Origin of the sequence: Streptomyces durhamensis, assembly GCF_000725475.1 — a bacterium.
Taxonomy (GTDB): Bacteria; Actinomycetota; Actinomycetes; order Streptomycetales; family Streptomycetaceae; genus Streptomyces; species Streptomyces filipinensis.
The window spans coordinates 228,353-285,327 of record NZ_JNXR01000002.1 but is presented as its reverse complement, the minus strand read 5'-3'; the positions used below and the strand labels follow the sequence as shown (position 1 = coordinate 285,327).

Annotated in this window: 50 protein-coding genes, 1 tRNA gene and 1 pseudogene (2 of these 52 running past the window's edge); 30 read left to right on the top strand and 22 right to left on the bottom strand. The window is 71.5% G+C overall.

The annotated features are described in order from the left end of the window. From IO33_RS0103035 to IO33_RS0103020, 4 genes are all read left to right on the top strand, one after another. Nucleotides 1–342, top strand: partial view of a bifunctional helix-turn-helix transcriptional regulator/GNAT family N-acetyltransferase gene (locus tag IO33_RS0103035; protein WP_031159812.1) — the 3' end only. Its footprint begins 588 nt before the window's first position; 342 of the gene's 930 nt are visible here — the last part of the coding sequence; its start codon lies off the left edge, out of view; the stop codon is at nt 340–342. 17 nt (nt 343–359) lie between these two features. Further along, nucleotides 360–1,160 (top strand): sugar phosphate isomerase/epimerase family protein, encoded by an 801-nt coding sequence (locus IO33_RS0103030; protein ID WP_031159810.1) that lies wholly within the window; start codon nt 360–362, stop codon nt 1,158–1,160. A gap of 150 nt (nt 1,161–1,310) precedes the next feature. Next, a complete protein-coding gene (locus IO33_RS0103025; protein WP_031159808.1) occupies nt 1,311–2,540 on the top strand; it encodes an MFS transporter in 1,230 nt (409 codons plus the stop codon). 178 nt (nt 2,541–2,718) lie between these two features. Beyond that, complete coding sequence (locus IO33_RS0103020; RefSeq protein WP_031159805.1) at nt 2,719–4,137, top strand: alpha/beta hydrolase family protein; 1,419 nt, start codon at nt 2,719–2,721, stop codon at nt 4,135–4,137. Between the two features lie 67 nt (nt 4,138–4,204). Here IO33_RS0103020 and IO33_RS0103015 read toward each other — a convergent pair whose 3' ends face one another. The 6 genes from IO33_RS0103015 to IO33_RS0102990 form a co-directional block, all read right to left on the bottom strand. Then, complete coding sequence (locus IO33_RS0103015) at nt 4,205–4,813, bottom strand: hypothetical protein (RefSeq protein ID WP_031159803.1); 609 nt, start codon at nt 4,811–4,813, stop codon at nt 4,205–4,207. A 112-nt stretch (nt 4,814–4,925) separates the two neighbouring features. Further along, the gene (locus tag IO33_RS0103010; RefSeq protein WP_078963252.1) at nt 4,926–6,857 is read right to left on the bottom strand and encodes a glycoside hydrolase family 3 protein; all 1,932 of its coding nucleotides are present in this window, start codon (nt 6,855–6,857) and stop codon (nt 4,926–4,928) included. A 389-nt stretch (nt 6,858–7,246) separates the two neighbouring features. Further along, nucleotides 7,247–7,642 (bottom strand): hypothetical protein, encoded by a 396-nt coding sequence (locus tag IO33_RS0103005; RefSeq protein ID WP_031159799.1) that lies wholly within the window; start codon nt 7,640–7,642, stop codon nt 7,247–7,249. A 124-nt stretch (nt 7,643–7,766) separates the two neighbouring features. After that, nucleotides 7,767–11,537: an ABC transporter ATP-binding protein gene (locus tag IO33_RS0103000; RefSeq protein ID WP_031159796.1), complete on the bottom strand. Its 3,771-nt coding sequence runs from the start codon at nt 11,535–11,537 to the stop codon at nt 7,767–7,769. Nucleotides 11,538–11,597: 60 nt separating this feature from the next. Continuing rightward, on the bottom strand, nt 11,598–12,641 hold the full coding sequence (locus IO33_RS0102995; RefSeq protein WP_031159794.1) for an esterase-like activity of phytase family protein: 1,044 nt from the start codon (nt 12,639–12,641) through the stop codon (nt 11,598–11,600). Between the two features lie 63 nt (nt 12,642–12,704). Continuing rightward, nucleotides 12,705–13,628, bottom strand: a complete 924-nt coding sequence (locus tag IO33_RS0102990) for a serine hydrolase (RefSeq protein WP_031159791.1) — start codon at nt 13,626–13,628, stop codon at nt 12,705–12,707. A gap of 293 nt (nt 13,629–13,921) precedes the next feature. On the opposite strand from IO33_RS0102990, the gene IO33_RS46860 reads away from it, so the two are divergent. Beyond that, nucleotides 13,922–14,098 carry a hypothetical protein gene (locus tag IO33_RS46860; RefSeq protein WP_342448258.1) on the top strand — a complete coding sequence of 59 codons (177 nt, stop codon included), beginning with the start codon at nt 13,922–13,924 and terminating at the stop codon, nt 14,096–14,098. Between the two features lie 54 nt (nt 14,099–14,152). Here IO33_RS46860 and IO33_RS43655 read toward each other — a convergent pair. Beyond that, nucleotides 14,153–14,637: pseudogene (locus IO33_RS43655) on the bottom strand (hypothetical protein); the annotation flags it as partial. 32 nt (nt 14,638–14,669) lie between these two features. Further along, nucleotides 14,670–15,080, bottom strand: a complete 411-nt coding sequence (locus IO33_RS0102975) for an ATP-binding protein (protein ID WP_031159788.1) — start codon at nt 15,078–15,080, stop codon at nt 14,670–14,672. 204 nt (nt 15,081–15,284) lie between these two features. On the opposite strand from IO33_RS0102975, the gene IO33_RS0102970 reads away from it, so the two are divergent. Then, nucleotides 15,285–16,121, top strand: coding sequence for a helix-turn-helix domain-containing protein (locus IO33_RS0102970; protein ID WP_031159787.1), 837 nt, complete (start codon nt 15,285–15,287; stop codon nt 16,119–16,121). Between the two features lie 8 nt (nt 16,122–16,129). After that, on the top strand, nt 16,130–16,321 hold the full coding sequence (locus IO33_RS0102965) for a DUF397 domain-containing protein (protein ID WP_031159786.1): 192 nt from the start codon (nt 16,130–16,132) through the stop codon (nt 16,319–16,321). A gap of 4 nt (nt 16,322–16,325) precedes the next feature. Here IO33_RS0102965 and IO33_RS0102960 read toward each other — a convergent pair whose 3' ends face one another. From IO33_RS0102960 to IO33_RS0102945, 4 genes are all read right to left on the bottom strand, one after another. Continuing rightward, complete coding sequence (locus IO33_RS0102960; protein WP_031159785.1) at nt 16,326–17,672, bottom strand: VanZ family protein; 1,347 nt, start codon at nt 17,670–17,672, stop codon at nt 16,326–16,328. A 135-nt stretch (nt 17,673–17,807) separates the two neighbouring features. Further along, the gene (locus IO33_RS0102955; RefSeq protein ID WP_051926367.1) at nt 17,808–19,547 is read right to left on the bottom strand and encodes a thiamine pyrophosphate-binding protein; all 1,740 of its coding nucleotides are present in this window, start codon (nt 19,545–19,547) and stop codon (nt 17,808–17,810) included. Then, nucleotides 19,544–20,524: an agmatinase gene (speB, locus tag IO33_RS0102950; RefSeq protein WP_031159783.1), complete on the bottom strand. Its 981-nt coding sequence runs from the start codon at nt 20,522–20,524 to the stop codon at nt 19,544–19,546. Before speB ends, IO33_RS0102955 begins: the two co-directional genes overlap by 4 nt. Before the next feature lie 56 nt (nt 20,525–20,580). Further along, on the bottom strand, nt 20,581–22,047 hold the full coding sequence (locus IO33_RS0102945) for a sodium:solute symporter family protein (protein ID WP_031159781.1): 1,467 nt from the start codon (nt 22,045–22,047) through the stop codon (nt 20,581–20,583). Nucleotides 22,048–22,220: 173 nt separating this feature from the next. On the opposite strand from IO33_RS0102945, the gene IO33_RS0102940 reads away from it, so the two are divergent. After that, entirely contained in the window at nt 22,221–23,801 is a 1,581-nt protein-coding gene (locus IO33_RS0102940; protein WP_031159779.1) for a PucR family transcriptional regulator, read from the top strand. Between the two features lie 74 nt (nt 23,802–23,875). After that, complete coding sequence (locus IO33_RS0102935) at nt 23,876–24,664, top strand: phosphatase (RefSeq protein WP_031159777.1); 789 nt, start codon at nt 23,876–23,878, stop codon at nt 24,662–24,664. A 14-nt stretch (nt 24,665–24,678) separates the two neighbouring features. Here IO33_RS0102935 and IO33_RS0102930 read toward each other — a convergent pair whose 3' ends face one another. From IO33_RS0102930 to IO33_RS0102920, 3 genes are all read right to left on the bottom strand, one after another. Further along, nucleotides 24,679–25,554, bottom strand: coding sequence for an acyl-CoA thioesterase (locus IO33_RS0102930; protein WP_031159775.1), 876 nt, complete (start codon nt 25,552–25,554; stop codon nt 24,679–24,681). 35 nt (nt 25,555–25,589) lie between these two features. Beyond that, nucleotides 25,590–26,747 (bottom strand): acyl-CoA dehydrogenase family protein, encoded by a 1,158-nt coding sequence (locus IO33_RS0102925; protein ID WP_031159773.1) that lies wholly within the window; start codon nt 26,745–26,747, stop codon nt 25,590–25,592. A gap of 121 nt (nt 26,748–26,868) precedes the next feature. After that, complete coding sequence (locus IO33_RS0102920; RefSeq protein WP_031159771.1) at nt 26,869–27,474, bottom strand: SACE_7040 family transcriptional regulator; 606 nt, start codon at nt 27,472–27,474, stop codon at nt 26,869–26,871. Between the two features lie 108 nt (nt 27,475–27,582). Here IO33_RS0102920 and IO33_RS0102915 point away from each other — a divergent pair, with 108 nt between their 5' ends. From IO33_RS0102915 to IO33_RS0102870, 10 genes are all read left to right on the top strand, one after another. Then, nucleotides 27,583–29,199: a carboxyl transferase domain-containing protein gene (locus IO33_RS0102915; RefSeq protein WP_031159769.1), complete on the top strand. Its 1,617-nt coding sequence runs from the start codon at nt 27,583–27,585 to the stop codon at nt 29,197–29,199. A gap of 11 nt (nt 29,200–29,210) precedes the next feature. Then, entirely contained in the window at nt 29,211–31,220 is a 2,010-nt protein-coding gene (locus IO33_RS0102910) for an acetyl/propionyl/methylcrotonyl-CoA carboxylase subunit alpha (RefSeq protein WP_031159767.1), read from the top strand. Next, a complete protein-coding gene (locus IO33_RS0102905; protein ID WP_031159765.1) occupies nt 31,217–32,161 on the top strand; it encodes a hydroxymethylglutaryl-CoA lyase in 945 nt (314 codons plus the stop codon). The genes IO33_RS0102910 and IO33_RS0102905 overlap by 4 nt, the downstream gene beginning before the upstream one ends. Nucleotides 32,162–32,166: 5 nt before the next feature. Then, the gene (locus IO33_RS0102900) at nt 32,167–33,327 is read left to right on the top strand and encodes an acyl-CoA dehydrogenase family protein (RefSeq protein WP_031159763.1); all 1,161 of its coding nucleotides are present in this window, start codon (nt 32,167–32,169) and stop codon (nt 33,325–33,327) included. A gap of 158 nt (nt 33,328–33,485) precedes the next feature. Continuing rightward, on the top strand, nt 33,486–34,532 hold the full coding sequence (locus IO33_RS0102895) for an ABC transporter substrate-binding protein (protein ID WP_031159761.1): 1,047 nt from the start codon (nt 33,486–33,488) through the stop codon (nt 34,530–34,532). 51 nt (nt 34,533–34,583) lie between these two features. Continuing rightward, nucleotides 34,584–35,438, top strand: coding sequence for a siderophore-interacting protein (locus IO33_RS0102890; protein WP_031159758.1), 855 nt, complete (start codon nt 34,584–34,586; stop codon nt 35,436–35,438). Nucleotides 35,439–35,551: 113 nt separating this feature from the next. Further along, entirely contained in the window at nt 35,552–36,994 is a 1,443-nt protein-coding gene (gene desA / locus IO33_RS0102885; protein WP_031159755.1) for a lysine decarboxylase DesA, read from the top strand. Beyond that, on the top strand, nt 36,978–38,255 hold the full coding sequence (locus IO33_RS0102880) for a lysine N(6)-hydroxylase/L-ornithine N(5)-oxygenase family protein (RefSeq protein WP_031159753.1): 1,278 nt from the start codon (nt 36,978–36,980) through the stop codon (nt 38,253–38,255). Before desA ends, IO33_RS0102880 begins: the two co-directional genes overlap by 17 nt. Beyond that, on the top strand, nt 38,252–38,797 hold the full coding sequence (locus tag IO33_RS0102875) for a GNAT family N-acetyltransferase (RefSeq protein WP_031159751.1): 546 nt from the start codon (nt 38,252–38,254) through the stop codon (nt 38,795–38,797). Before IO33_RS0102880 ends, IO33_RS0102875 begins: the two co-directional genes overlap by 4 nt. After that, a complete protein-coding gene (locus IO33_RS0102870; protein WP_031159749.1) occupies nt 38,794–40,563 on the top strand; it encodes an IucA/IucC family protein in 1,770 nt (589 codons plus the stop codon). The genes IO33_RS0102875 and IO33_RS0102870 overlap by 4 nt, the downstream gene beginning before the upstream one ends. Nucleotides 40,564–40,686: 123 nt before the next feature. On the opposite strand, the gene IO33_RS0102865 is transcribed toward IO33_RS0102870, so the two are convergent. Next, nucleotides 40,687–42,297: a beta-N-acetylhexosaminidase gene (locus tag IO33_RS0102865; RefSeq protein ID WP_031159746.1), complete on the bottom strand. Its 1,611-nt coding sequence runs from the start codon at nt 42,295–42,297 to the stop codon at nt 40,687–40,689. Nucleotides 42,298–42,410: 113 nt separating this feature from the next. On the opposite strand from IO33_RS0102865, the gene IO33_RS0102860 reads away from it, so the two are divergent. Next, nucleotides 42,411–43,280, top strand: a complete 870-nt coding sequence (locus tag IO33_RS0102860; protein ID WP_031159744.1) for a DUF4429 domain-containing protein — start codon at nt 42,411–42,413, stop codon at nt 43,278–43,280. A 34-nt stretch (nt 43,281–43,314) separates the two neighbouring features. On the opposite strand, the gene IO33_RS0102855 is transcribed toward IO33_RS0102860, so the two are convergent. Then, a complete protein-coding gene (locus tag IO33_RS0102855) occupies nt 43,315–44,880 on the bottom strand; it encodes a purple acid phosphatase family protein (protein WP_031159741.1) in 1,566 nt (521 codons plus the stop codon). Nucleotides 44,881–45,047: 167 nt separating this feature from the next. Between IO33_RS0102855 and IO33_RS0102850 the strand changes: the two genes are divergently transcribed. Together IO33_RS0102850 and glmS are read left to right on the top strand one after the other, a co-directional pair. Further along, nucleotides 45,048–45,305: a hypothetical protein gene (locus IO33_RS0102850; protein WP_031159739.1), complete on the top strand. Its 258-nt coding sequence runs from the start codon at nt 45,048–45,050 to the stop codon at nt 45,303–45,305. 12 nt (nt 45,306–45,317) lie between these two features. Beyond that, a complete protein-coding gene (gene glmS, locus IO33_RS0102845) occupies nt 45,318–47,135 on the top strand; it encodes a glutamine--fructose-6-phosphate transaminase (isomerizing) (RefSeq protein ID WP_031159736.1) in 1,818 nt (605 codons plus the stop codon). Nucleotides 47,136–47,209: 74 nt separating this feature from the next. Here the strand turns inward: glmS and IO33_RS0102840 are convergent, their stop codons facing one another. Together IO33_RS0102840 and IO33_RS0102835 are read right to left on the bottom strand one after the other, a co-directional pair. Then, nucleotides 47,210–47,770, bottom strand: a complete 561-nt coding sequence (locus IO33_RS0102840; RefSeq protein ID WP_031159733.1) for a GPR1/FUN34/YaaH family transporter — start codon at nt 47,768–47,770, stop codon at nt 47,210–47,212. Between the two features lie 136 nt (nt 47,771–47,906). Continuing rightward, nucleotides 47,907–48,434, bottom strand: a complete 528-nt coding sequence (locus tag IO33_RS0102835) for a universal stress protein (protein WP_031159731.1) — start codon at nt 48,432–48,434, stop codon at nt 47,907–47,909. Nucleotides 48,435–48,748: 314 nt separating this feature from the next. On the opposite strand from IO33_RS0102835, the gene IO33_RS0102830 reads away from it, so the two are divergent. From IO33_RS0102830 to IO33_RS0102815, 4 genes are all read left to right on the top strand, one after another. Beyond that, nucleotides 48,749–49,039 (top strand): hypothetical protein, encoded by a 291-nt coding sequence (locus IO33_RS0102830; protein ID WP_209438793.1) that lies wholly within the window; start codon nt 48,749–48,751, stop codon nt 49,037–49,039. A 378-nt stretch (nt 49,040–49,417) separates the two neighbouring features. After that, nucleotides 49,418–50,638: a GlxA family transcriptional regulator gene (locus tag IO33_RS0102825; protein WP_031159727.1), complete on the top strand. Its 1,221-nt coding sequence runs from the start codon at nt 49,418–49,420 to the stop codon at nt 50,636–50,638. Between the two features lie 159 nt (nt 50,639–50,797). Further along, nucleotides 50,798–51,400: an oligoribonuclease gene (orn, locus tag IO33_RS0102820; RefSeq protein ID WP_031159725.1), complete on the top strand. Its 603-nt coding sequence runs from the start codon at nt 50,798–50,800 to the stop codon at nt 51,398–51,400. A 107-nt stretch (nt 51,401–51,507) separates the two neighbouring features. Continuing rightward, nucleotides 51,508–51,580 (top strand) — tRNA-His (locus tag IO33_RS0102815). Nucleotides 51,581–51,673: 93 nt separating this feature from the next. On the opposite strand, the gene IO33_RS52065 is transcribed toward IO33_RS0102815, so the two are convergent. Then, nucleotides 51,674–51,943 carry a hypothetical protein gene (locus IO33_RS52065; protein WP_051926366.1) on the bottom strand — a complete coding sequence of 90 codons (270 nt, stop codon included), beginning with the start codon at nt 51,941–51,943 and terminating at the stop codon, nt 51,674–51,676. Between the two features lie 64 nt (nt 51,944–52,007). Next, nucleotides 52,008–52,544, bottom strand: coding sequence for an MFS transporter (locus IO33_RS52060; RefSeq protein WP_051926365.1), 537 nt, complete (start codon nt 52,542–52,544; stop codon nt 52,008–52,010). 67 nt (nt 52,545–52,611) lie between these two features. On the opposite strand from IO33_RS52060, the gene IO33_RS0102805 reads away from it, so the two are divergent. Next, nucleotides 52,612–53,220 (top strand): TetR/AcrR family transcriptional regulator, encoded by a 609-nt coding sequence (locus tag IO33_RS0102805; RefSeq protein WP_031159722.1) that lies wholly within the window; start codon nt 52,612–52,614, stop codon nt 53,218–53,220. After that, on the top strand, nt 53,217–53,762 hold the full coding sequence (locus IO33_RS0102800; protein WP_037684822.1) for a signal peptidase II: 546 nt from the start codon (nt 53,217–53,219) through the stop codon (nt 53,760–53,762). Before IO33_RS0102805 ends, IO33_RS0102800 begins: the two co-directional genes overlap by 4 nt. A gap of 60 nt (nt 53,763–53,822) precedes the next feature. On the opposite strand, the gene IO33_RS0102795 is transcribed toward IO33_RS0102800, so the two are convergent. Beyond that, nucleotides 53,823–54,878 (bottom strand): LacI family DNA-binding transcriptional regulator, encoded by a 1,056-nt coding sequence (locus tag IO33_RS0102795; protein WP_031159718.1) that lies wholly within the window; start codon nt 54,876–54,878, stop codon nt 53,823–53,825. Between the two features lie 315 nt (nt 54,879–55,193). On the opposite strand from IO33_RS0102795, the gene IO33_RS0102790 reads away from it, so the two are divergent. After that, nucleotides 55,194–56,525: an ABC transporter substrate-binding protein gene (locus tag IO33_RS0102790; RefSeq protein WP_031159716.1), complete on the top strand. Its 1,332-nt coding sequence runs from the start codon at nt 55,194–55,196 to the stop codon at nt 56,523–56,525. Beyond that, nucleotides 56,522–56,975, top strand: the 5' end (the start) of a protein-coding gene (locus IO33_RS0102785) for a carbohydrate ABC transporter permease (RefSeq protein WP_031159713.1). 572 nt of this gene lie beyond the right edge of the window; the window shows 454 of its 1,026 coding nt (coding positions 1–454); its start codon is at nt 56,522–56,524; the stop codon falls past the right edge of the window. The genes IO33_RS0102790 and IO33_RS0102785 overlap by 4 nt, the downstream gene beginning before the upstream one ends.

Here is a 56,975-nt window from a genome sequence, read left to right as displayed (position 1 = left end):
CTGGAGCGGGTGTGGATCGCCGAGGCGGGCGGCCGGCCGGTGGGGTGCGTGATGTGCGTACGGGACGACGCGCCCGGCACCGCGCGGCTGCGGCTGCTGCTCGTGGAACCCGAGGCACGCGGGAGCGGCATCGGCGAGCGGCTGGTGCGGGCGGTGATCGACTTCGCGCGCGGGGTGGGCTACCGCGAGCTGGTGCTGTGGACCAACGACGTGCTGGGCGGCGCCCGCCGCATCTACCAGCGGCACGGCTTCGTCCTCGCCGCCGAGCGGCCGCACCGCTCCTTCGGCAAGGATCTGATCGGCCAGGACTGGCGGCTGGATCTGCACGGACCGGGCGTGTGACGAGTAGGGTCCGCCCCATGAAGCTGGCGTTCTCCACTCTCGGTGTCCCCGGCCTGCCCGTCCCGGAGGTCCTCGCGCTCGCGACCGCGCACGGCTACCACGGCGTCGAACTGCGTGCCCATCCAGAGGAGCCGGTGCACCCCGGCCTCTCCCCCGCCGAACGCGCCGACACGGCCGCCCTGTTCAAGACGGCCGGGGTCGAGGTGCTGGGCGTCGCCGGGTACGCGCGCGTGGCCGCGCCGGGTGACGACGCGCCCGTACTGGCGGAGCTTAGGGGCCTCCTCCACCTCGCCCACGACCTGGGCGCGCCCTTCGTCCGGGTCCTCCCCGGCGCCGACCCCGACCGCCCCCGCGAGGAGTCCGACGCGCTCGCCGCCCGGCGGCTCGGCACCGCCGCCGAGGACGCCGCCGCGCTCGGGGTGCGGATCCTGCTGGAGACGCACGACTCGCACCGCACCGGCGCCGCCGCGATCCGGATCCTCGGCCCGGTCGGACACCGGCAGGTCGGCGCGCTGTGGGACGTGATGCACACCTGGCTGGGCGGCGAGCAGCCCTCCGACACCTACGCCGCGCTCGCTCCGCACCTGGGATATGTGCAGGTCAAGGACATCGCGTCGGCCGACGACACGGTGCCGCTGCCGCTGGGCGCGGGGGTACTGCCGCTCACCGAGTGCGTGGATGTGCTCCTGCGGCACGGCTGGGACGGCTGGCTGTGCTGGGAGTACGAGAAGCGGTGGTACGAGTCGGCCGCGCCGCTTCCGGGATTGCTGGGTGCGGGCCGGGAGCACTTGTTGCGCCTGCTGGGCGAGGCCGCCTGAGAACCGGCCACGAGCTCGCTGCCGCGGGGCCGTTGCCGGGTACGGATCCGTCGTGGCTCCTCGCGCGCATCCCCGCGCCCCTTGCCGGCGTTGCCCCGGTCCCCGGTTAATTCGGTGGCCGGGGTGGGGGTGCCTGGTTAGCCTCCCCCGGTGATCCAGCCGTTCATCGACACACGTCCGCTCCGCACCTCGCCCGCCTTCCGGCGGCTGCTGATCGGGCGGACCGTGTCCACTCTGGGCGGGTTCATGACCATGGTGACGGTCATGTTCCAGGTGTGGGACGTCACCCGCAGCACGGCGTGGACCGGCGCGGTCGGGCTCGCGCAGGCGCTGCCGCTGGTGGTGTTCGGCCTGTTCGCGGGGGCCTGGGTGGACCGGGCGGACCGGCGGCGCGTCTATCTGGCGGCGACCGTCGGGCAGGCGGCCTGTTCCCTGCTGCTGGCCGTGCAGGGGTTCACCGGGCACGTCCCGGTGCCGGCCGTACTCGCGCTGGTCGCCGTGCAGGCGGCGTTCGGCGCGCTCGGCGCCCCGGCGGCCGGGGTCTTCGTGCCGCGGCTGCTGCCCAGGGACCAGGTGGCCGCCGGGCTGGCCCTCAACCAGATCACCGGCCAGTCGATGATGCTCCTCGGCCCCGCGCTGGCCGGCGTGCTGCTGGGCCGGCTCGGCATCGGCACCTGCTACCTGCTGGACGCCCTCAGCTTCGGCCTCGCCTTCCACGGGGCCTTCGGGCTGCCCGCGCTGCCGCCGCAGGGCGAGCCGTCGCGGGCGGGCCTGCACGGGGTGCTGGACGGGCTGCGGTTCCTGGCCGGCCACCGGGTGGTGCGCGGCGCGCTGATCACCGACCTCGCCGCGACCGTACTGTCCTTCCCGGTCAGCCTGTTCCCGCTGGTCAACGCCGAACGGTTCGGCAACGACCCGCGCACCCTCGGCCTGTTCCTGTCGGCTCTGGCGGTGGGCGGCATCGCGGCGACGGCCCTGTCGGGCGCCGTGACCCGGCTCGGCCGGCCGGGTCCGGTCATGCTGGGCGCGGCGGCCGTCTGGGGTGCCGCGCTGGTCGTGTTCGGGCTGACGAGCGACCCGTGGGCCGGTCTCGCCCTGCTCGTCGTCGCGGGCGCCGGGGACGCCGTCTCGGTCGTCTCCCGGACCACGATCGTGCAGACCCGCACCCCGGACGCGCTGCTCGGCCGGGTCACGGCGGCCGAGCAGATCGTCGGCCAGGCGGGTCCCAGCCTCGGCAACGTGCGCGGCGGCCTGGTCGCGGGCTGGACCACCGGGGCGACCTCCCTGATCTCCGGCGGTCTGCTGTGCCTGCTGGCGGTGGCGGCGGTCGCCGCGACGACACCCGAGCTGCGGGACGGCGCCGCGGTGCCGGCGGACTGAGCCCCTGAAGCGCCGCGCCGCCCGGCGGGACGACGGCGTCCGAGCGAGCTCGCGCCGAGCGCCCCGCGAACGCCGGCGCCCGCCCGTGTGCGCTCAAATCCCTCTGGTGCGCCACCAGTTGCTCCGATAGCTTCCGGCGCACATGTGTCTCACAACAGTCACACAGGGGAGAGTGCGCATGCACAAGGCGCTCAGATGGCTGCTGGCGCTCGCGGTGTTCCTGGGAACGCTGAGCGGCACGGCGGCCGGCGCGGCCACCGCCGCACGGTCCGGGCCCACCGACATCAGGGACCGGCTGCTGTCCATACCGGGCATGAGCCTGATCGAGGAGAAGCCGTACCCCGGCTACCGCTACTTCGTCCTGAACTACACCCAGCCGGTCGACCACCGCCACCCGGACCGCGGCACCTTCCAGCAGCGGATCACCGTCCTGCACAAGGACACCAGCCGCCCGACGGTCTTCTACACCAGCGGCTACAACGTCTCCACGACCCCCTCGCGCCGCGAGCCCACGCAGATCGTGGACGGCAACCAGGTCTCCCTGGAGTACCGCTTCTTCACCCCGTCCCGCCCCGACCCGGCCGACTGGTCCAAGCTCGACATCTGGCAGGCGGCCAGCGACCAGCACCGCGTGTTCGAGGCGCTGAAGCCGGTCTACGGCGGCCGCTGGCTCGCCACCGGCGCCTCCAAGGGCGGGATGACGGCGACGTACTACGAGCGTTTCTACCCACGTGACATGGACGGGGTCGTCGCCTACGTCGCCCCGAACGACGTCGTCGACAACGAGGACTCGGCCTACGACCGCTTCTTCACCACCGTCGGCACCAAGGCGTGCCGGGACCGGCTGAACGCCGTGCAGCGCGAGGCGCTGGTGCGCCGGGGTCCGCTGGAGAAGCGGTACGCGCGGTACGCCGCCGACAAGGGGTACTCCTTCGACACCATCGGCGGGCTGGACAAGGCCTACGAGGCGGTCGTCCTCGACTATGTGTGGGGCTTCTGGCAGTACAGCCTCCTGAAGGACTGCGACACGGTCCCGGCGGACGCGGCCACGGCGAGCGACGAGGAGATCTGGAAGTCGGTCGACACCATCTCCGGCTTCTCCGCCTACACCGACCAGGGCCTCGCGCAGTTCACGCCGTACTACTACCAGGCGGGCACCCAGCTCGGCTCGCCGACCATCCACTTCCCGTACATCGAGCGGAAGCTGATCCGCTACGGCTACCAGCCGCCGCGCGCCCTCGTGCCGCGCTCCGTCCCGATGCGGTTCCAGCCGCACGCGATGCGGGACGTGGACACGTGGGTCCGCCGCCATGCGGCGCACATGCTCTACGTGTACGGCCAGAACGACCCCTGGGGTGCGGAGCGGTTCCGGCTCGGCTCGGGCGCGCGGGACTCCTACGTCTTCACGGCGCCCGGCATGAACCACGGCGCGAATGTGGCGGGCCTGGTGCCGGACCAGAAGTCCCTCGCCACCGAGCGCATCCTGCGGTGGGCCGGCGTATCCCCGGCCGACGCCGCCCGGGCGAAGCCGTTGGCCGCGTACGACGCCCAGCTGGACGGCCGGGATCCCGAGCGCGAGCCCGCGCTGCGGCCGTAGGCGGGGGCGGGCCCCGGCGACGGTGCGTTCGGCACCGCCGGGTTGCGCGGTCGCGGCCCCGGGTCGTTCACACCCGCCGGGCGCAGCCCACCGGCCTGCTCCCGCCCAGCTCGACGTACAGCACCGTCGAGGCCGGGCAGTCGTCCCGCTCCGCGGTCGCCCTGGTGATCCGGTACTGGGGCCGGTGTCCGCCCGAGCCGTCGCAGGGCGTCTCGCGGACCTGGCCCGCACCGGAGGCGTACACGCAGTCGCCGGGGATCGTGCGCGGGCCGCCCCCGCCGCCGGGGTCGCCCGGATGCGGGGGCTCCAGGTCGCGCATGCACGCGTATCCCTGGGCGACGGCGCCGTCCCCGTCCTCGTCGCCGGTCGCGGCCCGGGCGCTGATGTGCAGCACGAAGTCGGTCGTCGCCGGGCACGAGGGGCCGTCGGCGGCCACGCCGTCGTAGCGGGCGACGACCCTGGCCGCCGCCCGCTCGCTCGTGCAGGGCACCTCGGTGAAGCTGGTCGTGCCGAAGGAGCTGCACCCGCCGACCGCGAGGAACTCGGCGCCGTAGCCGCTGGTCGTGGCCGGGGTGGGGCGGGCGTCGCCGACGGGGGTGCCCGCCTGGCCCCGGCAGCCGGTCAGCAGCGCGGCCAGCAGCAGGCACGCGAGTCCTGCGGCACCCTTCCCACGCATGGCAACCCCCCTGACACCCCGGTCCAGCGTGACCCTTGGCAGCGCGGCCACGCCAGACATTCGGGAGGGTTTCCGCCCATGGGGGGTATTGCGCCCGGTGTGTGGCGTACGGCTAGTACGTCAGCCCGTGCCCGATCGGGTACAGCACCTGCGTGGGGTCGTCGGCCCGCTGCACCGGCACCGGCAGCCTGCCGCGCGGCGCCACGTGTCCGGCGATCACCCGTGCGGCGGCCCGCACTTCGACGTCCGTCCAGCCGTAGGACGCCAGGCAGGCCTTCACGGCGGGGAGCTGGGCCACGTCGTAGGGGTTGCGGACGGCGAGGGCCACCAGCGGGCTGCCGGCGGTCAGCAGGTGTTCCACCAGCGTCTGCTGGGCACTGCCCGGCGTCACGTTGTACGTCGCCACGATCACCGCGTCCGCGTCCTGCGCGGCCGTGACCGCCTTGGCGATGGTCGCGGCGGAGGGGGAGGTGCCGGTGGACAGGGCCGTGGCGGTGAAGCCCAGTTCGGTGAGGGCGGCCGCCAGCACGCCGGTGGGCGGGCCGGTGGTGCCGGAGGGGGAGTCCGGGTCCGCGCCGACGACCAGGAGGCGGGGCGCGGTGCGGCTGTCGAGGGGCAGGGTGCGGTCCTCGTTGACCAGCAGGGTGGTGGTCCGCTCGGCGATCTTGTCGGCGGTGGCCAGGTGCGCCTTGGTGCCCACCGTGTGCTCGATGCGGGTCCGGTCGGTGTGCGGGTCGTCGAGCAGGCCGAGCCGGGCCTTCAGGCGCAGGATGCGCAGGATCGATTCATCCAGGCGGGACTCGGTGAGCTCGCCGTCCTGGACGGCCTGCAGTACGGCGTTCCAGGCCACGTCGAGGGAGGGCGGGTTGAGCAGCTGGTCGACGCCGGCCTTCAGCGCGAGCACCGGCACCCGGTCGTCGCCGTACTTGGTGCGGACGCCCTCCATGCCGAGGGAGTCGGTGATCACGACCCCGTCGTAGCCGAGTTCGTCCCGCAGGATGCCGCTGAGGATCCGTGGGGAGAGGGTGGCCGGGTCGCCGGAGTCGTCCAGCGCCGGGAACTGGATGTGCGCGGTCATGATGGAGTCGATGCCGGCGGCGATCGCGTCCCGGAACGGAACGGCGTCCAGCCTCTCCCACAGCTCCCGGCTGTGCGTGATGACGGGGAAGCCGGTGTGGCTGTCGACGGCGGTGTCGCCGTGGCCCGGGAAGTGCTTGGCGGTGGCCGCGACCCGGGACTCCTGATAGCCCTTCACCTCGGCCGCCACCAGTGCGGCGACCGCCTCCGGGTCGGCGCCGAACGACCGTACGCCGATGATCGGGTTGGCCGGGTTGACGTTGACGTCGGCGTCCGGGGAGTAGTCCTGGTTGATGCCCATCGCGCGCAGCTCGGCGCCGGAGATCCGGCCGAGGGTGCGCGCGTCGGTACGGGAGCGGCCGGCACCGATGGCCATCGCGCCGGGGAAGAGGGTCGCGGGCTTGCCGACCCGGCAGACCGCGCCGTGCTCCTGGTCGGTGGCGATGAGCACCGGCAGGCCGCGCGGCTGGTCCAGGGAGGCCTGCTGGATGCCGGCGGAGAGGTCCGCGATCTGGTACGGGTCGCGGGTGTTGTGGGCCCAGGTGAAGTAGATGATCCCGCCGACGCGGTACTTCGCGATCAGCTCGGCGGCCGTGCGGACGCCGATCTCCTTGAGGTTGGCGTCGATGTCGGCCTGGTCGGGGGCGGTGGCGGAGTGGCCGTAGACCCGCATCACGAAGAGCTGGCCGACCTTCTCCCGCAGCGTCATCCGGGAGATCAGGGGGCGCAGCCGGCGGTCCTCGCCGGGTGCGGCGGCGCGGGCGGCCGTCGGTACGGTCAGCGCGGCGGTGAGGCCCGCGGTGGCGGCGAGGACGGCGCGTCTGGACGGTCTGCTGGTGTCGGACACGTGCGCTCCTTCCAGAGGAGAACCGCTGAAGGAAACTTCCGAGAGGTCACCAATATCCGGGAGGTTTCTTTCCGTCAAGGGAAAGCACAGTAACCGGAGAAGAGGCCGCCACCGGCGCATTGAGGGGGGCGCGCCGATGGCGACGGGCTGTCGGCCGGATGCGGCGGAGAGGGTGAGTCGGCGCTCGCCGCCAGGCGTACGGGCCGACACCGCACCACGGAGGCTCGTCCGGCAGCCCGGCCCTTTGGACGGGCGCGGGACGGGGCCGGTTCCCCGCCGCCCGGTGTCCCGGTTTCATGGACTTCGCGTCCCGGCGGACGGCCGGACCGCCCTCGCGCGGCCGTGCCCGCGCTCGCCGGGGCCGGCGTCCCGCGCCGCGAGATCCAGCCCGGCACGTGCGCCCCGGCGCCGGGGTCAGGGCCGACGGCCCCGGCTGCGTCCGCACGACGTTCCCGCAGCTCCCCGAGACGTTCGCCCGGCTGCGGCACACGGGGTGACCGGGCGGACCGTCAGCACAGGATCCAGCCCGAGTTGGCCGACCCGTGCGACCCCACCGAGCCCTTGACCCACACACAGCGACGGCCGGCGTGGACCGTCACCGGGCCCGCGAGGTGCTGGTAGCGGCCCTTGTCGACGACCGGCCGGCCGCCGCGGACCTGGACGCTGACGGACATCGTCTGCGTCGAGCCGGGGTGCCGCGCGACGGTGACGGCGCAGACATAGCCGTCCCGCTTGTAGACGTGCGTGACCCCGCTGCTGAACGGCAGGGTCCGCACCTCGCGCCCGGCACAGCCGCCGACCGTGCTCGCCTCGGCGGTGCCGGAGGTCACGAGGCCGAGCACTCCGGTCGCGGCCAGCACCGCCGCACCGAGCGCCAGGCGCCGGCGTATCCCACCACTGTCCACTGTCGTCCTCCCCCTCACGCGGTCGCACACCCCCGGATGCCGTACTGATGTACGGACGCACGACGTATGTCGGATGGTTGCACGACCGTCAGCGGCACGCGTCGACAGGGTCCGCACAGCGGCCTCAGCGGGAGGCGGTGACCGGCTCCTCCGGTTCGGGGCGGCCGGTGAAGGTCCGCCACAGCACGGCGTACCGGCCGTCGCGGGCGAGGAGTTCGTCGTGCGTGCCGTCTTCCGCGACCCGGCCGTGGTCCATCAGCACCACCCGGTCCGCCTTGGCCGCCGTGGTGAGGCGGTGGGCGACCACCAGCGTCGTACGGCGTCCCGCCAGACGGTCGGTGGCCTGGTTGACCTGGGCCTCCGTGGCCAGGTCCAGGGCGGCCGTGGCCTCGTCCAGGAGCAGGATGTCGGGGTCGACCAGTTCGGCGCGGGCGAGCGCGATCAGCTGGCGCTGGCCGGCCGAGAGGTTGCGGCCGCGCTCGGCGACCTCGTGCAGATAGCCGCCCTCCAGCGTGGCGATCATGTCGTGTGCGCCGACCGCCCGTGCCGCCGCCTCCACCTCGGCGTCGGTGGCGCCGGGACGGCCGTAGGCGATGGCGTCGCGGATCGTGCCCGGGAAGAGGTAGGCCTCCTGCGGGACGACCCCGAGGCGGTGCCGGTACGAGGTCAGGTCCAGGGCGCGCAGATCCGTGCCGTCGACCGTGACCCGCCCCGCGGTGGGGTCGTAGAAGCGCGCGACCAGCTTGACGAGAGTCGACTTGCCGGCGCCGGTCTCGCCGACGAAGGCCACCGTCTGCCCGGCGGGGATCGTCAGGTCGATGCCGGTCAGCGCCTCCTCACCGTCGCCGTACGCGAAGTGCACCCCCTCGAAGGCGATGTCCCCGCGCAGCGACAGCACCTCCAGGGGCTCGTCCGCCGCCTTCGTGGACGTCGGCTCCCGCAGCAGCTCCTGGATGCGGCCCAGGGACACCGTGGCCTGCTGGTAGCCGTCGAAGACCTGGGAGAGCTGCTGGACCGGCGCGAAGAACAGGTCGATGTAGAGCAGGTACGCCACCAGGGCGCCGGTCGTCAGCGTGGCCGCCTCGATCCGGTGCGCGCCGGCGATCAGCACGCTCGCCGCGGCCACCGCGGACAGCAGCTGGACGAACGGGAAGTAGACCGATATCAGCCACTGGCCGCGGATGCGGGCGCGCCGGTAGCTCTCGCTGCGCTCGGTGAACCGCCGCCTGCCGTCCCGCTCGCGCCCGAAGGCCTGCACGATCCGCAGGCCGGCGACCGACTCCTGCAGGTCGGCGTTGACCGACGAGACGCGTTCCCGGGCGAGTTCGTACGCCTTCACGCTCGCCCGGCGGAAGAAGAAGGTCGCGACGACCAGCGGGGGCAGCGTGGCGAAGACGACGAGGGCGAGCTGGACGTCGATCACCAGCAGGACGACCATGATGCCGAAGAACGTGACGACAGAGACGAACGCGGTGACCAGGCCGGTCTGCAGGAACGTCGACAGGGCGTCGACGTCCGTCGTCATCCGGGTCATGATCCGGCCGGTCAGCTCGCGCTCGTAGTAGTCGAGCCCGAGCCGCTGGAGCTGCGCGAAGATCTTCAGCCGCAGCGCGTAGAGCACCCGCTCGCCGGTCCGGCCGGTCATCCGGGTCTCGCCGGTCTGCGCGACCCACTGGACGAGGACGGTCCCCAGGGCCAGCAGCGAGGCCGCCCAGACGGCACCGAGGGCCCTCTTCGACACGCCCGCGTCGATGCCGTGCCGGATCAGCACCGGCAGCAGCAGGCCCGCGCCCGCGTCCACGGCGACCAGCAGCAGGCTGAACAGGAGGGGCGTGCCGAAGCCGTGCAGCAGGCGGCGCAGGCCGTAGGAGTCCTCGCGGCGCACCGCCCGGGCCTCGTCGACGTCCGGGGTGTCGGTGGCCGGCGGCAGCGCCTCCACCTGCGCGAGGAGTTCCGGGGTGACCGGGGTGCCGGTCAGCGCCTGGTCCTTGGGCCCGCGGTCGCCGGTCCACAGCCGGGGGGTCACACCCCGCTCCGCGTCGAACTCGGCGTCCAGCTCCTCGCGGACGAAGGTGTCCTCGCGCGGCAGGGCGGGCTCGGCGTGGCCCGGCGAGACCCCGCCCAGCCCGTCCGGGTCGGTGAGCAGCCGCCGGTACAGCGCCGACCGCTGCTGGAGCTCCTCGTGCGTGCCGAGGTCGGCGAGCCGGCCGCCGTCGAGCACGGCGATGCGGTCGGCGAGGTTGAGGGTGGAGCGGCGGTGCGCGATCAACAAGGTGGTGCGCGCGTCAGCGCTCGTTGAGGGGTGGTGGTCGGGCGACGGGCGGGCCGTACGGCCCTCCATCACCTGCTTCAGCGCCTCGTGGATCTCGTGCTCGACCTGGGCGTCCACGGCCGAGGTGGCGTCGTCCAGGACCAGCAGGCGCGGGTCGGTGAGCAGGGCGCGGGCGAGCGCGATGCGCTGGCGCTGGCCGCCGGAGAGGGTCAGGCCCTGCTCGCCGACCGTGGTGTCGTAGCCCTCGGGAAGCTCGGCGATGAAACGGTCCGCCTGGGCGGCGCGGGCGGCAGCCTCGATCTCCTCCCGGGTGGCGTCCGGGCGGCCGTAGGCGATGTTGGCTCGGACGGTGTCGGAGAAGAGGAACGAGTCCTCCGGGACCAGCCCGATCGCGGCCCGGAGCGAGTCCAGGGTCAGCTCGCGGACGTCGTGGCCGCCGATCAGGACGGCACCGTGGGTGACGTCGTAGAAGCGCGGGAGCAGCAGGGAGAGGGTGGACTTGCCGGAGCCGGAGGAGCCGACGACGGCCAGGGTCTCGCCGGGCCGTATCTCGAAGCTGAGCCCTTCGAGGACCGGACGCTGGTGGTCGTAGCCGAAGGACACGTCGTCGAACTCGACGGTCGCGGGCGCGTCGGCCGGGAGGGTCTTCGTGCCGCCCCGCAGGGTCGGCTCGGTGTCGATCAGCTCCAGGACGCGTTCGGTGCCGGCTCGGGCCTGCTGGCCGACGGTGAGGACCACCGCGAGCATGCGGACCGGACCGACGAGCTGGGCGAGGTAGCTGGAGAAGGCGACGAACGTGCCGAGCGTGATGTGCCCGCGCACGGCCAGCCAGCCGCCGAGGGCCAGCATGGCGACCTGGCCGAGGGCGGGGACGGCCTGCAGGGCGGGGGTGTACCTGCTGTTCAGCCGGATCGTGCGCAGCCGCCCGGCGAAGAGCCGGTGGCCGACCTCCCTGAGCTTGCCGGTCTCCTGCTCCTCCTGCCCGAATCCCTTCACCACGCGTACGCCGCTGACGGCGCCGTCGACCACGCCCGCGACGGCGGCGGCCTGGGCCTGGGCGTACCAGGTGGCCGGGTGGAGCTTGCTGCGGCTGCGCTTGGCGATCCCGTACAGGGCCGGTGCCACCGCGAGGGCGACCAGGGTCAGCGGCAGCGACAGCCAGGCCATGATCACCAGGGAGATCAGGAAGAGCAGCACGTTCCCGAGGGTCATCGGGAGCATGAAGAGCAGGCCCTGGATCAGCTGCAGGTCGCTGGTGGCCCGGCCGACCACCTGCCCCGTGGACAGCTCGTCCTGGCGGCGGCCGTCGAGGCGGGTGATCGTGCCGTACATCTCGGTCCGCAGGTCGTGCTGGACGCCGAGGGCGAGCCGGCCGCCGTAGTAGCGGCGGACGTAGGCGAAGACGTAGACGAGGGCGGCGGCGGCGATGAGGGCGCCGGCCCAGGGCGCCATGGAGCGCGTGCGGGTGCCGATGACGTCGTCGATGATCACCTTGGTGATCAGGGGCACCACGGCCATGACCGCCATGCCGGCGAGGGACGAGCCGAGGGCGAGCATCACGTCCCCGGGATAGCGCCAGGCGTATTCCGCCAGCCGTCGTGCCCATCCCCGTTGCGCTGCCACGCGGGTGCCTCCCTCTAGACCTGGTCTGCCGGAAGGCACCAACGCCGAACGATGCGGATTTCATCCCTCCGCAACAATGGGCACGCGTACCCGCAGGCGGTAGAAGCGGGTCGTCTGTGCCGCGTTCTGGTTGTCGTCGCTCACCAGCAGCACCTTCAGGCTGCCGGCGCGGTCACGGCCCGTGATCGTCATGCCCTCGATGTTGTCCAGCAGGGGATTCGGCTGGGGCTGCCTGGCCGTGGCGCCGAGGCTCGGGCAGTCGGCGATGTCGGCCAGCAGGGTCTTCCTGATCAGGTGGACCTCCGGCGGGCCGGTCAGGTTCTCGATGCCGCTGGTGTCCGTCGCGTGCCGGAGGTCGGCCAGGTAGAGGCGGACGGTGTTGCCGACCCCGGCGGTGAAGCCGCGCTCCAGGACGAGCAGGCGGCCGTCGGGGGTGGCCTGCACCTCGGGGACGCCGAGGCCGGTGTCGGTGCGGTAGCCGTACTGGGCCGCGAGGCGGAACCGGCCGTGGTGGCGGGTCCAGGTCTGGAAGCGGACGATCCCGGTGGCGTCACCCGAGATCGCGTCCTCCATGGAGGCCAGCAGGGTGCGGCCGCCGGGCAGCAGGGTCAGGCCCTCGAACGTCTGGTTGCCCGTGGCCCGGCCGGCCGGGGCGACCTGCAGGGAGGACGGGACGGGGAGCCGGTCGAGGAGTCTGCCGTCGCCGGAGTAGCGGCGTACGGACGGCTCGGTCTCGGAGGTGACGAGGCGGGTGCCGTCGCGGTCGACGGCCAGGCCCTCGGAGTCGAGGTCGGTGCCCTTCTCGTCGGCGAGGTGGACGGCCGCCCTCGGCTGGAGGGTCCCGGCGTCCAGGCCGAACAGGGACGAGCGGTCCGCCAGGGCCGCGAGCGATCCGTCCCGGTCCACCGCGAGGGCGGAGAGGTTGCCGACGAAGGTGCCCTCGTAGGTCGTCTTGTCGAGCGCGTCGGAGAAGCGGTCGATCGACACGGTGGACGAACAGGCGTGGCTCGTGGCCCCGTTGGCGGCGGCCGGCCCGGCGGCGGTCAGACAGGCGGCCGCCGCCAGGCCGGCGGTGAGGGTGGCAAGTACGTTTCTCGGGCGCATGGTCGGTCACCGTAGGGCCGGCCGGTGACGCGCGGGAGACCCCCTCGTGAAGCGTCGGTCGCGTCAGCCCTGCGGCGGCACCGCGACGAAGGCCTCGGTCGGCTTGCTGGTCGGGATGTACACCGCCGTGCCGGGCGTGGTCGGCACAAGGTCCTTGTGGATGGCCTTGGCGACGTTCTGGATGGTGGTGACGCCGTAGTCCATGGTGCTGTTGTCCTGCGTCAGCACCGAGATCATGTAGTCGTGGCCGGCGCCGTTGAAGGTGCCGAGGCTGTGCACCCGCCAGCCGTGCGTCGCGCGCTGCAGCCAGCCGTTCTTGACGTGCACGGAGACCGTGGAGGGCGCGCCGGCCGGAGTGCCCCAGCGCTGGCCGGAGACGACCTGGCCCATCAGCTTGAGGATGTAGGCCCGGGCGTTGTCGGTCAGCACGCTGTTCTTGGCGGTGACGAGCTTCAGCAGCTTCTGCTCGTCCGTGACGTTCTCCTGGGTCAGACCCCAGTAACCGCCGGTGCCGGGCACGGTCTTGGTCATCCCGGCGGCGGCCAGGAAGCCGTTGATCTTCGTCATGCCCAGCTGCTTCCACAGCGCGGTCGTCGCGTCGTTGTCCGACTGGGTGATCATGGCCTTGGCGAGCGAGGTCTCACGGTCGGTCAGGTACCGGTCGTGCTTCTTGGCGTCCCACAGCAGCGTGGCGAGCACGGTGACCTTGACGGTGCTGGCCGAGTCGTAGGAGCTGGTGGCGCGCAGGGTGCAGGTGGTGCTGGTGCTGCGGTCGTACAGGCCGACGGCGACCGTGCCGTGACGGCCCGCGAGGGCGGCCGTGATGTCCTTCTGCAGCTTGTCGGCCAGACCCGCCTTGGCGGACGTACAGCTGACGGCGGGTGTGGTCGCGGCGGCCGGGACGGCGGTGGCCGCGATGGGTATGAGCACGCCGGCGCCGAGGGCTGCCGCCAGCACTTTGACGCGTCGGGTCATGCGGTGGGTCATGAGAAGGTCCCCCTGGGAACGTCGTGTGGGCGCACGCCTGCGCCTGCGGGGTTGACTCGCCGGAACCGCCGGAAGTTGTACGCATGTTCCCAGGACGGGAGTTCAAGGCGACCGGCGGGTGGCGGTGGCGCGTGCCGACACTCCGGGACAAACCCCCTCAACTGCCGCACCTCCGCCGGCGACCCCCGACGCCCGCCACCCGGCGGTACGGGAGCGGCCGGTGGCGCGGGCGGCGCCACGTCCGGCCGGAGCGGCGGCGGCCTCGGCGGCCCCGGTGGCGGAATGGCGGCGGCATGACGGGCGGCCCCGGCGGTGGCGGCGACAGCGTCAGCTCCGAGGTCACGGCGTGGGTGAAGCAGCACGGGACGGCGGTGAAGGAGAGCGCGTACAGCAAGACACCGAGCTCGTCCTCTTCCTCCTCCACCAGCCAGTCCACGCTCTACCGGCTGGACCCGTCGGACGCGAGCTGAGCCGAGCGTCCACGCGGCGCGCCAAGGACCCGGCCGACCCTTGGCGCGCCGGGCCTACTCCGCGTCGAACAGCTCCGTCGCATCCTTGGCGCGCACGGCTCTCTGGGCCCAGACCTCAAGCTGAGCGAGATCCGTGCAGGCCTCGACCCGCTCGCGAGCGGTGTCGGGGACCGGGACCTCGCGCCACGTCAAGATGCGCAGGATCATCTCCTGGCGATCCTCGATACGGCCTTGTTCTCGGCCTTCCTGACGTACCTGTTCCGCCAGCGGGTGTCGCCAGAAGTACTGGATCGCCGTCATCAGGTCCCTCCACATCTGCTTCGCCTGGGGGTCGGCCAGGCACGAGTCGACAAACTGCACGAAGACTGCGGCGCTGTCGGGGTCGATGGTCCGCAGGGCGGCGGGACGTCACGTTCGGCCTGCCGCTCGTCCGTGATCATCGGCACGTTGTCCGGGCCCAGCACCAACGGACGCACCGTCAGCGAGTGCCAGTCACGGAAGCCGAACCGGATCGGGCGCGAGGCCCATCTGGCGGTCGCGTGTTCTCCTTTCCGTCGCGGTGATCAACGAGCTAGGCCGTCGCGAGTTCGCACCACACGTACTTGCCCCGGCCCCCGAAGCGGGCCGTCGGCTGCCACCCCCAGTACTCCGCGCACGCCCTCACCAGTCCCAGCCCGCGCCCGTCCTCCAGTTCCGCGACCTGCTCCAGCGGGCGCGGGGGATCCGGCGGCGCGGGGTCCGTGTCCCACGCCCCGATCCACACCATGCCCTCCGGGGTGCGGCGGACCCTGAGCGCGGCCGGACCCTTCGTATGCCGTACCGCGTTCGACACCAACTCCGCCGCCAGCAGCTCCGCCGTGTCCGCGATCCCGATGAACCCGTGCAGGGTGAGGATCAGACGCAGGGTGCGGCGGCACACCGTGACGGCTCTGAGGTCGTTGGGGATGTAGAGGGTGTAGTCCCAGCACTCGTTTTCGGGCATGCGTCATCAACTCCGGGAAGAAGCAGGGGATTTGGGCGCGCGGTGGCATTGCCGCAGCCGTCATGACAGGACGGAGCGGTGCGCTTCCGCTGCGTGTGCGTTGCGTCACCGACGGTAGGTCTAAATCTAGGGACGGGACAAGCCGATCGCGTAATCTGACACCGAACGGGTCGTTCTCTGCTGGCGTGTCAGGAGGCGCAGTCGATGGTGAAGAGGCGCGAACCAACGGCACGCCAGCTGCGGCTGGCAACGGAACTGCGCAGACTCCGCGAGGCTGCCGGGCTCAATTCACGGCAGGCAGCAGCGCTGCTCGGCGTGAACCCGGCCCAGATCACACATATCGAGTCCGCACTCGCAGGTGTCAGCGAGCAGCGAATCCGCCGCCTCGCCTCGCACTACGCCTGCACCGACGACGAGTTCGTCAATTCCCTGGTCGCGATGGCCGTCGATCGGACATGCGGCTGGTGGGAGGAATACCGGGGTCTGCTGCCCACTTCGTTCCTGGACCTGTCCGAGCTGGAGCACCACGCCAAGTTCCTGCGCCACGTAGCGATCCTGTATGTGCCGGGCCTGCTGCAGACGGAGGACTACTCGCGTGCCGTCTTCTCGTCCAGGCTGCCGGAACTGACCAGAGAGGAACTTGAGTTGCGCATTCAGCATCGAAGGGCGCGCCAGAAGTTCACTCTCCCGTACGAAGCGGTGATCCATGAGTCGGCACTTCGGATCCGAGTCAGCGATCGTGCCGTCGCGAGGGCCCAACTCGCCCGCCTCGTCGAGCTCTCCGAGGCAGAACACATCAGCCTGCGCGTCATTCCCTTTGACCTGGACGGCTTCGCCAGTGCCTCCAGCACGATGACGTACGTGGGCGGCCCCGTTCCCAAGCTGGACACCGTAGTCCGGGACGCATTGCACGGCTCAGCGTTCATCGACTCCGAGGCACAGCTCAACACGTATCGAACGAGCTTCCGTAAGGTGGAGGCCGTGTCACTCGCGCCCGAACAGTCGCGTGACTTCATCCACAAGCTGACCAAAGAGCTGTGAGGAACCACATGGGCAACTGGCGGAAGTCGTCCTATTCGGGGCCGGGCGACGGCAACGAGTGCGTGGAGATCGCGGCCACCCCCACCCACATAGCCGTCCGTGATTCGAAAGCCCCCGCCCGAGCCACCCTCACCTTCCCCGACGGCGCCTTCGGCCGCTTCCTGGAAGCGTTGAAGGAGAGCTCCGCCACGGCGGAGTAGGGGCTCAGCCCACGATCTCCCCGGTCGCCGCGTCCACCACCATGGTGACCGGCTCGCAGGTGGTGCCGTCCGCGTCGGGCCTGCACCCGGTGTCCGTGACGACCACCGACCACACCGCGCGCCAAGGGCCCTTGTCGCCCTTGGTGCGCTCGGTGGTGAGCGCACCCGCGTGGACGCGCAGCCCGGTGGTGTCGGTGCGCCCCTTCTTCTGGTCCGCGCGGATGATCTCCTCGGCCCGTCGTGCCGGGATCAGGTCGGCGGGCAGGGTCACGTGCGCGGGGCCGAGGTCGACCATCAGCCCGTGGACACGTCCGGCCCGGTCGAGGCGGACGTCGAGGCTGCGGGGCATCTCCGCGCCGCGCTCCTTGAACCGCCAGGACGTGACCCAGCCGGAGCCGGCGCTGTCGTGGACCGCGCGCGTGGTGTGCCAGGGCGCCGAGCCGGCCCAGGGGTAGTGGGCGCGCATGTAGGTACGGGCGATGCGGTAGGCGTCCGCGGTGCTGCGAGGCGTTGCCGCGCCCGGCACCGCGAAGGCCGCCTCCTTCGGGTGTCCGGTGCTTTCGAAGTCCACGGTCAGCCGGCGTCCGCCGGGCCACATCAGCTCGGCGGGGAATCCGCCCGCGAACTGGATCGACATCGAGCCGTTGTAGCCGTCGAGGCCGGGCCTGACCGTGACGGCACCGACGCGGTAGCGGTCGCCGAAGGCCTGGCGTACGGCCCGCTCGGCCGCCGCGCGCTCGTCGCCGTGTGCGTCCCGCACGGTGGAGCCGTCCACGTGGTCCAGGGTGACCGCGGTACCGCAGACGACCGCCCCGAGCACCGCGAGGACGGCCGTCACGGCCACGGTGGGCGCGGCCCAGGCCCGCCACGCGACCCTCCCGCGCGACCACACGAGCCCCGCGGCCACGCCGACGACGCCGCCGCCGGCGTTCATCTCCACGTCGGCGCTGTCGCAGGCGCCGCTCGTGAACGGGGCGAGCGCCTGGGCGAGTTCGATGAGGCAGGGCAGGGCCAGGACGCCGGCGAGCACGGGCAGCGGGCGCCGCAGCGCGAGCACGCCGAACAGGCCGAGCGGCACGAACATCGCCAGGTTCCACAGGCCCTGCGTGGTGAAGAAGGGCTCGGTGATCTCGTGGTTGATCACGCACTCGGCGCGTCCCGCCTCGCCGCCGCGCAGTGCGAGGGTGACCCCGAGGACACCGGTGAGGCAGAACGCCAGCGGTGCCCACCAGCCCGGACGAGCGGCCCGGCGCCGGCGTGCGAGCCACCACGCGAGGGCGCCCGCGACCATCGCGACGGCCGTGAGCCAGGCCAGGAAGCCGATGTCGTCCCCGAAAACAGCGTCGAACACGCGTGTGCCCCATCCCCCGATGCCATCCCCCGGCACACCACCCCACTGCTGCCGGAGGCGGTGCGGCTCCGGCGGCCTGGTCAGGGCCCCGGAAGCATGATCACTTCAGAGGACGCCCGCGACCGCCTCCCGGTTTCAGGCCGTGTGCCCCCGGTTCGCCGTGCCCGGGGACGTCCGTCCGGCGTCCGGCTCCGCGAGGTGCGTCGGGGCGAACATCCGCAGCACCGCCGGGAGGACGACCACCGACGGGCCCGGCGTGGCGAGCGCCTTCGCCAGGTCCTCCTCCAGGGTCTCCGGCGTCGTACGGACCCCGGGGACGCCGAAGGACTCGGCCAGGGCCACGTAGTCCGGGCGGGTCAGCTCCGTCGCCGTCGCCTGGCCGAAGGCGTCCGTCATGTACTCGCGGAGGATGCCGTAGCCGCCGTCGTCGACGATGAGCCAGGTGACCGGAAGGCCGTACTGAGCGGCCGTCGCCAGTTCCGCGATCGAGTACAGCGCGCCGCCGTCGCCCGACACCGCCAGCACCGGGCGGTCCGGGTCGGCCGCCGCCGCGCCCAGCGCGGCCGGGAAGCCGTAGCCGAGGCCGCCGGCGCCCTGGGCCGAGTGCATGGTGTTCGTGCCCCGGGGGTCGAAGGCCGACCAGGCCCAGTACGCCAGGATCGTCATGTCCCAGAAGGACGGGGAGTCGGCTGGCAGGGCGCGGCGGACGGACGCCAACACGTCCTGTTCCAGGGTGAGTTCCTGGGAGGCGATACGGTCGGCGACCTTCGCGAGAAGCTCCCGCACCCGCCCCGGCGCCGATGCGTCGCTCCGGTCGGTCACCGTCTCCAGCAGCGCCTGGAGGGCCAGTCGCGCGTCCGCGTGGATGCCCAGGGCGGGGTGGTTCGACTCCAGCTTGCCGGCGTCCGCCTCGATCTGGATCACCCGGCCGCGGGGCTTGAACGTGTGGTAGTTGGAGGACAGTTCGCCGAGGCCCGAGCCGACCACCAGCAGGACGTCCGCGTCCTCCAGGAAGTCCGTGGTGTGGCGGTCCTCCAGCCAGGACTGCATGGACAGCGGGTGCTCCCAGGGAAACGCCCCCTTGCCGCCGAAGGTGGTCACGACCGGTGCCTGCAGCTTCTCGGCGAGTTGCAGCAGCTTGCCGGGGGCGTCGGACCGTACGACTCCGCCGCCCGCGATGATCGCCGGACGGGCCGCGTTCGACAGCAGGTGGGCGGCGACCGCCGTCAGTTCGGGCCGCGGGACCAGCTCGTCCGGGGTCGCGTCCATGGCGGTCACCACGGGCAGCGACGCCTCGGCCAGCAGCACGTCCTGCGGGATCTCCACCCACACCGGACCGTGCGGTGCCGTCAGCGCCGACTTCCAGGCCGCCGCGATCGCGGAGGGGATCTGGGACTGGGTGCGGACCGTGTGGACGGACTTGACCACGCCCCGGAACGAGCCGGCCTGGTCGGGGAGTTCGTGGAGGTAGCCGCGGCGGCCCCCGCCCAGCCCCGCCGTCGGGACCTGGCTGCTGATCGCCAGCACGGGCGCGGAGGCGGCGGCGGCCTCCTGGAGCGCGGCGAGCGAGGTCAGGGCGCCGGGGCCGGTGGAGAGCAGCAGCGGGGCCGCCTCGCCGGTGACCCTGCCGTACGCGTCCGCCGCGAAGCCCGCGTTGTTCTCCACCCGCAGGCCGACGTAGCGCAGGGACGAGCGGCGCAGGGCGTCGAACATGCCGAGGGCGTGCTGGCCGGGCAGGCCGAAGACGGTCGTCGCGCCGAGCCCGGCCAGCGTTTCCACGACCAGGTCTCCGCCGTTGCGGCCGGGAGGGGGATTCAGCGCCGCCGCCGTCTGCTGGTCGGTCGGCCGGAGTACCAGGTCGTGGTCGTGCGTCACTTGGCTTCGGAGTCCTTCCGGGCCGCCGCGATCTGGCGGCTCATGATGGTGGTGAGTTCGTAGGCCGTGTGCGAGGCCGCCACCGAGGTGATCTCGGCGTGGTCGTACGCGGGGGCGACCTCGACGACGTCGGCCGAGACCAGGTTGCAGGACGCCAGGCCGCGCAGGATCTCCAGCAGCTCGCGGGAGGTCATGCCGCCGGCCTCGGGGGTGCCGGTGCCGGGCGCGTGGGCCGGGTCGAGGCAGTCGATGTCGATGGAGATGTACAGCGGGCGGTCGCCGATGCGCTGGCGCAGCTGGTCGGCGACCTCGTCGGCGCCCCGGCGGTAGATGTCGGCCGAGGTGACGATGCCGAAGCCCATCTTCTCGTCGTCGGTGAGGTCCTGCTTGCCGTACAGCGGGCCGCGGGTGCCGACGTGGGACAGGGCGGAGGTGTCGAGGATGCCCTCCTCCACCGCCCGGCGGAACGGGGTGCCGTGGGTGTACTCGGCCCCGAAGTAGGTGTCCCAGGTGTCCAGGTGCGCGTCGAAGTGGAGCAGGGCGACCGGGCCGTGCTTCTTCGCCATCGAGCGCAGCAGCGGGAGGGCGATCGTGTGGTCGCCGCCCAGGGTCATCAGGCGGGCGCCGGTGCCGAGCAGCTCGTCCGCGGCCGCCTCGATCGTCTCGACGGCCTCGTTGATGTTGAACGGGTTCACCGCGATGTCGCCGCCGTCGGCGACCTGCGCCAGGGCGAAGGGGGAGGCGTCCTGGGCCGGGTTGTAGGGGCGCAGGAGCCGGGACGCCTCGCGGATGGCGTTGCCGCCGAAGCGGGCGCCCGGCCGGTACGAGACGCCGGAGTCGAACGGCACGCCCACGACGGCGACGTCGGCGGTGCCGACCTCGTCCAGGCGGGGAAGCCGGGCGAAGGTCGCGGGTCCGGCGTACCGCGGGATGCGGGAGGAGTCGACGGGGCCGCGGGGCGTCTCGTTGCTGCTCATGGTGAAATGCCTTCTTTCTTGCGCTTCATCGCGCATGTACTGCTTTCCCTATGACTCTACTGGTGAGCCGGGACCGGTTCGGACGCGAGTTCGGGGGACCGTCCGGCCAGGCGCTCGCGCCAGACGGCGAGGACGGACTCGTCGGTGGGCCGCGTCGCCAGGGAGACGACGACGTAGGCGGCGAGGGAGGCGAGCAGGCCGTAGTAGACCGGCTCGTTGGCGAGGATGCCGTAGCCGGCCATGAGGCCGATCACGGAGAGGCCGCCGACGGTCACCGAGGCGAGGGCACCCTGGACGGTGCCGCGCTTCCACAGCAGGCCGCCGAGGATGGGCACGAGCAGGCCGCCGACCAGCAGGTTGTACGCGACGGTCAGCGCCTCGACCACGTTGTTCAGCGCGATCGCCGTACCGATCACCGCCACACCCATGACCAGGATGAACGCCCGGTTGCCGGCGACCTCGTCGTGTTCCGCGGACGGCTCCGAGCGCTTGGCGAGCCCCCGCAGCCGCGACCAGATGTCGTTGTTGGCGACCGTGGCGCAGGCGATCAGGGCGCCGGAGGAGGTGGACATCACGGCGGCCAGGGCGGCGGCCAGCACCAGGCCGCGCACGCCGATGGGCAGCTCGTCCTTGACGATGGTGGCGAAGGCGTCGTCCGGGCTGCCGAGCTTGGGGTAGAGCACCTTGGCGGCCGTGCCGATCACCGCGCCGGCGAGGGCGTAGGCCAGGCAGTAGGTCCCGGCCACCGTGCCGCCCCACTTGGCGGTCCTGTCGCTGCGGGCGGTGAACACGCGCTGCCAGATGTCCTGGCCGATGAGCATGCCGAAGGTGTAGATCAGGACGTAGGTGAAGATCGTCTCGCCGCCGATGCCCAGCGGGTCGAAGTACGAGGTCGGCAGCTTGGCCCTCATCGCGCCGAAGCCGCCCGCCTTGACGACCGCGATGGGCAGCAGCAGGAGCAGCACGCCGATGGTCTTCACCACGAACTGGACCATGTCGGTCAGGGTGATGGACCACATGCCGCCGAGGGTGGAGTAGGCGACGACGATCGAACCGCCGAGGATGATCGCGACGGTCCGGTTCAGGTCGAAGAGGACGTCGAAGATCGTGGCGTAGGCGATGGTGGACGTCACCGCGAGCATGAGGGTGTACGCCCACATGACCACGCCGGAGATCACGCCGGCCCGGCCGCCGTAGCGCAGGTCCAGCATCTCGGAGACGGTGTAGACCTTCAGGCGGGCGATACGGGCGGAGAAGAACACGGACAGGGCGAGCAGGCCGAGGCCGATGGTGAAGACCATCCACGCGCCGGAGAGGCCGTACCGGTAGCCGAGTCCCACGCCGCCGATGGTGGAGGCGCCGCCGAGGACGATCGCCGCCATGGTGCCGGAGTACATGGCGGGTCCCAGGCGGCGGCCGGCCACCAGGAAGTCGCTCTTCGACCTGGCGCGGCGCATGCCCCACCAGCCCATGGCCAGCATGCCGGCGAGATAGACGACGATCACTGTGTAGTCGACGGCCATGAGGCGGCCCTCCTTCGCGCACTGTCGGTGGCGTGTCGTGCAGAGACGTGGGGGTGTGACGGCAGCGGATCGCGGGGACATCCGCCCGTACCCGCGGCTGCCGTTCGGTGTTGACACTAGGTGGCCCGAAAGCGACTGCGAAGTGTACGTTTCATCCATAGAAGCGGGACCGGATGGAGGGAACGCACACCATGCCGGAAACGATCACCCCAGCGGTCCCACCGACCCCACCCGTCCCGCTCTCGGCCCTGTTGGCCCGCGAGGACCTGGCGCTGCGGCAGATCGCGGGCCCGCAGGACCCCTCGATCGTGATCCACTGGGCGCACACCTCGGAGATGGCCGATCTGTACCCGTATCTGCTGGGCGGCGAGCTGCTGCTCACGGCCGGGGTACACATCCCGGAGGCGGCGGGGTCGAGCACCTACTTCGACGACTACGTCGCGCGCATCGTGGCGGCGGGCGGCGCGGCCCTCGGCTTCGGTCTGGCCCCGGTGCACGACACGGTCCCGCCCGCCCTGGTCGCCGCCTGCGAACGCCATGGGCTGCCGCTGCTGGAGGTCCCGCCCCAGACCACCTTCTCCGGGGTGGCCCGCGCGGTGTGGCAGCTGATGGCCCAGGCCCGCCTGGCCGAACTGCGCCACGTCACGGAGGCCCAGCAGAGCCTCTCCTCGGCCGCCGCGCGCCCGGACCCGGTGCCGTCGGTGCTGCGCCGCCTGGCCCAGCACCTCCTTGCCCACGCGGTGCTCTACGGCCCCGACGGCACCGCCCTCGCGTCCGCGGGCCGCGAACCTGCCGAGGAGGTGCGCCGCGCACTGGCCGGCCTGGCGACGGTGGTCCGCCCCACCGACGCCCCGCCGCCCGAAGCGGACCGGGCGGCCGCGGCGGGACCGCACCCTTCCGGCACGGACCAGGCCCCCGCTCCCCCGTCGGCCCCCGCCCGCCCGCGGCCCACCTCCGCCACCGACACCGCCGGCTCCGCGCACCTCGCCGTCTACGCCCTCGGCGCCGGCGACGGGTTCGTCCTCGGGGTGGCCGCGCCGCGGCGCGAGCCCGGTGACCACACCATCGCCTCCGTCGCCGCGGTGCTGCTGTCGCTGCTGACCGGCAAGCACCACAGCGGCGCCGGGGCGGGGCGGTCCTCGGCGCTGGTGCGGCTGCTGCTCGGTGCCGCGCCGGAGGCGGTCGCGCCACTGCTGGGAGAGGGCCGTTGGACCGTGGTGCACGGGCGGCCCGAGGGGCAGCTCCCGGACGCCGTCGCCGCCTCCGCGCTCGGCGCCGCCCTGGGGTCGCCGCTGGTGGACCTCGCCCATGACGTCGTACGGGTGCTGGTGCCGGGCGGGCGGGCACCGGGGCCGCAGGACGGCTGGACGCTCGGGGTGAGCGCCGCCGCGGAGCCGCGCGAGTGGGCGGCCGCCGACGCCCAGGCGGCCCGTGCCCTCGCCCGGGCCCGCGCCACCCGCAGCCCGCTGGTCCGGCACGGCGCCCGGCCGGGGTGGGAGGACCTGGTGCCGCGGGCGGACGCCGAGGCACACGCCCGCGCGCTGCTCGCCCCGCTCGCCGGCCGGCCCGAACTCACCGAGACGCTGCGCAACTGGCTGTCCCTGCACGGCAGTTGGGACCGTACGGCGGTGGCGCTGGACGTGCACCGCAACACCGTGCGGCAGCGGATCGCCCGCTGCGCCGCCCTGTTGGACGCCGACCTGGACGACCCGGACGTGCGCATGGAGTTGTGGTTCGCCCTGCGGCACGGCTGACCCGGCGAGTGAGCCGCGTCCCAGCGGGCGATATGCCGAGGACGCCCGCAGCGCGCTGCCTCACAATGGGAGGCATGCCGATATCCGGGACACCCAGCCGCGCCCAGCTCGTCGACCACCTGGTGAGGACCCGTATCGCGGGGGACGTCGCCACGCCCCGCGAGAACAACCTCTCCCACTACCGCCAGCTCGCCAACGGGGTCCGGAACTTCTGGCTCGGCCTGGAACTGGGCGACCGCTGGACGGACGAGCAGGACGTGCTCGCTGTGATGGCGGAGAGAGTCGGCGTCAGCGACGACCCCGAGTACCGGTACGGGCAGGACACCATCGACCCCGAGCTGACGGTGGACGCGCTGGAGCGGATGGCGGGGCGGCTGCGCAAGGCGGCCGAGGGGCGGCAGCGGGTGCTGTTCGCGACCGGTCACCCGGGTGGCCTGCTGGACGTGCACCGGGCCACGGCCGGCGCGCTGCGCGCCGCCGGCTGCGAGATCGTGGTCATCCCGGACGGGCTGCAGACGGACGAGGGGTACGTCATGCAGTTCGCGGACGTGGCGGTGCTGGAGCACGGGGCGACGCTGTGGCACACCCACTCCGGGGAGCCGATGCGGGCCATCCTGACGGGACTTGAGCGCGAGGGGCGCCCGCTGCCGGACCTGGTGGTCGCGGACCACGGCTGGGCGGGGTACGCCGGACAGCACGGCCTGGACTCGGTCGGGTACGCCGACTCCAACGACCCGGCGCTGTTCCTCGCCGAGTCCGAGGGCACCCTGCAGGTCGTCGTGCCGCTCGACGACCATGTGGTCAGCCCGCGTCACTACGATCCCCTGACGGCGTATCTGCTGGCCGAGGCGGGGCTGGCGTAACGCCGGCGGCGGGCTCAGCGCGGGACGCGGACCACGCCCTCCTGGATGACCGTGATGGCGAGCCGGCCGTCCTGCGTGTAGATACGGGCCTGGCCCAGGCCGCGGCCGCCGTGCGCGGACGGCGACTCCTGGTCGTACAGCAGCCATTCGTCGGCGCGGAAGGGCCGGTGGAACCACATCGCGTGGTCCAGGGAGGCGCCCACGACATCTCCCACGGCCCAGCCGCCCCGGCCGTGCGCGAGCAGCACCGAGTCGAGCAGGGTCATGTCGGAGACGTAGGTGGCGAGGACGACGTGCAGCAGCGGTTCGTCGACAGCACCGCCCAGCTTGCCGTTGGCCCGGAACCACACCTGGCTGTGCGGCTCGCGCGGCTCGCCGAACTGCCCGTACGGCGGCTCGTCCACGTACCTGAGGTCGATCGCCTCGCGGGCCTCCAGGAACCTCTCGACGACCTCGGGGGCGAGGTGGCCGTAGCCGCGCAGCCGCTCCTGCGAGGTCGGCAGCGTCGCCGGGTCGGGCGAGGCGGGCATGGGCGCCTGGTGCTCCAGACCCTCCTCGTACGTCTGGAAGGACGCCGAGAGGTGGAAGATCGGCTTGCCGTGCTGGACGGCGACCACGCGGCGGGTGGTGAAGGACCGGCCGTCGCGGATGCGGTCGACGGTGTAGACGATCGGCGCGCCGGGGTCGCCGGGGCGCAGGAAGTACGCGTGCAGCGAGTGGGCGGGCCGGTCCGCGGGGACCGTCCGCCCGGCGGCGACCAGCGCCTGCGCGGCGACCTGCCCGCCGAAGACACGGGGTACGACGGCGGAGCGGGACTGGCCGCGGAAGATGTTCTCCTCGATCTGCTCCAGGTCGAGCAGATCGAGGAGATCCTGGAGTGCCTGGCTCATGGCGTCAGTTGTACCGGCCAGTGATTGCGGGGACCTTACAGACCCATGTCCTTGGCGATGATCGACTTCATGATCTCGCTGGTGCCGCCGTAGATGCGGTTGACGCGGTTGTCCGCGTACAGGCGGGCGATCGGGTACTCGTTCATGTAGCCGTAGCCGCCGTGCAGCTGGAGGCAGCGGTCGATGACGCGGTGGGCGACCTCGGTGCAGAACAGCTTGGCGGAGGCGGCCTCGGCGGGGGTCAGCTCACCGGCGTCCAGGGCCTCCGTGGCGCGGTCGGCGACGGCCTCGGCCGCGTCCACCTCGGCCTGGCAGGCGGCCAGCTCGAACTTCGTGTTCTGGAAGTGGGCGACCGGCTTGCCGAAGACGGTGCGCTCCTGCACGTACTGCTTGGCGAACCGGACGGCGGCCTTGGCCTGCGCGTAGGCGCCGAAGGCGATGCCCCAGCGCTCGGAGGCCAGGTTGTGGCCGAGGTAGTAGAAGCCCTTGTTCTCCTCGCCGAGCAGGTCCTCGACCGGGACCTTGACGTCGACGAACGCCAGCTCGGCGGTGTCGGAGGTCTTCAGGCCGAGCTTGTCCAGCTTGCGGCCGACGGAGTAGCCCTCGGACTTGGTGTCCACGGCGAACAGGGAGATGCCGTGGCGGCGGTCCTCGGCGGTGGGCGCGGCGGTGCGGGCACAGACGATCACCTTGTCGGCGTGGACGCCGCCGGTGATGAAGGTCTTGGCACCGTTGAGGACGTAGTGGGTGCCGTCCTCGCTCAGCTTGGCGGTGGACTTCATGCCCGCGAGGTCGGAGCCGGTGCCCGGCTCCGTCATCGCGATGGCCCACATCTCCTCGCCGCTGACGAACTTCGGCAGGTAGCGCTTCTTCTGCTCGTCGGTGGCGAGCATCTTGATGTACGGCAGGGCGAGCAGCACGTGGACGCCGGAGCCGCCGAACTGCACGCCGGCACGGGCGGTCTCCTCGTAGAGGACGGCCTCGAACTTGTGGCTGTCCAGGCCGGCGCCGCCGAACTCCTCCGGCACGTTGATGCCGAAGATGCCCAGCTCACCGAGCTTGTAGTAGAAGTCGCGCGGCGCCTGGCCGGCGGCGAACCACTCGTCGTAGACGGGGACGACCTCGGCCTCGATGAAGGCGCGCAGGGTCTCCCGGAAAGCCTCGTGATCCTCGTTGAACACCGTACGGCGCACGCCGCCCACCTCCACCTGTCTAAGCGCTTGCTCAGAATCGAAGATACCGGCGAGTACGGCGATGCGTCCAGGGTGAGCTGTGCCACCCGCCCGGGACGGGGCGGCGGACCCGGCGCGCCCGTCAGCCCTCGGTGACCCCCGCCGCCCCGAACGCCCCCCGGGCCATGCGGTGCAGCAGCGCCGCCATGGCGCCCCGCCCGGGCAGCGTCCCCGCGCGGCCCAGGTGCGGGGTGGAGTTCAGCAGGCCGAAGACCGAGTGGACGGCCGAGCGGGCCGACGGCTCGGACAGTCCCGGATAGACCTCCCGCACGACCTCCACCCACAGCTCGACGTACTGCCGCTGGAGCTGGCGCACCAGCTTGCGGTCGCTGTCGCGCAGGCGGTCCAGCTCGCGGTCGTGCAGGGTGATCAGAGGACGGTCGTCCAGGGCGAAGTCGATGTGGCCCTCGATCAGGGAGTCGAGGACCGCGGAGGCGCCCGTTCGGCCGTCCGCCTCCGCCAGACGCCGCTTGGCCCCCGTCAGCAGCTGGCCGCTGATGCCCACCAGCAGCTCGGCGAGCATCGCGTCCTTGCCCGGGAAGTGCCGGTACAGACCGGGACCGCTGATGCCGACCGCGGCACCTATCTCGTCGACACCGACGCCGTGGAAGCCACGCTCGGCGAAGAGCCGGGCGGCCTCCTTGAGGATCTGCTCGCGGCGGGTGGGGGCGTCGGTTCTGGTGACCATGCAGGCAATTCTAGACAGCGAGGTTAGCGGTCGTTAACCTGAAGGAAATGGTTAACGCTCATTAACAGCGGAATCACGGGTTCGATCACCGGGTGAGGGGACCGCAGGATGCAGGAGGCACCGGAGCTCCGGAGCGCGGCAGATCCCGCGTCGGAGGCCTGGCGGGCCAATGAGAAAGCCCATCTCGCGCTCGTCGGCGAACTGCGCGCCAAGCTGGCCGCGGCGGCCCTCGGCGGCGGCGAGAAGGCGCGGGCGCGGCACACCGCGCGCGGCAAGCTGCTGCCGAGGGACAGGGTGGACACGCTGCTCGACCCGGGGTCGCCGTTCCTGGAGCTGGCGCCCCTCGCGGCCGACGGGATGTACGACGGGCAGGCCCCGGCGGCCGGGGTGATCGCCGGGATCGGGCGGGTCAGCGGACGCGAGTGCGTGATCGTCGCGAACGACGCCACGGTCAAGGGCGGCACGTACTACCCGATGACCGTGAAGAAGCACCTGCGTGCCCAGGAGGTGGCCCTCGACAACCGGCTGCCGTGTGTGTACCTGGTCGACTCCGGTGGCGCGTTCCTGCCGATGCAGGACGAGGTCTTCCCCGACCGGGACCACTTCGGACGGATCTTCTACAACCAGGCCCGGATGTCCGGCGCCGGGATCCCGCAGATCGCGGCCGTTCTCGGCTCGTGCACCGCCGGCGGCGCCTACGTCCCGGCGATGAGCGACGAGGCCGTGATCGTCCGTGGCCAGGGCACGATCTTCCTCGGCGGGCCGCCGCTCGTGAAGGCGGCCACCGGCGAGGTCGTCACGGCGGAGGAGCTGGGCGGCGGCGAGGTGCACTCCCGGGTCTCCGGGGTCACCGACCATCTCGCCGAGGACGACGCGCACGCCCTCCGGATCGTCCGGAACATCGTCGCCACGCTCCCGGCCCGGCGGTCCCTGCCCTGGGAGGTCACGCCCGTCACCGACCCCAAGGCCGACCCGTACGGGCTCTACGGCGCCGTCCCGGTCGACTCCCGCACCCCCTACGACGTCCGCGAGATCATCGCGCGCGTGGTCGACGGCTCGCGGTTCGCCGAGTTCAAGAGCGAGTTCGGGCAGACCCTGATCACCGGCTTCGCCCGGATCCACGGCCACCCGGTCGGCATCGTCGCCAACAACGGCATCCTCTTCTCCGAGTCCGCCCAGAAGGGCGCCCACTTCATCGAGCTGTGCGACCAGCGCGGGATCCCGCTGGTGTTCCTGCAGAACATCTCCGGGTTCATGGTCGGCAAGGACTACGAGGCGGGCGGTATCGCCAAGCACGGCGCCAAGATGGTCACGGCGGTCGCCTGTACGCGCGTGCCCAAGCTGACGGTCGTCGTCGGCGGGTCGTACGGCGCGGGCAACTACTCGATGTGCGGCCGGGCCTACTCGCCCCGCTTCCTGTGGATGTGGCCCAACGCCAAGATCTCCGTCATGGGCGGCGAGCAGGCCGCGTCCGTCCTCGCCACGGTCAAGCGCGACCAGCTGGAAGCGCGCGGCGAGAACTGGCCGGACGGGGACGAGGAGGCCTTCAAGGCGCCGATCCGCGCGCAGTACGAGCGCCAGGGCAACGCCTACTACGCCACCGCCCGCCTCTGGGACGACGGCGTGATCGACCCGCTCGAAACCCGTCAGGTGCTCGGACTCGCCCTGACGGCCTGTGCCAACGCGCCACTGGGAGAGCCCCAGTTCGGCGTCTTCCGGATGTGAGGAGGGGAACCGTGTTCGACACAGTGCTGGTCGCCAACCGGGGCGAGATCGCCGTACGTGTCATCCGTACGCTCCGCTCGCTGGGCGTGCGCTCGGTGGCGGTCTTCTCCGACGCCGACGCCGACGCGCGGCACGTCCGGGAGGCCGACACGGCCGTACGGATCGGGCCGGCGCCCGCGGCCGAGAGCTATCTGTCCGTCGACCGCCTCCTGGAGGCCGCCGCCCGCACGGGTGCGCAGGCCGTCCACCCCGGGTACGGCTTCCTGGCCGAGAACGCGGGCTTCGCGCGGGCGTGCGAGGAGGCGGGGCTGGTCTTCGTCGGCCCGTCCGCGGACGCGATCGCGCTCATGGGCGACAAGATCCGCGCCAAGGAGACGGTGCAGGCGGCCGGGGTGCCGGTGGTGCCGGGCGGCCGGGACCCCGACCTCGCCGAGGCGGCCCGCGCACTGGGCGCGCCCGTGCTGCTCAAGCCCTCCGCCGGCGGCGGCGGCAAGGGCATGCGGCTGGTGCGGGACATGACCGTGCTGGAGGAGGAGATCGCCGCCGCCCGCCGCGAGGCCCGCGCCTCCTTCGGCGACGACACGCTGCTCGTGGAGCGGTGGGTCGACCGGCCCCGGCACATCGAGATCCAGGTGCTGGCCGACGGGCACGGCAACGTCGTCCATCTCGGCGAGCGCGAGTGCTCCCTCCAGCGGCGCCACCAGAAGATCATCGAGGAGGCGCCGAGCGTGCTCCTCGACGAGGCGACGCGCGCGTCGATGGGCGAGGCGGCGGTGCAGGCGGCGCGCTCGTGCGGGTACCGGGGCGCGGGCACGGTGGAGTTCATCGTGCCGGGCGGGGACCCGTCCTCGTACTACTTCATGGAGATGAACACCCGCCTCCAGGTGGAGCACCCGGTCACCGAGCTGATCACCGGGCTGGACCTGGTGGAGTGGCAGCTGCGGGTGGCGGCCGGGGAGCGGCTGGGCTTCGCCCAGGAGGACGTGACGCTGACCGGGCACGCCGTCGAGGCCCGGATCTGCGCCGAGGACCCCGCCCGCGGCTTCCTCCCCTCCGGCGGCACGGTCCTGCTGCTGGACGAGCCGCGGGGCGACGGCGTGCGCACCGACTCCGGGCTCAGCGAGGGCACCGAGGTGGGCAGCCTGTACGACCCGATGCTGTCCAAGGTGATCGCCTACGGCCCCGACCGGGCGACCGCGCTCAGGAAGCTCCGGGCGGCCCTCGCCCAGACGGTCACGCTGGGCGTGCAGACCAACGCGGGCTTCCTGCGGCGGCTGCTGGCCCATCCGGCGGTCGTGGCGGGCGAGCTGGACACGGGGCTGGTGGAGCGCGAGGTGGACGGGCTGGTACCGGACGGGGTGCCGGCGGAGGTCTACGCGGCCGCGGCGCTGCTGCGGCAGGCCGCGCTCGCGCCCGCCGGCGGCTCGGGCTGGACGGACCCGTTCGCGGCCGCGGACGGCTGGCGGCTGGGCGGTGACCGGGCCTGGACGCCGCACCACCTGCAGGTGCCGGGGCACGAGCCGGTGACCGTGCGGGTGCGCAGCACGCCGGACGGCGCCACGGAACTGCTGCTGCCCGGGGCGGACATGCCGCTGCGGGCGTCCGGGGGCGTGCCCCCGCGGCCCGGCGCCGCACACCGGTTCGGCTTCCTGCTGGACGGCGTCTCCCACACCTTCGCGGCCGGGCCGGACGGCTCCTGGCTGGGCCGGGACGGCGACGCCTGGCACGTGCGCGACCACGACCCGGTCGCCGCGTCCCTCACCCGGTCCGGGCACGCGGGCGCGGACTCGCTGACCGCGCCGATGCCCGGCACGGTCACGGTGGTCAAGGTGGCCGTCGGTGACGACGTCACGGCAGGCCAGAGCCTGCTGGTGGTGGAGGCGATGAAGATGGAGCACGTCATCTCCGCCCCGCACGCGGGCACGGTCGCCGAGCTGGACGTGGCCCCGGGCACCACGGTCGCCATGGACCAGGTGCTCGCCGTGATCGCACCACACGCCGAGGAAGGGGTGGCCCAGTGACCGCCGACGGACTCCCCATGGTCGTGCCGGCCGCCGATCTGCCCGCACGGGTGCGGATCTACGAGGTCGGCGCGCGCGACGGGCTGCAGAACGAGAAGAGGACCGTACCGGCCGAGATCAAGGCGGAGTTCATCCGCCGGCTCGCCGGCGCGGGCCTGACGACCATCGAGGCGACCAGCTTCGTGCACCCCAAGTGGGTGCCCCAACTGGCCGACGCCGAGCAGCTGTTCCCGATGGTCGGCGACCTGCCGGGGGTGGCGCTGCCCGTCCTGGTGCCCAACCAGCGCGGGCTGGACCGGGCGCTGGCGCTCGGCGCCGACCGGATCGCCGTCTTCGCCAGCGCCACCGAGTCCTTCGCGAAGGCCAACCTCAACCGCACGCTGGACGAGTCGCTGGCCGTGTTCGAGCCGGTGGTGCGGCAGGCGAAGGACCGGGACGTGCACGTGCGCGGCTATGTGTCCATGTGCTTCGGCGACCCCTGGGAGGGCGCGGTCCCCCTGCACCAGGTGGCCCGTGTCTGCAAGGCCCTGCGGGACATGGGCTGCGACGAGCTGAGCCTCGGCGACACGATCGGCGTGGCCACCCCCGGCCATGTGCTCGAACTGCTCAACCTGCTCAATGAGGAGGGCGTGCCGACCAACATGCTCGGCGTGCACTTCCACGACACCTACGGCCAGGCGCTCGCCAACACCTATGCGGCCCTGGAGCACGGGGTGACCACGGTCGACTCCTCGGCCGGCGGACTCGGCGGCTGCCCGTACGCCAAGTCCGCCACCGGCAACCTCGCCACCGAGGACCTCGTCTGGATGCTGCACGGCCTCGGCATCCAGACCGGGGTCGACCTCGGCCGTCTCACCGCCACCAGCGTGTGGATGGCCGCCCATCTGGACCGGCCCAGCCCGTCCCGCACCGTCCGCGCTCTCTCCCACAAGGACCAGTGATCAGCATGGACCACCGTCTCAGCCCTGAGCTGGAGGAACTCCGCCGTACGGTGGAGGAGTTCGCGCACGACGTGGTGGCGCCGAAGATCGGCGACTTCTACGAGCGACACGAGTTCCCCTACGAGATCGTCCGCGAGATGGGCCGCATGGGCCTGTTCGGGCTGCCGTTCCCGGAGGAGTACGGCGGCATGGGCGGCGACTACCTGGCCCTCGGCATCGCCCTGGAGGAACTGGCCCGGGTGGACTCCTCGGTGGCGATCACCCTGGAGGCGGGGGTGTCGCTGGGCGCCATGCCGCTGCACCTCTTCGGCACGGACGAGCAGAAGCGCGAGTGGCTGCCCCGCCTGTGCGCGGGCGAGATCCTGGGCGCGTTCGGTCTGACCGAGCCGGACGGCGGCAGCGACGCGGGCGCGACCCGTACGACGGCCCGCCTGGACCCGGACACGAACGAGTGGGTGATCAACGGCACGAAGTGCTTCATCACCAACTCCGGCACGGACATCACGGGTCTGGTGACGGTCACCGCGGTGACCGGCCGCAAGCCGGACGGCAAGCCGCGGATCTCCTCGATCATCGTCCCGTCCGGCACGCCGGGCTTCACGGTCGCCGCGCCCTACTCGAAGGTCGGCTGGAACGCCTCCGACACCCGTGAGCTGTCGTTCGCCGACGTCCGCGTCCCCGCCGCCAACCTCCTGGGCGAGGAGGGCCGGGGCTACGCCCAGTTCCTGCGCATCCTGGACGAGGGCCGCATCGCCATCGCGGCGCTCGCCACGGGCCTGGCGCAGGGCTGTGTGGACGAGTCGGTGAAGTACGCGAAGGAACGCCACGCCTTCGGCAGGCCGATCGGCGCCAACCAGGCCATCCAGTTCAAGATCGCCGACATGGAGATGAAGGCGCACACGGCCCGCCTGGCCTGGCGGGACGCGGCCAGCCGTTTGGTCGCGGGCGAGCCCTTCAAGAAGGAGGCGGCGCTGGCCAAGCTCCACTCCTCCACGGTCGCCGTCGACAACGCCCGCGACGCCACACAGATCCACGGCGGCTACGGCTTCATGAACGAGTACCCGGTGGCCCGCATGTGGCGCGACTCCAAGATCCTGGAGATCGGCGAGGGCACGAGCGAGGTCCAGCGGATGCTGATCGCGCGGGAACTGGGGCTGGCGGGCTGAGGCCCGCGGGGCGCCCCTGCGGGCGGGGCGCCTGGCGTCACCCTCGCCGCCGAGACGGTACGGGCACCGACCCCCTGGACATCGAGTGAGGTTAGGCTAACCTGACCTTCGAACCAGTCCGGTGGGTCGCCCCGCCCTGTTCCGAAAGCAGCCGAGCCATGTCCAACGCCCCTGCCCCGCACATGAATCGCCGCGGCATCCTCGCCGCGGGCGGCGTCCTCGCACTCGGCGCCGCGCTCACCGCCTGCGGGGACGGCAAGGGCGAAGACACCGGCCCGGGCAGCGGGACGCAGGCCGCCAGGTCCGGCCCCTGGTCCTTCAAGGACGACCGCGGCACGACCGTGAAGCTCGACAGGGTCCCCGCGAACATCGTCGCCTTCACCGGTGTCGGCGCGGCACTCCACGACTACGGCATCCAGGTCAAGGGCGTCTTCGGCCCGACGACGACCAAGGACGGCAAGCCCGACGTCCAGGCCGGCGACATGGACGTCAGCAAGGTGACGGTCCTCGGCAACACCTGGGGCCAGTTCAGCATCGAGAAGTACGCCTCGCTCGCGCCCGACGTGCTGGTCTCCACGATGTTCGACGGCGCCGGCACGCTCTGGTACGTCCCCGAGGAGTCGAAGAAGAAGATCGCCCAACTGGCCCCCAGCGTCGGCATCTCCGTCTACGACCGTCAGCTCACCCAGTCGCTGCAGCGCATGTGGAGCCTGGCCGAGTCGCTCGGCGCCGACATGAGGGCCGCCAAGGTGACCGACGCCAAGAAGCGGTTCGAGGCCGCCGCCGCCCGGCTGCGCGCCGCCGCCAAGGCCAAGCCCGGCATCAAGGTGATGGCCGGCAGCGCGAGCGACCAGCTGTTCTACGTCTCGGGCACCGACCTCTCCGTGGACCTGGAGTACTTCAAGGCCCTCGGCGTGAACTTCGTGGAGCCGCCGGAGAGCGCCAAGAAGCAGGGCGGCGGCTGGTACGAGTCGCTGAGCTGGGAGAACGTCGACAAGTACCCGGCCGACATCATCATGATGGACGACCGGTCCTCGACCATCCAGCCGGCCGACATCAGCAAGGCGACCTGGAAGAAGCTGCCCGCGGTGAAGGCGGGGCAGGTCATCGCCCGCTCGCCCGAGCCGATCCTGTCGTACGACAAGTGCGTGCCGCTGCTCACCGGTCTGGCCGAGGCCCTGGAGAAGGCGAAGAAGGTCAGCTGACCTCCGGGCCACCCCTGACACAGCCCTGAACCCCACCCTCAGGAGCCACCCATGACGACGGCCGTAGCCGCCCCGTTCCGCTTCTTCTCCCTGCAGGTCGTCCGGACGAGGCGGCTGGGGCCGTCTCTGGTGCGCGTGACCTTCGGCGGAGCCGATCTGCACGCCTTCCACTCCGACGGGCGGGACCAGTCCCTGTCCCTGTTCCTGCCGCACCCGGGCCAGCCGGAGCCCGTCGTGCCCCTGGAGCTGGGCGACGACTGGTGGCAGGCGTGGCGTGAACTCCCGGACGGCATACGGGCGGTCATGCGCTCGTACACCCTCCGGGCTCTGCGCCGCGACCCCCTGGGGCAGACGGCCGAGATCGACATCGACTTCGCGCTGCACGGCGTCGGGCCCGGCGCCTGCACGCCCGCCGGCCCCGCCTCCCGCTGGGCCTCCCGGGCCGGTGCCGGCGACCGGGTCCTGCTGCTCGGTCCGGCCGTCGCCGACAACCGGGCGATCCGCTTCCGCCCGCCCGAGGACACCGACCTCGTCGTACTGTGGGGCGACGAGACCGCCGTACCGGCCGCGACCGCGATCCTGGAGTCCCTGCCCGCCGGCACCCGCGTCCGGACCTGGCTGGAGGTGCCGCACGCCGGTGACATCCAGGACGTGCGCACGCAGGCGGACGCGGAGATCACGTGGCTCGTACGGCACGACGGGTCCCCCACGGCCGTCGATGCCGTACGGGCCGCCCGACTCCCCGCCACCGAGCGGCCGTACGTGTGGATCGCCGGGGAGTCGGGGCAGGTGAAGGCGCTGCGGCGGTATTTCGTCGGCGAGTGCGGGGTGGACCGGCGGCGGGTGACCTTCGTCGGGTACTGGCGGCAGGGGATGACCGAGGAACAGTTGCGGGCCGCCGAGTAACTCCCCCTGGAGTGACGCCGGTCACGGGTCACCCATGTCTTGATCCAGGGAAGTTAGGTTAGGCTAACCTAAGCTTAAACCCCGCACGGACTGTCCCCTCGGAGGACCCCCACATGCGCTCGCACCTGCTCAATGGCCTCACCGCGGAGCACTACCGAAGCTCCGTGACCGATGGAGTCGAGCGGGTGGCGGCCAAACTCGCCACCACCGACCGTCCGTTCACCGGCGTCACCGTGGACGCCCTCGCCCCCCGCGTCGACGCCATCGACCTGGACCGCCCGCTCGGCGACACCGCCGCCGTCCTGGACGAGCTGGAGGACGTCTACCTCCGCGACGCGGTCTACTTCCACCACCCCCGCTACCTCGCCCACCTGAACTGCCCCGTCGTCATCCCGGCCGTGCTCGGCGAGGCCGTGCTCTCGGCGGTCAACTCCTCGCTGGACACCTGGGACCAGTCGGCCGGCGGCACCCTGATCGAGCGCAAGCTCGTCGACTGGACGGCCCGGCGGATCGGCCTCGGGCCCGCCGCGGACGGCGTGTTCACCTCCGGCGGCACCCAGTCCAACCTCCAGGCCCTGCTCCTCGCCCGCGAGGAGGCCAAGAGCGAAGACCCCGCCACCCTGCGCGTCTTCGCCTCCGAAGCCGGCCACTTCAGCGTGCAGAAGGCCGCCAGACTGCTCGGGCTGGGACAGGAGGCCGTCGTCCCCGTCCCCGTCGACCACGAGAAGCGCCTGCAGACCGTCGCCCTCGCCCACGAGCTGGAGCGCTGCCGGCGCGACGGCCTGACCCCCATGGCCGTCGTCGCCACCGCCGGCACCACCGACTTCGGCTCCATCGACCCGCTCCCGGAGATCGCCGGACTGTGCGCCCAGTACGGCGCGTGGATGCACGTCGACGCGGCCTACGGCTGCGGGCTGCTCGCCTCCCTGAAGTACCGGCAACGCATCGACGGCATCGAGCGCGCCGACTCGGTCACCGTCGACTACCACAAGTCCTTCTTCCAGCCGGTGAGCTCCTCCGCCGTCCTGGTGAGGGACGCGGCCACCCTGCGGCACGCCACCTACCACGCGGAGTACCTCAACCCGCGACGCATGGTGCAGGAACGTATCCCCAACCAGGTCGACAAGTCCCTGCAGACCACCCGCCGCTTCGACGCCCTCAAACTGTGGCTGACCCTGCGGGTGATGGGCGCCGACGGTATCGGGCAGCTCTTCGACGAGGTCTGCGACCTGGCGGCCGAGGGCTGGAAGCTGCTCGCCGCCGACCCCCGCTACCACGTCGTCGTCGAACCCGCCCTGTCCACCCTCGTCTTCCGCTACATCCCGGCGGCCGTCACCGACCCGGCCGAGATCGACCGCGCCAACCTCTACGCCCGCAAGGCCCTGTTCGCCTCCGGCGAGGCCGTGGTCGCGGGCACCAAGGTCGGCGGCCGCCACTACCTGAAGTTCACCCTGCTCAACCCCGAGACCACGACGGGCGACATCGCCGCCGTCCTCGACCTGATCGCCGGCCACGCCGAGCAGTACCTGGGAGAGTCCCTTGACCGCGCGTCCTGAAACCCCGCACACGACCTACGACTTCGTGGGGATCGGGCTCGGCCCCTTCAACCTCGGCCTCGCCTGCCTGACCGAACCGATCGCCGGCCTGGACGGCGTCTTCCTGGACGCCAAACCGGACTTCGAGTGGCACGCCGGGATGTTCCTGGACGGCGCCCACCTGCAGACCCCGTTCATGTCGGACCTGGTCACCCTGGCCGACCCGACCTCCCCGTACTCCTTCCTCAACTACCTGAAGGAGAAGGGCAGACTCTACTCGTTCTACATCCGCGAGAACTTCTATCCGCTGCGGGTGGAGTACGACGACTACTGCCGCTGGGCGGCGGGCAAGCTGAGCAGCGTCCGGTTCGGCACGACGGTCACCGAGGTGACGTACGAGGACGAGCTGTACGTCGTCCGCACCGCGGCCGGTGACACCTACCGCGCCCGCCACCTGGTCCTCGGCACCGGCACCCCGCCGCACATCCCGGACGCCTGCCGGGGTCTGGGCGGCGACTTCCTCCACAACTCCCGCTATGTGCACCACAGGGCGGAGCTGCAGCGCAAGAAGTCGATCACGCTGGTCGGCAGCGGCCAGTCGGCGGCCGAGATCTACTACGACCTGCTCGGTGAGATCGACGTCCACGGCTACCAGCTGAACTGGGTCACCCGCTCCGCGCGCTTCTTCCCCCTCGAATACACCAAGCTCACGCTGGAGATGACCTCCCCGGAGTACGTCGACTACTACCGCGAGCTGCCCGAGGCCACCCGCTACCGGCTGACCGCCGAGCAGAAAGGCCTGTTCAAGGGCATCGACGGCGACCTGATCAACGACATCTTCGACCTCCTCTACCAGAAGAACCTCGCCGGCCCGGTCCCCACCCGCCTGCTCACCAACTCCTCGCTGAACGGCGCACGGTACGCGGACGGCACGTACACGCTCTCCTTCCGCCAGGAGGAGCAGGAGAAGGACTACGAGCTGACCAGCGAGGGCCTGATCCTCGCCACCGGCTACCGGTACACCGAGCCGGACTTCCTCAAGCCCGTCAGGGACCGGCTGCGCTACGACTCCCGGGGCAACTTCGACATCGCCCGCAACTACGCCGTCGACGTCACCGGCCGGGGCGTCTTCCTGCAGAACGCCGGCGTCCACACCCACAGCATCACCAGCCCCGACCTGGGGATGGGCGCCTACCGGAACGCGTACATCATCCGCGAGCTGCTCGGGACGGAGTACTACCCGGTCGAGAAGAGCATCGCCTTCCAGGAGTTCGCCGCATGAACGACACGAACACGACCTTCACCTTCCGTGCCGTCGACCCGCTGGAGGACGGCGGCCTCCTGCACTCCTGGGTCACCCACCCCAAGGCCTCCTTCTGGATGATGCAGGACGCCGGACCGGAGGACGTCGAGCGCGCCTACATGGAGATCGCGGCGGACGAGCACCACCACGCCCTGCTCGGCCTGCGGGACGGGGAGCCGGTCTTCCTGATGGAGAAGTACGACCCCGCGCACCGGGAGCTGACCGGCCTGTACGAGGCCCGGCCGGGAGACATCGGCATGCACTTCCTCACCCCGCCGACCGCCACGCCCGTGCACGGGTTCACCCGGTCGGTCATCACCGCCGTGATGGCCCACCTCTTCGAGGACCCCGCGGTGCGGCGGGTCGTGGTCGAGCCGGACGTGCGCAACAAGGCCGTGCACGCCCTGAACGAGGCCGTCGGGTTCCTGCCCGAGCGGGAGATCCAGAAGCCGGAGAAGAAGGCACTGCTGAGCTTCTGCACGCGTGAGCGGTTCACCGCCGCGACGGGAGTGGCCGCATGACCCTCGCCGACGCCGTGGCCCACCTCTCCCCGGACCGCTGGGCGACCGCCAACCGCCTGCTGATCCGCAAGGCACTCGCCGAGTTCGCGCACGAGCGCCTGATCACGCCCGAACAGGAGGGTGAGGAGTACGTCGTCCGCAGTGACGACGGCCTGACCTCCTACCGCTTCTCCGCCGTCCGGCGCGCCCTCGACCACTGGCAGGTGGACGCCGAGTCCCTCACCCGGCACCGCGACGGCGGTGAACTCCCCTTGGACGCACTGGACTTCTTCATCGAGCTGAAGGACTCCCTGGGGCTGAGCGACGAGGTCCTGCCGGTGTACCTGGAGGAGATCTCCTCCACCCTCTCCGGTACCTGCTACAAGCTCACCAAGCCCCGCACCACCTCCGCGGAGCTGGCGGACAGCGGCTTCCAGGCGATCGAGACCGGGATGACCGAGGGCCACCCCTGCTTCGTCGCGAACAACGGCCGGCTCGGGTTCGGCATCCACGAGTACCTCTCCTACGCCCCCGAGACCGCGAGCCCGGTCCGGCTGGTGTGGCTGGCCGCGCACCGTTCGCGGGCCGCGTTCACGGCGGGCGTCGGGATCGTGTACGAGGACTTCATCCGGCAGGAGCTGGGGGCGGAGACGGTCGACCGGTTCCACGACCGGCTCACCGGCCAGGGCCTCGACCCCGCCGACTACCTCCTCATCCCCGTCCATCCCTGGCAGTGGTGGAACAAGCTCTCCGTCACCTTCGCCGCCGAGGTGGCCCGCCGGCACCTGGTCTGCCTCGGCGAGGGCGGGGACGAGTACCTGGCCCAGCAGTCCATCCGGACCTTCTTCAACGCCTCCCACCCGGAGAAGCACTATGTGAAGACCGCCCTGTCCGTCCTCAACATGGGCTTCATGCGGGGGCTGTCGGCCGCCTACATGGAGGCGACCCCGGCGATCAACGACTGGCTGGCCCGGCTGATCGAGAACGACCCGGTGCTGAAGGCCACGGGCCTCACGGTCATCCGGGAGCGGGCGGCGGTCGGCTACCGCCATCTGGAGTACGAGCAGGCCACCGACCGCTACTCCCCGTACCGCAAGATGCTGGCCGCGCTGTGGCGGGAGAGCCCGGTGCCGGGCCTGCGGGAGGGCGAGTCCCTCGCCACCATGGCCTCCCTCCTCCACCTCGACCACGCCGGCGCCTCCTTCGCGGGCGCGCTGGTCACCCGCTCGGGCCTGACGCCCACCGAGTGGCTGCGCCGGTACCTGCGGGCGTACTACACCCCGCTCCTGCACTGCTTCTACGCCTACGACCTCGCCTTCATGCCGCACGGCGAGAACGTCATCCTGGTGCTGGAGGACGGGGTGGTGCAGCGGGCGGTCTACAAGGACATCGCCGAGGAGATCGCGGTGATGGACCCCGACGCGGTCCTGCCGCCGCAGGTCCGGCGGATCCGTGTCGAGGTGCCGGACGACCAGAAGCTGCTGTCGGTCTTCACGGACGTCTTCGACTGCTTCTTCCGCTTCCTCGCCGCGCACCTCGCCACCGAGGGCATCCTGGAGGAGGACGCCTTCTGGCGCACGGTCGCGGAGGTCACCCGCGAGTACCAGGCGGCGAACCCCGAACTGGCCGAGAGGTTCCGCCGGTACGACATGTTCACCCCCGAGTTCGCCCTGTCCTGCCTCAACCGCCTGCAGCTGCGCGACAACAAGCAGATGGTCGACCTCACCGACCCCTCCGGCGCCCTCCAGCTCATCGGCACCCTGAAGAACCCGATCGCCGGGTTCTGACTCCCCAGCGGCTTGATGCCCCGCGCATCGGGTATCGCGGGCACATGCGGGCGGCACGACGGCTGAGGCCCGGACCGGCGGGCACCCCGGAGTACGGTCCTGCGGGGGCCCACCAGCCTGTGGTCAGTTCGTGGGCCAGGGCACCTGGGGCGACCTGTAGTAGGTGATGCCCAGGGCGTCCCAGCGGGGTGCCTGGGCCGCCAGCCGTACCTTGTAGGTGTCCCAGTCGTGCGTGGCCGCCGGGGACCAGCCCAGTTCGGCGGCGCCGGGCAGACGGGGGAACGCCATGTAGTCGAGGTCGGCGGACGTCGTCAGGGTCTCCGACCACAGGGGTGCCTCCACGCCCCTGACGGCCGAGTCCGGGGCACCGGGAAGGTAGGCGCCCGGGTTCCAGTCGTAGGACCGCTCGACCTCGACCAGGCCCGCCCAGTCCAGGCCCAGCTTGGTGTCCTTGGTGTACTTCATGTCGAGGTAGACGCGGTCGGCCGGGGAGAGGATCAGACCGGTGCCGTTCTGGGCGGCCTTGACCACCTGGGCCTTGTCGGCCGCGCTGGTGCGGTCCAGGCCCCAGTACTGGGCGAGGGCGCCCTGAGCCGGGTGGGCGCCGGTGAGCTGGTGCCAGCCGATGACCGTCTTGCCGTACTTGGCGACGATCGGCTGCACGCGGTCCATGAAGGTCACGTAGTCGGCGTGGCTGGTGGAGTGCGCCTCGTCGCCGCCGATGTGGAGGTAGCGGCCGGGGGTGAGGGCGGCCAGCTCGCGGACGACGTCGTCCACGAAGTCGTACGTCACCTGCTTGGGCACGCACAGCGAGCTGAAGCCGACCTCCGTGCCGGTGTACAGCGGGGGTGCGGTGCCGTTGCAGTTCAGCTCGGCGTACGAGGCGAGGGCCGCGTTGGAGTGGCCGGGCATGTCGATCTCGGGGACGACCTCCAGATAGCGGGAGGCGGCGTAGGAGACGATCTCCCGGTAGTCGGCCTTGGTGTAGTAGCCGCCCGCGCCGCCGCCGACCTCGGTGGAGCCGCCGTAGGTGGCCAGCCGGGGCCAGGAGTCGACGGCGATGCGCCAGCCCTGGTCGTCGCTGAGGTGCAGGTGCAGCTCGTTGATCTTGTAGAGCGCCAGCTGGTCGATGTACCGCTTGACCTGGGCGACCCCGAAGAAATGCCGGGAGACGTCCAGCATGGCGCCCCGGTAGGAATAGCGGGGGCGGTCCTCCACGGTGCCGCCGGCCACCTCCCAGGGGCCGGGCTGGACGGCCTCCTCCTCGACGGCGGGCGGCAGGAGCTGACGCAGCGTCTGGACGCCGTGGAAGAGGCCGGCGGGGGCGCTCGCGGTGATGGTGACGCCGCCCGCGTCGCTGTGCAGGCGGTAGCCCTCGGCGCCGTAGTCGCCCTGCGCGAGGTGGAGCCGGATGCCTCCGGTGCCGTGATCGGTGAGGGGCAGCGGATAGCCGGTGGAGGGCCGCAGGATGCCGAGAAGATACGCGCCGATCCGGCGGACCTCGGCGGATGCGTCGACGCGGACGCTGCTCGTGCGGGTGATGCGGTACGGGGTCCCGCCGGGCTTGACGGAGGCGGGCGCCGGGACCACCTGGTCCAGCGGCGTGGGGGCGGCCGTCGTCGCCGCCGGTGCCGCGGGTGCCGTACCTAGGGTGAGGACGCCGGCTGCCGCGAGCAGCAGCAGCGATCCGAGGATGCGGGGGGATCGGGGAGTCGTGCTGTGGTTCCGTCTCACATGCGCTCCCTTCGGGTGGGGGGTTCGGCCGTCACGGGTGGCCGAGTCGCCGGTGTGCACCGACAGACATGGTCGAGACCACTCTCCCGCAGATCCGGTGAAACAATCCCTCCATGGCGGAAATCATCCAGAAGGACGGCACCTGGACCTTCGACGGCGACGCCCTGCGGCTCACGCCGGGCCGGGACAAGAACGTGAGCCTGCTCCGCCGGGAGCTGGGCGAACTCGTCGTACCGCTGGGGGCGTTGGCCGGTGTCTCCTTCGAGCAGGGGCGGAAGGCGGGGCGGCTGAGGCTGCGGCTGCGGGACGGGGCCGATCCGCTGACGCAGGCCACCGGCGGGCGGCTGGCCGAGCCGAACGACCCGTATCAGCTGGCGGTGGAGTCCGACCGGTACGGGGTCGCCGAGTACTTCGCCGACGAGGTGCGCAACGCGCTGCTCCTGGACGGGGTTTCACCCGATCCGGTCGCCGGCTATCTGCTGCCGGGGCCGGCGCTGCCGGTGTCCGCCTCCGCCGGGGACGGCACGGCGAGCTTCGACGGGGAGCGCGTGCGGCTGGAGTGGAACTGGAAGACCGAGACCGCCAAGGCCGAGGCCGGCGTCCGGACCATCCCGCTCGCGGACGTCCTCGGCGTGGAGTGGCAGCCGGCGGCCGGACTGGAGAACGGCCACATGCGGATCCTGGTGCGCGGCGCCCCGGCGACGGCGACGCCCAAGTACGACCCGAACGCGGTCGAGCTGTGGGGCTTCAAGAAGGACCCCCTGATGGCCCTGGTGGCCGCGGCCGTGCAGGCACGGCTGCCGCACCCCGCCGCGGCGGCGGACACCCCGAAGGAGCCGCCGGTGCTCGCCGAGGCGCCCGCCGGGGACGACCACGACGCCCTGCTGCGCCGCCTGCGCGAGCTGGGCGAGCTGCACCGCGACGGGGTGCTGACCGACGAGGAGTTCACCCTGGCCAAGCAGGCGGTCCTCCAACGCATGTGAGCGCGGGTGAGGACCGCCCGCGGCGGGCTCGGGGTTACTTGGCCGTGCGGGACACCGTGAAGTGGTCGATGCGGTCGCCGGTCTCGGCGATGCCCGACACGCTCAGGGTGGTCTGGCGGCCCTTCGGCGCGGGGGTGACGTCCACGCGCAGGAAGGAGTAGTTGAGGTAGCGGACCCGGGACCAGGCGACGGTCTCGTTGACCTTGCCGTCCTTGGTGTTGATGAAGGAGGCGACCGAGTCCACCTCGTGCTCGTGGCCCTCGTAGGAGTCCGGGGCGCTGAACGCGTACAGGCTGCGGCCCGCCGCGCCGGCGGTGACGTAGACCACGCCCTCGGTCTCGGGGTAGGCGGTGCCGCCGATCGGGAGCTTCTTGGTGACGGCGCCGGCCTTGATGACGTCGGTGCGCTCGTACTGGTGGTTGTGGCCGTTGATGACCAGGTCCACCTGGTACTTCTCGAACAGCGGCACCCACTCCTGGCGCACGCCCCCCTCCGAGGCGTGCGCCGTGGACGTGCAGTACGCGCAGTGGTGGAAGAACACGACGATGAAGTCGACGTCGTCACAGGCCCGGTACTTCTTCAGCTGGGCCTCGAACCACTTGGTCTGGGTTCCTCCGGATATACCCAGGTTCGCCGGGATCTCGAAGGAGACGTCGTTCGGGTCCAGCGAGATGACCGCGGTGTTGCCGTGCACGAAGGAGTAGACGCCGGGCAGGTTCTTCGCGTCCGGGCCGTTGTCCGGAAGGGTCCAGCGGGCCTCCTCGCCGCCGTAGCCGTTGGGCGAGTACCAGGCCTCCATGTCGTGGTTGCCGTACGAGACCATCCACGGGATCTGCTTGGCGACCGACTCGGTCTGGTACAGGAACTGGTCCCAGGTACGCGAGTCGAAGCCGGTGTCGGTGGTCTTGCCCTGGCCGGCCGGGTCACCGTAGGCGATGTCGCCCGCGTGCAGGTGGAAGGACGGGTTCTGGCCGAGGATCAGGCTGTCGTTGGCCAGGGCGTGGTAGCTGACGCCCTGGTCGCCGAAGGCGGTGAAGGTGAACGGCGCCTTGTGGGCGGGGGCGGTGGTGAAGGTGCCCAGGGTGCCCAGCAGATGCGGCTCGGCCGGGTCGAAGCCCTCGTGGCCGACGCCGTAGTAGTAGGTCCTGCCGGGGCGCAGGTGGGTGAGCTGGGCGTGCAGGTAGTACTGCGTGTGGTCGCCGCTCGCGCCGACGCCGGCCGGGGTGTAGAGGCTGCGGACCTCGGCCTCGATCTTGCGGGAGAGGTCCCAGGGGTGGGCGCCGATGCGGATGAACGGCTTGTTCACGGCGACCGGGACCTGCCAGGAGACGGTCATCTCCGTGCGCGGGTCGTTGCCGTAGGCGAGGTGGCGGCCGAAGGGGGCGACGAGGGCGCCGTCGACCGTCTCCGCGGCGGGGGCGGTCCGCTGGGTCGGCACGGCCGCCTGGGCGGTGGCGCCCGGCACGAACGCGCCACCCGCGACGGCGCCCAGTGTGACCGCGCCACCTCTGATCAGGTTGCGCCGCGAGAATCTGGCGCGCAGGTACTCGTGCTGCTCGGCCATGCTCATGCGCTCGGCCAGCTTCTCGGGTACTCCCATACGTGGAATGTCCATGGCGTCCGAAACTCGTGGGTCCGGGCAACGAGACGCAAGACACAGAGTGGACAGCTTGCGAACAGAGATCCAACAGCACTCACAGCGGGTGGTCTGCCCGAAATCGGGCACGCTCCTTGCGAAACCGTGGCCCGTACCCCAGGATCTACCGGGTGCACGACGAACTTGTTGATCACCTGACGCGGTCCACACCCCTTGCCCGGGGTGAGGCGCTGCGTGTGATCCAGGACGTGCTCGCCTACTTCGACGAGTCGACGGAGGACTACGTCCGCCGCCGTCATCGTGAACTGCAGGCCCAGGGCCTGGTCAACGCCGAGATCTTCGAACGGGTCTCGGCGGACCTCAAGTACCGAGCGGTGGCACCGCCCGAGCTGACGCTCCGGCAGCTGCGCCGCATCGTCTACGGCTAGGAATACCTATATATGTGCGGGATTGTCGGATACATCGGGAAGCGTGACGTAGCCCCGCTGCTGCTCGAAGGGCTGCAGCGGCTGGAATACCGCGGCTACGACTCCGCGGGCATCGCCGTCACCTCCCCGAAGGCGGCCGGCCTGAAGATGGTCAAGGCCAAGGGCCGGGTGCGCGACCTGGAGGCCAAGGTCCCGGCGCGCTTCAAGGGCACCACCGGTATCGCCCACACCCGCTGGGCCACCCATGGCGCCCCGTCCGACATGAACGCCCACCCGCACATGTCGGCCGACAACAAGGTCGCCGTCGTGCACAACGGCATCATCGACAACGCCGCCGACCTGCGCCGCAAGCTGGAGGCGGACGGCGTCGAGTTCCTCTCCGAGACCGACACCGAGGTCCTCACCCACCTCATCGCCCGCTCCACCGCCGAGAAGCTGGAGGACAAGGTCCGCCAGGCGGTCCGGGTGATCGAGGGCACCTACGGCATCGCCGTCCTGCACGCCGACTTCCCCGACCGGATCGTGGTGGCCCGCAACGGCTCCCCGGTCGTCCTCGGCATCGGCGAGAAGGAGATGTTCGTCGCCTCCGACATCGCCGCCCTGGTCATGCACACCCGCCAGATAGTGACTCTGGACGACGGCGAGATGGCCACCCTCAAGGCCGACGACTTCCGCACCTACACCACCGAGGGCACGCGCACCACCGCCGAGCCCACGACCGTGGAGTGGGAGGCCGAGTCGTACGACATGGGCGGCCACGACACCTACATGCACAAGGAGATCTTCGAGCAGGCCGACGCCGTGGACCGCGTGCTGCGCGGCCGCATCGACGACCGCTTCTCCACCGTGCACCTCGGCGGCCTCAACCTGGACGCCCGCGAGGCCCGGCAGATCCGCCGCGTGAAGATCCTCGGCTGCGGCACCTCGTACCACGCGGGCATGATCGGCGCCCAGATGATCGAGGAGCTGGCCCGTATCCCCGCCGACGCCGAGCCGGCCTCCGAGTTCCGCTACCGCAACGCGGTCGTCGACCCCGACACCCTGTACGTCGCCGTCTCCCAGTCCGGTGAGACCTACGACGTCCTCGCCGCCGTCCAGGAGCTGAAGCGCAAGGGCGCCAAGGTCTTCGGCGTCGTCAACGTCGTCGGCTCGGCGATCGCCCGCGAGGCGGACGCCGGGATCTACGTCCACGCGGGCCCCGAGGTCTGCGTGGTCTCGACGAAGTGCTTCACGAACATGACGGTGGCCTTCGCCCTGCTCGCCCTGCACCTGGGCCGCACCCGTGACCTCTCGGTCCGCGACGGCAAGCGGATCATCGAGGGGCTGCGCAAGCTGCCGGAGCAGATCACCGAGATCCTCAAGCAGGAGGAGAAGGTCAAGGAGCTGGCCGAGCTGTACGCCGACGCCCGCTCGATGCTCTTCATCGGCCGCGTCCGGGGTTACCCGGTGGCCCGCGAGGCCTCCCTGAAGCTCAAGGAGGTCTCCTACATCCACGCCGAGGCCTACCCCGCCTCCGAGCTGAAGCACGGCCCGCTGGCCCTGATCGAGCCGGCCCTGCCGACGGTGGCGATCGTCCCCGACGACGACCTGCTGGAGAAGAACCGCGCGGCCCTGGAGGAGATCAAGGCCCGCAGCGGCAAGATCCTCGCGGTGGCCCACCAGCACCAGGACAAGGCCGACCAGACGATCGTCGTCCCGAAGAACGAGGACGAACTGGACCCCATCCTGATGGGCATCCCGCTCCAGCTGCTGGCGTACCACACGGCGAAGGCCCTCGGCCGGGACATCGACAAGCCGAGGAACCTCGCGAAGTCGGTGACGGTGGAGTAGGCACCGGCCCAGGCGCGAAAAGGACCCCCGCGTGTGCCACCGGCACGCGGGGGTCCTTTCTGTGCCGCTCGGACTCAGCCGGTGGCCGTCACCCCCCGGCCGGCGGCACGCCGGGGAAGCACCGTCGGCCAGTGCGCGACCGCGGCCGTCGCCGCGTACCAGGCGACGGCACCCGAGACAGCGGCCACCCAGCCGCCCACCTTGGCCAGGGAAGAGCTGTCGGCGAAGGCCGCCACGGCCAGCACCAGCATCGCCAGGAACAGCAGGCCGTGCATGACCTGGCCCAGGCCGTCCCCGCCGGCGAGGGTCAGTGTGAGCGCCACGAGGGCGAACAGAAGCAGGAAGAGCCCGGCGGCGTGGGCGGAGGAGTGAGCGCCGACCGCCCAGGTGAACCACAGCGCGCCCAGGGCCGCGAAGCCCGTACCGGAGACGCTGTCGCCGCCGCGGAGGGCCAGCAGGCCGACCAGGAACAGGGCGACTCCGCCCACGTAGTGGGCGAGTGAGACGGCGTCGGCCGCGGCCACACCGTGGATGACGCCGGTCGTACCGAGGCCGAACGCCAACAGGGTGATTCCCAGGGCGAGTCGGCCGACCACGGTAGTGCTTCCCGTTCCCGCAGAGACTTCGTTGTCCACGGCGGGCTCCCTTCGTGCTGTGCGGTTGCGCGGTGACCGGTATATGCCCTTCACAAGGGCACAAACCACCTCTACGCGCGAGTAGTTTCGCACTGGACCATCGCGGTCTCCGTGCCGCACAAGGGAGTTGAGCGGGTCAGGGGATGACGATCACGGGCCGCTTCGCCCGCTTGGCGAGCCGCCCCGCCACGGAGCCGAAGAGCCGGCCGACGATGCCGTGCGTGGACCCGACGACGATCGCGTCGGCCTCGTACTCGCGCCCCACCTCTTCGAGTTCGTGGCAGATGTCCCCGCCGCGCTCCACCAGGATCCACGGCACCTCGGCCAGATAGTCCGCGCACGCCAGCTCCAGCCCGAGGACCTCGGTGCGGTGGTCCGGCACGTCGACGAAGACGGGTGGCTCGCAGCCGGCCCAGACAGTGGTGGGCAGCCGGTTGGCGACATGGACGATGATCAGGCCGGACCGGGAGCGGTGGGCCATGCCGATGGCGTAGGCGAGGGCTCGCTCACTGGAGGTGGAGCCGTCGAAGCCGACGACGACTCCGTGCCGGAAGGCGGGGTCGCAAGAAGGACGTGACTCTTCCGCCGCCAGGGGATCGGCCGCCGTGGGGTCGGCGACCGGCCGCTTGCGGTCCGCGGGTTCGAAGAATTCGTGACCGGCCATGGCTGTCTCGGCGTTGTGATCCTTTATGGGTGGGATGACAGTGTGCGGCGGAGCTGTGTCCGGGAAACATCTTCCCAACCCCATACCCCCAAGGGTACGGCGGCACGCCTCCTGAGCCCAGTTCTCGCGCACGCTCCGTAAGCGGTCCCCGACATCCGTAGGGGTTCACCGGAGCATGCACGAGCCGCGCCCGTAACGCAATGGTTGCTGCCCCGTACAGGCGGTTTGCACAGGATTCACAGACGTACGTCCGGTGACCGACCGCTCGAACAGACGTTGAACACCCTGAGCCACCGCCACAGGGAGTACGAGTGATGCCCGGTCCCCGATCCACCTCCGATCCGCACCCCGCGCCGGACACCGTGAGTGATGTGATTCGCTGGGCCGCCTTCAGCTGCGTCCTCGTCCCCGTGGTGCTGGTCTGGTACGGCACCTCGCTGGCCGGCGCGGCGGGCGCGGCGCTGGGCCTGGCGGCCGTCACGACCGTGTGCCGGTACCTGCTGCGCCGGTCCGAGCGGTGCGCCGAGCGGAGCCGGCGTGGCACCAGGCGTTGCGCCAAGCAAAGGGGCGGACGCCACACGCGCAGGCGGACACCGGTCGACTGACCTGTTTCCGTACCCCCGAGCGCATCTTTTCAGCCAACTTCTGAATGTCGCCGCACAGGGGCTCCAACCACCCTCCACCCCCCGTTCGACCTGCAGAGAAAGGGTCTAGGGGCGGCTGCGCACCCTACGCGGTTTGGCCACTGCGACAAGGCGCACTTCCCTGCACGCTCCGCGAGTGCAACGCTTCGTGATCGAATGCTTCACGCCAAGTTGTCATGTCGACAATTCGGGCGTGTGGGACTGGTCACCGTGAGACCGCGGGAGCCAGTAGATTCGATCTTGACTGTCTTTACGGCGGGGGACTCGTGCAGGACCGAGGGGAAACGTGCAGGAGCGACACAACCGAGGAGCCGCGACCACCGAGGGGGGCTTAGCAGTATGAGCCACGACTCCACTGCCGCGCCGGAAACCGCGGCCCGGAAACTATCCGGGCGACGCCGCAAGGAGATCGTCGCGGTGCTGCTGTTCAGCGGCGGCCCCATCTTCGAGAGTTCCATTCCGCTGTCGGTGTTCGGAATCGACCGCCAGGACGCCGGTGTCCCGCGCTACCGCTTGCTGGTGTGCGCCGGGGAGGAGGGCCCGCTGCGGACCACAGGGGGCCTGGAACTCACCGCGCCGCATGGACTGGAGGCGATATCGCGCGCCGGGACGGTCGTCGTACCGGCCTGGCGTTCGATCACCGCACCACCGCCGGACGACGCGCTCGACGCACTGCGCCGGGCGCACGAGGAGGGTGCCCGGATCGTCGGGCTGTGCACGGGCGCGTTCGTGCTCGCGGCAGCCGGACTGCTGGACGGACGCCCGGCGACCACCCACTGGATGTACGCGCCGACGCTGGCCAAGCGCTATCCGTCGGTGCACGTCGATCCACGTGAGCTGTTCGTCGACGACGGCGACGTGCTCACGTCGGCGGGTACGGCGGCCGGAATCGATCTCTGTCTCCACATCGTGCGGACGGACCACGGCAACGAGGCGGCCGGCGCGCTCGCCCGGCGTCTGGTGGTCCCACCGCGCCGCAGCGGCGGCCAGGAGCGCTATCTCGACAGATCTTTACCAGAGGAGATCGGCGCCGACCCGCTCGCCGAGGTCGTCGCCTGGGCGCTGGAACACCTCCACGAGCAGTTCGACGTGGAGACCCTGGCGGCACGCGCCTATATGAGCCGCCGTACGTTCGACCGCCGGTTCCGCTCGCTGACCGGCAGCGCGCCGCTGCAGTGGCTGATCACCCAGCGGGTGCTGCAGGCACAGCGACTGCTGGAGACGTCGGACTACTCCGTGGACGAGGTGGCGGGCCGCTGCGGCTTCCGCTCCCCCGTCGCGCTGCGCGGGCACTTCCGCCGCCAGCTCGGCTCGTCCCCCGCCGCCTACCGGGCCGCCTACCGGGCCCGCCGGCCGCAGGGTGACAGGCCGACCGACACGGAGCCGCCGATGCCCGCGCCCGGCCAGCCGGGCCCGCCCATGGGCCTGGCCGGTTCCGCACCGGTGGGCCACGGGCCCGCCGTACTGCACCCGGACCGGGACAGCGGCGTACCGATGCAGAGCCGCCGGACGGCGGCGGGCGCGGTGGGTCTGCTGCCGGGGCCGCGCAGCGGTAACTGAGAGAAGGGAAGGGGGGCGAGCACCGGCTCGCCCCCCTTTTCCTTTTCAGCGCCCCGCAGAGACGCGGGGCGCTATCCGCGGGCGGCCGCGCCGACCGACGGCCCATCCCCGCCGAGCACGGGGGCACCGAAAAGCTCAGGTCCGCTTTAGGGTGGTCGCATGAACGATCGCATGGTGTGGATCGACTGCGAGATGACCGGCCTCTCGCTGTCCGACGACGCTCTCATCGAGGTGGCCGCCCTCGTCACCGACTCCGAGCTGAACGTACTCGGCGAGGGGGTGGACATCGTCATCCGCCCGCCGGAGCGGGCGCTGGAGACGATGCCGGAGGTGGTGCGTCAGATGCACACCGCGTCCGGGCTGCTCGCCGAACTGGAGAACGGTACGACCCTCCAGGACGCCGAGGAGCAGGTCCTCGCGTACGTGAAGGAGTACGTGAAGGAGCCCGGCAAGGCCCCGCTGTGCGGCAACTCCGTCGGCACCGACCGCGGCTTCCTGCTGCGGGACATGCCCACCCTGGAGGACTGGCTCCACTACCGGATCGTCGACGTCTCCTCCGTCAAGGAGCTGGCCCGCCGCTGGTACCCGAGGGCCTACTTCAACAGCCCGGAGAAGAACGGCAACCACCGGGCCCTCGCCGACATCCGCGAGTCGATCGCCGAGCTGCGCTACTACCGCGAGGCCGTCTTCGTCCCGCAGCCCGGCCCGGACTCCGACACCGCGAAGGCGATCGCCGCCAAGCACGTCCTGCCCGCGCGGTAGGCCCCGAGGAGAGGGGCTCGCGAAAACGTGTGCGCGAGCACCCCTTCGGACCCTGTAGACTTCTTCTCGGCCGGTCGGGGAAACGACAAGTTCCACCGCCGGTCATGGTGGGTGTAGCTCAGCTGGTAGAGCACCTGGTTGTGGTCCAGGATGCCGCGGGTTCGAGTCCCGTCACTCACCCTCACCGATCAGCCGGTGACTCCGTCGCAAGACGGGTCACCGGCTGATTCTTTTGTGCCGTACCACCACCGGGCCCGCCCCGCAGCGGCACCTCTAGTCGGCGAGGAGACGGGAGGTGCCGGTGCCCATGGTGGCGAGCGCCAGCGTCCCGGCCGTCAGCAGGAGCGTGCCGAGCACCGGGAACACCTTGTACCGGCCGGTGCGGGACATGACCTTCCCGGCGAGGTGGGAGGCGATCACCACGGGGATCATCATCGGCAGCAGGAGCAGCCCGGAACTGGTCGCCGTGGCGCCCTGGACACTCTGCTGGAACAGGGGCAGATAGCGCGCCGACCCGAACATCACCACGCCGACCGCCGCCAACAGGCCGATGCCGAGCGGGAAGTTGCGGTGGCCGTGAACACCCGGGGCGGCAGCACGGGTTCGCTCACACGCCGCTCGACGGTGACGAACACCACCGTACCGAGGACGGCCACCGCGCCGAGGGCGAGGATCCGCCAGGACGTCCAGGCGTACGTCGTACCGGCCCAGGTAGGACGGCCGCGCCGGTCGCGGTCGCGAGGACGGCGATGCCCGCCCAGTCGATGCGCGGCCGGGCCTTCAGGGCCCGCTCCGGCAGCCGCAGCGTCAGCTGGACCCAGGCCAGGGCGACGATGCCGAGCGGCAGATCGACGTAGAACGCCCAGCGCCAGCCGAGGTGTCCGGTGACCAGGCCGCCGACCAGAGGCCCGCCGACCACGCCGAGGGCCATCACGGAGGCGGTCATGCCCTGGTAGCGGCCCCGCTTCCGGGGCGGCACGAGCACGCCGATCAGGGCGAACCCGCCGGCGGCCGGTCCGCCCGCGCCGATGCCCTGCAGGGCGCGGAACCCGATCAGCCGGGTCATCGAGGGGGCCGCGCCGGCGAACAGCGAGGACCGCAGGAAGAGCGCGATCGAGCGGGTTCCTGCGACCCAGAACGGCACACCGATTCACTATGTGCAACGAGTCAACTTTTCTCATGGGGCAACTTTGCTGGGTACGCTACGGACCATGACGGAGACGACGGAGCCACTGGGCCGCCGCGAACGCAAGAAGGCCGCGACCCGCCAGGCACTGGCGGACGCGGCGCTGGAGCTGTTCCTGGAGCGCGGCTTCGACGCGGTGAGCATCCGGGACATCGCGGAGGCGGCCGACGTCTCCACGACGACCCTGTTCAAGCACTTCCCGAGCAAGGAAGCGCTGCTGTTCGACATGGACGCGGACGTGGAACAGGCACTGGTCGCCGCCGTACGCGACCGCGCGCCCGGCACCCCGCTCCTGGAGGCCCTGCGCACGCACATGCTGCAGGCCCGGGCGTTCAAGTCCGAGTACGACGAGCAGATCGCCACGTTCCAGCGGCTGGTCGCCAGTACCCCCGCGCTGGTGGAGTACCACCGGCGCATGTGGATGCGGCACGAACGCGCCCTGGCCGAGGCGATCGCCGCCGACACGGGCGCCCCCGCCGACGACCCGGCCTGCGCCGCCCTGGCCCATCTCGCCCTGGAGGCCCGGTCCCTCGCCACCGCGGCCACCGACCGGCTGGCCGCCGTCAACGCGGCCTTCGACCTGCTGGAGCGGGGCTGGGAGGCGGCGCGCGGCGCGCAGGGGCGGACCTCATGACGCGGGACGCCCGGACCACGGGCCCCGAGAGCGCCGGGACGAAACGCCGGATCTTCCCGCTCCTGGCGGTGGCGGGCCTCGCCTACGTGATCGACCTGTGCAGCAAGCTGCTCGTCGTCTCACGGCTGGAGCACCACGCCCCGGTCCAGGTGATCGGCACCTGGATGGAGCTGCGGGTCTCCCGGAACGCGGGCGCCGCCTTCAGCACGGGCACGGCGATGACCTTCGTGTTCACGGCCATCGCCGCGGCGGTCGTCGTCGTCATCGCCCGTCTGGCGCGCAAGCTGTACAGCACTCCGTGGGCCGTGGCCCTCGGGCTGCTGCTGGGCGGCGCGGCCGGCAATCTGACGGACCGTCTCTTCCGGGCGCCGGGCCACCTGCAGGGCGCGGTGGTCGACTTCATCTCCGTCCGCGGCTTCAGCGTCATGAACCTGGCGGACTGGGCGATCGTCTGCGGCGGGGCGCTGATCGTCCTGTTCTCCCTGCTGGGCTGGGAGATGAGCGGCACCGCACGACCTGACGCCACGGCGCACGGCCGCTGAGAGCCCGGGCGCGCCACCGCTGCGGCGGGCCGGCAGCGGCCTCGGCCGCCTCGCCGCCCGCTACGAAGACGTCCGCGCCACCAGTTCCGTCGGCAGCACCGCGTGCCGCCGCTCCAGGCCCCGGGACACGGGCGGGCGGCGGTCGGCGATCTCCGTGAGGAGCAGGTCGATCATCGCCCGGCCCATCTCCTCGATGGGCTGGCGCACGCTGGTGAGCGGCGGGTCCATATGGCGGGCGATGGCGGAGTCGTCGTAGCCGACCAGTGCCACGTCGTCCGGGATGCGGCGGCCCGTCTCACGCAGCACCTGCCGGGCACCGGCCGCCATCACGTCCGAGCCCGCGAAGACCGCGTCCAGGTCCGGGCGCCGGTCCAGCAGCAGCGTCATGGCCCGTCGGCCGCCCTCCTCCGTGAAGTCCCCCGGCTCGACGAGGAGTTCGTCCACCCCCCGGCCCGCGTCGCGCAGGGCGTCGCGGTAGCCGTCGAGGCGGCGCTGGGCGCCGTAGACGTCGGGGCGGCCGGTGATGTGGGCGATGCGGGTACGGCCCCGGGACAGCAGGTGTTCCACGGCCGAGCGGGCGCCGCCGTAGTTGTCCGAGTCCACCGAGGTGAGCGTCTCGCCGGCCGAGCGGGGGCCGCTGATCACGGCCGGGATCTCCAGCTGGGCCAGCAGGTCGGGCAGCGGGTCGTCGGCGTGCACCGAGACCAGCAGCACGCCGTCCACCCGGTGCGCCGCCAGGTACTGGGCCAGGCGCTGCCGCTCCCGGTCGCTGCCCGCGAAGATCAGCAGCAGCTGCATCTCGGTGTCGGACAGCTGGGAGCCGACACCGCGCAGCATGTCCGAGAAGTACGGCTCGGCGAAGAACCGGGTCTCCGGCTCCGGGACGACGAGGGCGATGGCGTCGGTGCGGTTGGCGGCCAGGGCACGGGCCGCCGTGTTGGGCACATAGCCGAGTTCGGCCACGGCGGCCTCGACCGCGGCACGGGTGGCGTCGCTGACCCGGGGCGAGCCGTTGATCACCCGCGAGACCGTGCCCCGGCCGACCCCGGCCCGGGCGGCGACCTCCTCGAGCGTGGGCCGACCTCCGCTGCGGCCCCGCGCTCCGTGGCTTGCCATGCGCCCCGCCTTTCTCGCCGCGTCCACTGTGCCGGCCGAATGTAACAGCACCGTCCGACGCGGCTGCCGGCCCTCACGTGCCGCCCGGCGACGGCGGTTAACGCTCAGATAACTGAAGGCAGTTGCTCCGTCCGCTCCCTTGACACCCCGCCCCGGAGCGACGACTCTTCAACACATCACTGATGGGAGCGCTCCCACACTACCTGACACCTACACAACCCGCACGTTCCCCGCCCGAGCCGCAGCGAGTACGAACGGGCCCGTTTTCCATGCAGTTGGCCGGGGGGTCGGCACGTCAGGCAACAGGAGGACGCAATGCGCACGAGCATCCGCCGGTCCCAGCGGCTGATGGCCCTCGCGGCCGTCGCCGCACTGACCACGGGGCTGCTGGCCGGCTGCGCCAAGGACTCGGACGACGACGCGTCGGACGGCTCCGGCGGCGGAAACGGCAGTGGTAAGGGCAAGATCACGCTGACCATCGGCACCTTCGGCGTCTTCGGCTACAAGCAGGCCGGCCTCTACGACGAGTACATGAAGCTGCATCCGGACATCAGCATCAAGGAAAACGTGACCACCCGTACCGACGTGTACTGGCCGAAGGTGCTCACCCGTCTGCAGGCCGGCTCCGGCACGGACGACATCGAGGCCATCGAGATCGGCAACATCACCGAGGCCGTGCAGACCCAGGGGGACAAGTTCGTCGACCTGGGCAAGGAGGTCGACAAGTCGCAGTGGCTGGACTGGAAGAACGCCCAGGCCACGACCAAGGACGGCAAGCTCATCGGGCTCGGCACCGACGTCGGCCCGATGGCCGTCTGCTACCGCAAGGACCTGTTCCAGCAGGCCGGGCTGCCGACCGACCGGACCAAGCTCGCCCAGATGTGGAAGGGCGACTGGAGCAAGTACGTCGACGTCGGCAAGCAGTACATGAAGAAGGCGCCCAAGGGCACCAAGTTCGTGGACTCGGCCTCGTCCGTCTACATGGCGGCGCTGGGCGGTGCGAGCGAGCGGTACTACGACAAGGACGGCAACGTCGTCTGGGACAGGTCCGCGGGCGTGAAGAAGGCCTGGGACGCCGCCATGACCGTCGCGACCAGCGACATGTCGGCCAAGCTGAAGCAGTTCGACCCGACCTGGGACCAGGGCTTCGCCAACGGCACCTTCGCCTCCGTCGCCTGCCCGGCCTGGATGATCGGCTACATCGAGCAGAAGTCCGGTGACTCCGGCAAGGGCAAGTGGGACGTGGCGGCGGCCCCGGCGGCGTCCAACTGGGGCGGCTCCTTCCTCGGTGTGCCGACCGCGACCAGGCACCAGAAGGAGGCCGTCGCGCTGGCGAAGTGGCTGACCGCGCCCGAGCAGCAGGCGAAGGTCTTCGCCAAGCAGGCCAGCTTCCCGTCGACCCCGTCGGTGTACTCGAACCTGAAGCCGCAGGCCGACACCACGGCGTACTTCTCGGGCGCCCCGCTCACCCAGATCTTCTCCGACTCGGCGAAGACCATCCCCGCGCAGCCCCTCGGCACCAAGGACAAGCCGATCGACAACGCGTTCAGCGACGTCGGCATCCTCCAGGTCGAGCAGAAGGGCAAGTCGCCCGCGCAGGGCTGGGACGCCGCGAAGAACGAGATCAAGGACGTGCTCGGCCAGTGACCAGCCCCAAGCAGGCTCTCGCGCACTCCGCGTCGAGCGCCGAGGCCGCGCCCGGCACCCCGCCGGGCGCGGCCCGGGGCGCTCGGGGTCGCGGTACGCCGGCGGGCGCCGACTCCTGGCGCAGCCGGTTGTACCGCTGGGACATGAAGGCGTCGCCGTACGCGTTCGTGTCGCCGTTCTTCGTCCTGTTCGCGGCGTTCACCCTGGTGCCGCTGCTCTACACGGCCTGGTACTCCCTGCACCACGTGCAGCTGTCCGCGCTGGACCACCAGACCTGGGCGGGCCTGGACAACTACAAGAACCTGTGGTCCTCGGACTTCTTCTGGAACGCCCTGAGGAACACCCTGACCATCGGTGTCATCTCGACCGTGCCGCAGCTGCTCGCGGCGCTCGGCCTCGCCCACCTGCTGAACTACCGACTGCGCGGCTCCACCGTCTGGCGTGTGGTGA

What these genes read in the sequence shown, in the direction of transcription:
- orn (WP_031159725.1), top strand. Translation starts at nt 50,798, where the DNA reads ATGAACGATCGCATGGTGTGGATCGACTGCGAGATGACCGGCCTCTCG.
- IO33_RS0102835 (WP_031159731.1), bottom strand. Translation starts at nt 48,434, where the DNA reads ATGGCCGGTCACGAATTCTTCGAACCCGCGGACCGCAAGCGGCCGGTC.
- IO33_RS0102795 (WP_031159718.1), bottom strand. Translation starts at nt 54,878, where the DNA reads ATGGCAAGCCACGGAGCGCGGGGCCGCAGCGGAGGTCGGCCCACGCTC.
- IO33_RS0102975 (WP_031159788.1), bottom strand. Translation starts at nt 15,080, where the DNA reads ATGCCCGAAAACGAGTGCTGGGACTACACCCTCTACATCCCCAACGAC.
- IO33_RS0102895 (WP_031159761.1), top strand. Translation starts at nt 33,486, where the DNA reads ATGTCCAACGCCCCTGCCCCGCACATGAATCGCCGCGGCATCCTCGCC.
- IO33_RS0102920 (WP_031159771.1), bottom strand. Translation starts at nt 27,474, where the DNA reads ATGGTCACCAGAACCGACGCCCCCACCCGCCGCGAGCAGATCCTCAAG.
- IO33_RS0102940 (WP_031159779.1), top strand. Translation starts at nt 22,221, where the DNA reads ATGGAGGGAACGCACACCATGCCGGAAACGATCACCCCAGCGGTCCCA.
- desA (WP_031159755.1), top strand. Translation starts at nt 35,552, where the DNA reads ATGCGCTCGCACCTGCTCAATGGCCTCACCGCGGAGCACTACCGAAGC.
- glmS (WP_031159736.1), top strand. Translation starts at nt 45,318, where the DNA reads ATGTGCGGGATTGTCGGATACATCGGGAAGCGTGACGTAGCCCCGCTG.
- IO33_RS0103015 (WP_031159803.1), bottom strand. Translation starts at nt 4,813, where the DNA reads ATGCGTGGGAAGGGTGCCGCAGGACTCGCGTGCCTGCTGCTGGCCGCG.
- IO33_RS0102995 (WP_031159794.1), bottom strand. Translation starts at nt 12,641, where the DNA reads ATGCGCCCGAGAAACGTACTTGCCACCCTCACCGCCGGCCTGGCGGCG.
- IO33_RS46860 (WP_342448258.1), top strand. Translation starts at nt 13,922, where the DNA reads ATGACGGGCGGCCCCGGCGGTGGCGGCGACAGCGTCAGCTCCGAGGTC.
- IO33_RS0102800 (WP_037684822.1), top strand. Translation starts at nt 53,217, where the DNA reads ATGACGCGGGACGCCCGGACCACGGGCCCCGAGAGCGCCGGGACGAAA.
- IO33_RS0102825 (WP_031159727.1), top strand. Translation starts at nt 49,418, where the DNA reads ATGAGCCACGACTCCACTGCCGCGCCGGAAACCGCGGCCCGGAAACTA.
- IO33_RS0102970 (WP_031159787.1), top strand. Translation starts at nt 15,285, where the DNA reads ATGGTGAAGAGGCGCGAACCAACGGCACGCCAGCTGCGGCTGGCAACG.
- IO33_RS0102900 (WP_031159763.1), top strand. Translation starts at nt 32,167, where the DNA reads ATGGACCACCGTCTCAGCCCTGAGCTGGAGGAACTCCGCCGTACGGTG.
- IO33_RS0103010 (WP_078963252.1), bottom strand. Translation starts at nt 6,857, where the DNA reads ATGCGCCGGTGGCGGCCTCTTCTCCGGTTACTGTGCTTTCCCTTGACG.
- IO33_RS0102875 (WP_031159751.1), top strand. Translation starts at nt 38,252, where the DNA reads ATGAACGACACGAACACGACCTTCACCTTCCGTGCCGTCGACCCGCTG.
- IO33_RS0102805 (WP_031159722.1), top strand. Translation starts at nt 52,612, where the DNA reads ATGACGGAGACGACGGAGCCACTGGGCCGCCGCGAACGCAAGAAGGCC.
- IO33_RS0103020 (WP_031159805.1), top strand. Translation starts at nt 2,719, where the DNA reads ATGCACAAGGCGCTCAGATGGCTGCTGGCGCTCGCGGTGTTCCTGGGA.
- IO33_RS0102890 (WP_031159758.1), top strand. Translation starts at nt 34,584, where the DNA reads ATGACGACGGCCGTAGCCGCCCCGTTCCGCTTCTTCTCCCTGCAGGTC.
- IO33_RS0102830 (WP_209438793.1), top strand. Translation starts at nt 48,749, where the DNA reads ATGCCCGGTCCCCGATCCACCTCCGATCCGCACCCCGCGCCGGACACC.
- IO33_RS0102855 (WP_031159741.1), bottom strand. Translation starts at nt 44,880, where the DNA reads ATGGGAGTACCCGAGAAGCTGGCCGAGCGCATGAGCATGGCCGAGCAG.
- IO33_RS0102965 (WP_031159786.1), top strand. Translation starts at nt 16,130, where the DNA reads ATGGGCAACTGGCGGAAGTCGTCCTATTCGGGGCCGGGCGACGGCAAC.
- IO33_RS0102915 (WP_031159769.1), top strand. Translation starts at nt 27,583, where the DNA reads ATGCAGGAGGCACCGGAGCTCCGGAGCGCGGCAGATCCCGCGTCGGAG.
- speB (WP_031159783.1), bottom strand. Translation starts at nt 20,524, where the DNA reads ATGAGCAGCAACGAGACGCCCCGCGGCCCCGTCGACTCCTCCCGCATC.
- IO33_RS0102930 (WP_031159775.1), bottom strand. Translation starts at nt 25,554, where the DNA reads ATGAGCCAGGCACTCCAGGATCTCCTCGATCTGCTCGACCTGGAGCAG.
- IO33_RS0102990 (WP_031159791.1), bottom strand. Translation starts at nt 13,628, where the DNA reads ATGACCCACCGCATGACCCGACGCGTCAAAGTGCTGGCGGCAGCCCTC.
- IO33_RS0102935 (WP_031159777.1), top strand. Translation starts at nt 23,876, where the DNA reads ATGCCGATATCCGGGACACCCAGCCGCGCCCAGCTCGTCGACCACCTG.
- IO33_RS0103030 (WP_031159810.1), top strand. Translation starts at nt 360, where the DNA reads ATGAAGCTGGCGTTCTCCACTCTCGGTGTCCCCGGCCTGCCCGTCCCG.
- IO33_RS0102790 (WP_031159716.1), top strand. Translation starts at nt 55,194, where the DNA reads ATGCGCACGAGCATCCGCCGGTCCCAGCGGCTGATGGCCCTCGCGGCC.
- IO33_RS0102870 (WP_031159749.1), top strand. Translation starts at nt 38,794, where the DNA reads ATGACCCTCGCCGACGCCGTGGCCCACCTCTCCCCGGACCGCTGGGCG.
- IO33_RS0102860 (WP_031159744.1), top strand. Translation starts at nt 42,411, where the DNA reads ATGGCGGAAATCATCCAGAAGGACGGCACCTGGACCTTCGACGGCGAC.
- IO33_RS0102945 (WP_031159781.1), bottom strand. Translation starts at nt 22,047, where the DNA reads ATGGCCGTCGACTACACAGTGATCGTCGTCTATCTCGCCGGCATGCTG.